Here is a 57,671-nt window from a genome sequence, read left to right as displayed (position 1 = left end):
ATCGGCGCCGGACCTGCGCTGGAGATCATGCTCAGCGGCAAAATGATCGACACACAAGAGGCCCTATCCTGCGCGCTGGTCGATGCCATCAGAGACGGCACACCACTCGACATAGGGATGGCCTACACCAGCGAGCTGCTAGCGCACAACGCACCGCCCCGTCGCCTCAGCCAAGTGCGCATGCCAGACCAAGTGCATGCCAGCGCCATCGAGACTGCGTTGAGCCAAGCGCAACAACAGCCGCACTACCCTGCCAAACAAGCGATCGTGGCTTGTGTGCAAGCGGCGGTCAGCGAAGACTTTGAAACGGGTGCTGCAGTAGAAGCAAACGCCTTCAAAACACTGCTCAACAGCCCCGCTTCACGGGCACTGCGGCATTTGTTTTTTGCGCAACGTGTGGCGGCCAAATTACCGCAAAATGCCACGTCGACCTCTGGCCTCGCAGTTGAGACAGTCGGCATCTTAGGCGCAGGCACCATGGGCACGGGCATTGCCATGTGCTTCCTGAATGCCGGCATTCCAACCGTACTGGTCGATGCCACTGCAGAAGGGCTGCAACGCGGCATTGGGCTGATTGAGTCAACCTATGCCTCCAATGTCGCCAAAGGCCGTTTGAGTGCAGAACAAGCCCAAGCCATCCTCCAGCGGTTGACCACCTCGCTAGACGATACGGCATTGGCCGAGTGCGACTTGGTGATTGAGGCCGTGTTTGAGAACATGGCACTCAAGCAACAAGTCTGCCAACGCTTGGGCCACATTTGCAAGCCATCGGCCATCATTGCCAGCAACACCTCGACTTTGGATGTCGATGTGCTCGCGCAAGCCACAGGGCGACCTGGCCAAGTGATTGGCATGCACTTCTTCAGCCCTGCGCACATCATGAAGCTGCTAGAGGTCGTCCGTGGGGAGCACACCGCACCAGCCGTGCTGAAAACTGTCATGGATCTGGCCAAGAAAATCGGCAAAACCGCTGTCGTTTCAGGCGTGTGCTACGGTTTTATTGGCAACCGCATGGCTGAAGTCTATATGCGAGAGACCGAGTTTTTGCTCATGGAAGGGGCTACTCCCGCACAAATCGACAATGCAGTACAGGCATTGGGCATGGCCATGGGCCCTTGCCGCATGCTGGATATGGCAGGCATTGATGTGGGCGCCAAAACAGTCATCGAATACGGCAAAGCGGGCGGCCTGCCACCAGACCCCAGCTACAGAGCGGTGGTGCAGAAAATGTTTGCATTAGGCCGCTTTGGACAAAAAACAGGCAGCGGTTACTACCGCTATGACGGCCGTACCGCCCACCCAGATCCAGAGACTGAGCGCATTGCAGCGGAAGTGGCACGCGCGCATGGCATTGCAAAGCGCAACGACATCTCAGAGCAAGAAATCACCGAGCGACTGCTCTATCCCTTGATCAATGAGGGCTGCAAGATCTTGGAAGAAGGCATTGCTTACCGCGCCAGCGACATTGATGTGGTGTGGACAGCCGGCTACGGATTTCCAGATTATCAGGGTGGCCCCATGTTCTTGGCTGAGCAGCGCGGCCTTGCACACATTGTCCAGCAGCTTGAGCACTACGCCCGCAGCCGCGGCAACCCCTATGGCTATTGGGACATATCGCCACTTCTACAGCGCTTGGCACAACAGCAACACAGCTTTGCCAGCCACAACTTGGTTTAACTGCAACACATCGATTGGGAAAGTATTCGTATGAAAGAAGCTGTCATTGTTTCTACTGCCCGCACTGGGATTGGCCGCGCCTACAAAGGGGCACTGAACCACACCCTCTCGCCCACCATGATGGGGCATGCCATCGAACACGCTGTGCAGCGCGCAGGCGTTGATGGCGCTGAAATTGACGATGTCGTTATCGGGTGTGTTCTGTCTGCCGGCACAGCGGGCATGAATCTGGCGCGCAATGCTTTATTGGCAGCGGGCTTGCCCAACACGGTGGCCGGCCAAACCATGGACCGCCAATGTGCTTCAGGACTCATGGCGATTGCCACAGCAGCCAAACAAGTCATCGTCGATGGCATGCAAGTGGTCGTCGCTGGTGGCACGGACAACATCACAGCGGTTCAGAACAACTACATGAGCTGGGTCGCCAAAGAGCAGGACCCGCGTGTCATCGCGCATGCCGCACACGCGTATATGCCAATGCTGCAAACCGCAGAATTTGTGGCGAAAAAATATGGCATCAGCCGCCAAGCGCAAGATGCTTATGCGCTCGCGTCCCAGCAACGCACCGCGCAAGCACAAGCTGCAGGGCGCTTTGATCAAGAGATTGTGCCCTTTAGCACCCAAATGGCTGTCGTGGACAAGGCCACTCAAGCGCTCAGCTACCACGCCGTGACTCTCGCGCACGATGAAGGCAATCGCCCTGACACCACACTGGAAGGTCTGGCAGCGCTCAAACCGGTGATCGAAGGCGGCGTCATTACCGCTGGCAATGCCAGCCAGCTCTCGGATGGGGCCTCGGCCTGTGTAGTGATGGATGCACAACTGGCCCAACGCCGCGGCTTGTCCGTTCTGGGTACTTACCGGGGCATGGCGGTCGCCGGTTGTGCGCCTGAAGAAATGGGCATTGGCCCAATTTACGCCATCCCTAAACTGTTGAAGAGCCACGGCCTGCGCATTGACGACATCGACCTCTGGGAGCTCAACGAAGCGTTTGCCTGCCAAGCCATCTACTGCCGCGATTTTTTAGGCATCGACCCGGCCAAATACAACGTCAATGGTGGCGGCATTTCGATAGGCCACCCCTACGGCATGACCGGTGCACGCATTGTTGGCCACGCGCTGCTTGAAGGCCAGCGGCGTGGCGCTCGTTATGTCGTCACCACGATGTGTGTAGGCGGCGGTATGGGCGCAGCAGCCTTGTTTGAGGTGGCCTGACATGAAGCTCAATTACAGCAGCATTCGGCAAACACTGGACTTTTTGCTCTACGACTGGCTGGCCATCGAGCAACTCAGCGCCTACCCGCGCTATGCCAGCCACGACAAAGACACCTACAGCGCCGTCCTCGCCCTGTGCGAGCGTTTGGCTGCAGAAAAATTCGAGCCATTTAATCGCCTGGTAGACACCCAAGAGCCCTGCTTGGACACACAGCACGCAGTGCCTGAGCTGCGCCTGCCAGACTGCACATCACAAGCCTGCACTGCGTATGCCGAGTCTGGCATGCTGGCTGCATCACACGACTTTGACGTGGGCGGCATGCAACTGCCTTGTGTGGTTGAGATGGCGGCCAACAGCATGGTGTCTGCAGCCAGTATTGCGCTGAAAGCCTACTCGATGCTCACGGCCGCGAATGCAGGCTTGCTGATGGTGCACGGCACCGAAACACAAAAGAAGGTGTTTGCCCTGCCACAGCTACAGGGACGGTTCTTTGGCACCATGAACCTGAGTGAGCCACAAGCGGGCTCGAGCCTGTCGGACATCACGACGCGCGCCATTGCGGATGGCCAGGATCACTGCGACGACCCGCTAGGGCCACGCTACCGGATTACAGGCCGAAAAATGTGGATTTCAGCCGGGGAACATACGATGGGTGACAACATCATCCACCTCGTATTGGCCAAAGTCCCCGACGAAACAGGCGCCCTGCCTCCCGGTACAGGGGGCATTTCCTTGTTTATCGTGCCCAAGTATTTGGTCAGCCCCGAGGGCCACGTGAGCGCGCAGCGCAATGACATCGTGCTCGCTGGCGTGAACCATAAATTGGGCTACCGCGGCACCACCAACACCTTGCTCAATTATGGAGAAGCAGGCGGCGCGATTGGGTACCGCGTAGGAGCCTTAGGGGCGGGCCTGCATTGCATGTTCCACATGATGAACGAAGCCCGCATTCAAGTCGGGCTTGGCGCCACCATGCTTGGCTACGCAGGGTATTTGCAATCACTGGACTATGCCCGCGAACGCCCACAAGGGCGGCCTGTGGTGGCTGGTCAGCACGTGCAAAAAGATACACGAGCACCCCAAGTGCCCATCATTGAGCATGCCGATGTCAAACGAATGCTCATTGCTCAAAAAAGCTATGCAGAAGGCGCTCTGGCCCTACAGCTGTATTGCGCCAAATTGATCGATGTGCAGCGCACAGGCACCCCCCAAGAGGCGGACAACGCCAAGTTGCTGCTCGAGGTTCTCACCCCGATTGCCAAAAGCTGGCCCAGTGAATGGTGCCAAGAAGGCAATAGCCTGGCTATTCAGGTGCTTGGTGGCTATGGCTATACCCGCGACTTTCCTGTGGAGCAACACTGGCGCGACAACCGCCTCAATATGATCCATGAAGGCACCCATGGGATTCAGGCCATTGACTTATTAGGCCGCAAAGTACGCATGCAAGCAGGACAAGCGCTGCAATTGCTGCTATCGACCATGCGCCAGACCATCACAGCGGCACAACAGCAGCCCAGCACACAGGGCTTGGCTGCGGATTTGGAGGCAGCCATACAGCAGCTGCAAGCAGCAACAGATGCCGCGTGGAGTCGCGGCGATGCACTGCGGGCACTGAGCAATGCCAGCCATTACCTCAAAGCCTTCGGCCATGTCACGCTGGCTTGGATATGGCTAGAGCTTGCGGTGCACACGCACACAGCCAAAGAGGCCAGCGCAACGCCCGCATTTGTGCAAGGCAAGCGCGATTGCGCACGCTACTTCTTTGCATATGAACTGCCACTGGTACAAGCCTGGCTGCAACCCGTGCACCAACAAGAGACGCTGCTGACAGATATACACCCCCAGTGTTTGTAAGTCACCACGCGCAACACGCCCCCCTGTTTTGACACAACACCAAGAAGGCACTCCAGTGCCTCACCCCCTCAACTCTAGGAGACAACTACCATGCCATTTCGAACCATCGCACGCTTGGCCACCCTCGCGCTCACTGTGGCTGCGAGCACTGCTTTTGCAGCAGGCGACTACCCATCCAAACCCATCCGTATCATTGTGCCCATTGCAGCTGGCGGCGCGACCGACGTGCAAGCACGGGCGATGGCCCATGAGCTGCAAAAGCACCTCAATACTTCCGTCGTGGTGGAGAACCGTCCAGGCGGCAACTTCGTGATCGGCAACGTCGCTGTAGCCACTGCGCCCGCGGATGGCTACACCATTGGCTGGGCCCTTTCAGCAGCGATGTCTCTGAACCCACTGCTGTATAAAAATCTGGCGTACCAGCCTACTGACTTCCAATACTTGGCACCGGTCTCCAAGGGACACCATGTGATTGCCATTCCCGCATCTGCCAAAGCCAACACCCTGCAAGAATGGATTGATGACATCAAGCAAAGCGGCAAGCCCGCCGCGGTTGCAGTCTCCAGCGTGGGCGGCACCACCCACCTAATGGCTGCGGACATTGCCCGGCAAGGCCAGTTCAAGGTTGAGCCGGTGCTCTACCGAGGTGAAGCACCGGCAGTGCAAGACCTGGTGGCCAATCAGGTGCCAGCCATGTCAGGCATCGTCGCCTCAGTCCTTCAGTACTATACCGCTGGCAAAGTAAAAATACTGGCAATTTCCTCTGAAGAACGCATCAGCGAATTGCCCGATGTGCCAACGTTCAAAGAACTGGGTTACCCATTTGTAGGCACGTACTGGAACGGCATGGTTGCACCGGCGCGAACGCCTCAGCCAATCGTCGACAAGCTCTCAGAGGCCATTCGCACGGTAGTACAGTCCCCTGAATTTCGCGCCAAATTATCCAACGTGCCTGACATGCATGCCATTGAAGGCCCACCAGAAATGATGGCCGATATGATTGCGCAAGACACCGTATTTTGGTCTCGCATCATCAACGAAAACAACATCAGCATCGAGCAATAAGCATGTGCTGGGCCAGTGCAGTGCAAGAAGCAGCAACTCACAGAAGCGGTGAATCGACCAGCATTGCCGCTGCCGTTGCAGCGCCTCCATCGCATGGCTGGCCCAGCGTATTTCCTTGCATGCAAGACACGTAGTCCAATAGTGCACCATCCCAACTTGGGATCAAACACTTAGCTCGTGAGCGGTGTGAGCGGCTCCAAGCACCTGCCACAAGGTCAATTCACCGGGCTTCTTCAAACCATTGAGACCATAAATTTCTTGCCTCACGTTGGTACTGGGTTGCGAGTAGCAGCAGCTTGTCGCGAGAGGTCCGTGGCATCATTTCAATAGGTAGAACCGGATCGCGCACAAGATGTGCAATGACAGCCCTGCCTAGCAGCAATGACTCTTTGGCAGCCGCACCAAGCGGCAAATGCGGCAACGCCGCAGTGCTCTGCTCCAATGCAGCAATAAAGGCGTCATCGGTACGGATGAGTTGCTCAATATCCCACAAATGCATCGCTTGGCTCTGATCCTGCTGCTCGAACGCAGACGCTTTAAACACAATGGCGCTGCGTGCCATGCCCAGTTCTCGCAATCTGCGCGACTGCACAGCGATTCCCCCTTTCAAATTATTGGGGCGCACGTGCAGTCCAGGCCGCAATTCTTTGATGCCAAACAAGGCCAGCGAAAGCGCATGGCGGCGCCTCACGGCCCTGTCTGATTTGCTCAGATTGCCATCGTAAACAGCAATCCAGTCGCGCTCTCGCCAAGCAACTGCCAGCGCATGCTTGTTCTGCCATTGGTCAACCGTGCGATGCAGTGCGCGCACATCCCGGGCAAGACTGTACAGACCCCGCTGACTGCGCTGGATCTTCCCGTCCGTCACCAGTCTGGTGAGGCCCACACGCATCGTTGCCTGCGAAATTCCCATCAGTTCACCAACCCTGCAGATCGCGTTCGCGCTAAGAGGCGCATCACGCGCCATCAGCAGATCCAAAATGAGCACCGGCGTTCTGGGCACGCGCAGCTCAATATTACGTAAAGAGTGCATATTTGCGAAATGTTGAAATGTTTCCTATTATGGATTTTTCAATGAAAAAGGAAATATTTACATGATGGCTGCCAAGCATGTTCTCTATGAAAAGATCGACAACATATGCGTGATCACTTTGAACAAACCAGAACGTCGCAATGCCATAGACGGCCCGATGGCCATCGAGCTGCGCGAGGCATTTGAACGCTTCAATGGCGATGACGCTACACGTGTGGCGATTCTCACAGGCACCGGAGGAAGCTTTTGCGCAGGAGGTGATTTGACTTCCGTGGGTGATCCCACACGGCGCTCAGAAGTCGACCCTGAAGGTGGCGGGACCGGCCCACTGGGCCCGACACGCATGGTGCTGGACAAGCCCCTGATTGCCGCCATCAATGGCTATGCCGTCGCTGGCGGGCTTGAATTGGCAGTCATGGCCGACATGCGGGTGGCCGATGAGGATGCGGTATTTGGTGTGTTCTGCCGCCGCTGGGGTGTGCCGCTCATCGATGGCGGCACGGTCCGCCTGCCACGCATCGTTGGCATGGGCCATGCAATGGACATGATTTTGACTGGCCGTCCTGTGAGCGCACCAGAAGCGCAGTCAATGGGCCTGGTCAATCGCATCACCCCCACAGGAGGTGCCTTGGAAGAGGCCAAAAATCTGGCCCGGCAGATCGCGGCGTTTCCACAGGCCTGCATGCTGGCTGACCGCCGTTCCGCACATGAGCAATGGGGCATGGACTATGCCGCCGCGATCCGCAACGAAGGCCGCCTGGGGGCGCCCATCGTGCAAGCAGAAGGCGTAACGGGCGCTGCGCGCTTCGTCAGTGGTGTTGGACGGCATGGCGCATTCGAGCACAAGGCCCAGTAAAGCAGATCAAGAACAACCATAGGAGACAAACAATGAGCATTCACAACAGTACGCAGCCGCTGCAAGCGCATGGCCCGACCTACCTCGAATTGATCCGCAGAGGTGCACAACAACACGGCCCACGAGTGGCCATTGAGTTCCAGAATCAAACCCTGAGCTTTAGCGAAGTGGACACACTCAGCTCGCGCCTGGCCAACGCCATGCAAGCGGCAGGCATGGCCGCACACCAACGTGTGGGCCTGCTGATCAGCAATGGCCTCTACAGCGTGCCGGTTGATTTTGCATGCGTGAAAGCGGCGCTCAACAGAGTCCCCCTGAATGCACGCATCTCGCTTCAAGAGCACCTGAAAATGCTCACCAGCACTGGCTGCACCCACCTCATCTACAGTGCTGATCTGCGTGATCGGGCGCAAGCGCTCTCAGCTGCGCTGCCCTCACTGGTCTGCCTGGGCTTAGACGACGCCCTGCCTGGTCAGGTTGACTTAATGGCACAGGCACAGTCCGCATCAGCGCAGGCGCCCACAGTAGTGATCAAGCCAGATGACGTGGTGCTGACATTGTTTACCTCTGGCACCACCGGCACCTTGAAGGCAGCGCAGCACACGCAGGCCTCTTATGCGGCGATCTGTCGCAATGTCATGCTCAACCTGATTGACGTTCAGCCAGATGATGCCATGCTGCATGCCGCCTCAATGATCCATGCCAGTGGCACATTTGTGCTGCCATTTTGGCTGCGGGGTGCTCGCACCGTCATTCTCTCCAGCTTCGAGCCCAAGAACTTCTTGCATGCCATAGAAAAGCACCGCATCTCGGCCATCAATCTGGTGCCAACCATGCTGCAGATGCTGCTCGAATGCGAGGATTTTTCCAGCACCAACGTCGCAACACTGCGCAGCGTGATCTACGGCGCCTCGCCAATGCCCCGCGCAACGCTCACCAAAGCCATGGCGGCATGGGGACAGCACCGTTTTTGGCAGTACTACGGCCAAACAGAAGTGCCGCTTTGCATCTGTGTGCTGCGTCCTGAACACCATACGGGCGACTTGCTTTCTGCATGCGGCCAAGTGTCGCTAGATGTTGAGGTGCGTCTGGTCGATGAAAACGGACAAGACGTTGCTGCCGGCATGCCGGGCGAGGTCCTTGTACGCGCGCCCTCCAGCGTGCTGGGCTACTACGATGCACCGGAGCTGAATGCACAAACGTTTGATGAACAAGGCTGGGTGCATACACGCGATGTGGGCCTGTTTGACGACAACGGCTTTCTCCACCTCAAAGACCGCACCTCGGACATGATCATCACAGGCGGCTACAACGTCTACCCCCGTGAGGTGGAGGACGTTTTGCTGACCCATCCGGCCATTCTCGAGTGCGCCGTTTTCGGACTGCCAGACAGCAAATGGGTCGAAGCAGTCACCGCCGCTGTCGTGCTGCGTCCGGGCCATGCGCTGAGCCAAGACGAGCTAATCCAATATGCACTAGAGCAACTGGCATCCTACAAAAAACCTACACGGGTGCTGTTTGTCGATGCCATTGCCAAAACAGCCGTAGGCAAACTCAACCGCAAAGAGCTCAAAAGGCTCTACGCCCCACAATAAACCATACTAAGAGCGGCCAACACAACCCAGAAAACCGAAGGTTTGCGCTTGAGACTAGGCGCAAACCGCAGGCAGTACTGGTCGTACGACAAGGTATTGCTTTCGACGTATCAAGGGTGGTGTCAGCCGTTCTAAGTCACCCAAAAACACGGGCGTCGGGTATTGCTCAGGACGCGCGCGCTCACTCCATCAGGCTTTGCCGCCATACACACGGGTCAGCGATTCGGCCACGCAAACCGGTTTATCCTGGCCCTCGCGCTCCACCGTCACCAGCCAGGTGATTTGCAAACCCTGGTTGTCCAAAGGCTCGGTATTGGCCAGTGTCAAACGCGCGCGCAAGCGGCTATTGACCGGCACCGGCGAGGTAAAGCGCACTTTGTTCAGGCCATAGTTCAGGCCCATCACCACGCCATCAATCCGGCAGGCCTCCTCCATGAAGCCCGCCAGCAAGGACAGCGTGAAAAAGCCGTGCGCCACGGTCGTGCCAAACGGACCTTTGGCGGCGCGTTCGGTGTCCACGTGAATCCACTGGTGATCGCCCGTGGCTTCTGCAAACAAATTGATTTGCTCTTGCGTGATCTCACGCCAAGCGGTGACAGTCACCTCCTGCCCTTTCAGGGCGGTCAGCTCTGCATATGATTGAAAGGTTTTCATGCCTGCACGATAGCCATTGCCCATGCACGCTGCTGTCTGCCTTGCGACACCCAAGGGGATTCACTAGTCCAGGCGCAGCGATGCCTGAGCCACCACCCGCTCCCAAGTCAGGCCATGTTTGAGCAGGTACTTGCGCAAGCGGTCCGAATCATTGACCGCGCTGCGCTGCGCGCGCGATTGGTCAAACAAGCGGCGCCCGGCCTCGGCCAAATTCTTGCATTCGCGGCACACGGCCAGCACCGCTTGCAACTGCAGGCGATCAAACAAATCCATCGCTTGCCATTGCTCGGCAGGCAGCAACGCTTCCAGGTTTTGAGTGACCGCGCGTTGCGGCGATTGCTGCTCAAGCGCGTGTTGCCACAGCCATTGCAGGCGCTTGATTTCAGCAGCCACCAAAGCCGTCGAAATCCGTCCACCATCGGCCAGCGTGGCCAAGCGGGTGATGCTGGCCATCAGGTCGCGGAAATTGCCGGTCCACAGCGCCTCGTCCGACTGCGCGTAGTCCAGGTACTGGGCTCTGGCCTCAGCATGAAAGCGCACGACCCGGCCCTCCTCGGCAGCAAAGCGCTCCAGCACATAGTCGATATTGGGGCCAATGTCTTCACGCCGCGCAGCCAGCCCAGGCAAGGCATAAGACCAGAGGTTGATACGCGCAAACAAGTCTTCGCGAAAGAGGCCCTGCACCACGGCTTCTCGCAAATCGCGGTTGGTGCCAGCAATCAGCTGGAAATCGCTGGTGACCTCCTTGTCACTGCCCATGGGCAAAAAACGCTTGTCTTCAATCGCCTTGAGCAGCATCGCTTGCTCGTCCTGACCCAGCTCGCCAATTTCATCCAGAAACAAGACGCCGCCGTGCGCGGTGCGCAACAAACCAGCGCGCTCTGCCGCTGCACCGGTGAACGCGCCTTTTTTATGGCCGAACAAGGCTGCGGCTGCGCCATCGCCACGCAAGGTCGCACAATTGACCTCAACAAATGGGCCCTGCACCTGGTGGCGCAGTTGCTTGAGTTCGTACATGCGCTTGGCCAAATGCGATTTGCCCGCGCCAGTGGGCCCAGTCAGCAGAACCGGCGCTTTGGAGCGCACTGCAACCTGCTCAATCTCTTCAATCAACTGGTTAAAGCCAGCATTGCGGGTGGCAATACCGCTTTTGAGATGCAGTTGCGCATCGTGCTGTGCCTGGTCAAAACGCTTGGCCAGGATGTCGTAGCGCTGCAAGTCCAGATCAATCAGCGTATAGCTGCCGGCTTCTCCGCCTTCGCGTTGCTTGCGCGGCGGCGAAGTCTGGCACAACACGCCAGGAATAAAGCGCGACTCGACCATCAGGAACATGCAAATCTGCGCCACATGCGTGCCGGTGGTGATGTGGGCCCAGTAATCCTCATGCTCGGTGTCAAACGAGTACTGGCGCACCCAGTCGTACAAACTGGCGTACACCTCGCCAAAGTCCCACGGATTGGCCGCTTCAACGGCGTGCAAACGCACCTCGGTCTGCGGCGAGAGCCGCTGCATATCGGCTTGCAGCACATCGGCCAAGGCCTGGTATTGCGGTGCGTACAGCAGCTCAAAGCGCTCCACCAGCAAGTCTTCGTGCTGCACCAATGACAGGCTGGGACGCCATTTGCCCCAGCGCCCGGCGCCAAGGCCCGAATCCAGTTGCGTGCCCATGTAGCCAATGACGACGGTTTTTTTGCCCATGACTGTGTATTTATTTATCTAAAAATATATCTATATTTCTATTTTACCCAATCAATTTATTCAAAGGTAAATAGATTGTTTATTAATAAATCAATATTTATCAAATACTTATAAAAATTCATATACACCATTTTGCAGCTGGCACAGTTTTCGCAAACTACCTCTGCATCCGAAGCAAGGCCTTGTGCTCACAGGCCAGGGTTGAGAAATGAGTTTCTGCCCTGCCGGTGCCAGAGGTTCGGGGCCTGGGCCCTGTTGACCGCTGGTATGCCGCACTCTGCCCCAGCTCGGATGAAAGCCTGACTAGGGTTAGCTTTTCTACGGAAAAGAAGGGTTCGAGTCCCTTACAGGCACCACTGGTAGCTCAGTCTGGTAGAGCACCCTTTTTAGAAAGGTTTGTCGCAGGTTCGACTCCTGCCCATTCGGTTGAAAAACCGGCTACTTGAAACCCCGCCGAACGCGGTGTTCGCAGGCCTTGCAGGTTGCACCATCGGGTGCACCTGCAAGCCCCACAAACACCGTCAGCGATGGCAGCTTGCAGACCTTATGAATGCCAGCCGCGCTCGCAGCCAGCTAGTCAGCACAAGCACCGCTTGTATTGCAGCGCACTGCCAAGCCCAGGCCCTTAGCTTCTTTGGACTGCCCTGCCTGTGCTGTAACGGCAACCTCATTGAAGATAGACAAAATACTGGAAGCCGACATGGCAACTTTTGAACGCATCACCATCAAGAAAAACGAACGCGCATTGCTGCTGCGCAATGGCGATTTTGAGCGCGTACTGCACAGCGGCAGCCACTGGTTGATTGCCGCCACCGATGCCTTGCAGGTCGAGCGTTTCTCGCTGAACCAAGCCCGCTTCCAGCACGAGCTGGTCGACTACCTGTTGACGCAAGAGCCTGAAGTGGTGGCGGCCGAATTCACCGCGGTGCAACTGGCCGAACACGAAGTCGGCCTGCGCAGCGACAACGGCGTGCTGGTGGAAATCCTGCCACCGGCCACGCGTGCGCTGTACTGGAAGGGTCTGGTGCACACCCAGATCGACACCATTGACGTACAGGCTGCGCCCCAATTGCCAGACGATTTGCTCAAACGCATCACCAACCCACAACTGCGCAGCCAAGCCGTGCAGAACCTGGGCGGCGTGCTGCAAGTGCAGGTGCCAGAAGGCCATGTGGGTTTGCTGCGCATAGACGGCCAAGTCCAGCCTTTGCTGCCCGCTGGCAACTACGGTTTCTGGCGCTATGGCCGCCACATCGAGGTGGCGCTGGTGGATCTGCGCTTGCAAACCCAGGAGGTCTCGGGCCAGGAAATCATGACCCGCGACAAAGTCAGCCTGCGTTTGAACTTGCAAGCCAACTACCGCTTCAGCGATGTGCTGGCTGCGCACGCACAACTGCAAAAACCGGCCGACTATTTGTACCGCGAACTGCAGTTTGCCTTGCGCGCTGCAGTAGGCACACGCAGCCTGGATGAGTTGCTGGCCGATAAAACCAGCATCGACCAGGCGGTGATGGCACATATGGCGGCCAAGCTACCTGGCTTTGGCATGCAGCTCGAAAGCGTTGGCGTCAAAGACATTGTGCTGCCCGGTGAGATGAAAACGATTTTGACCCAGGTCGTGCAAGCCGAAAAGCAAGCCGAGGCCAACCTGATTCGCCGCCGCGAAGAAACCGCCGCCACGCGCTCTTTGCTCAACACCGCCAAAGTGATGGAAAACAACCCCGTCGCCTTGCGCATGAAAGAGCTGGAAACGCTAGAGCGCGTGGCCGAGCGCATCGACAAAATCTCGGTCTTTGGCGGTCTGGACCAGGTCCTCAATGGTTTAGTCCAGATACGCCAGCCCTGAGCACGAACAAGCAACACACGCTGGTGCATGCACAGCGCATGCGCCAGCACCTCGAAGATTGATTAGGATGGAGTGAATGACCATGACAAATAACAACATGCACCTTCAAGCGCAAGCCGCATCCCAAACACCGGAAGCGGTTGCCCAAGCACGCCTGACCCGTAAAGCCGCGGCTGCCCAGTCCCGCAATCAGCCACCCAAAGCACCCTGGAATGCGGCTGATTTTGAGAAGGCCGCAATCGATGGCGCCTACACCGAAATGCAAGTACCTGGTGGCGTGCCAGTGAAAATGTGGACCCACGGCGTGCCAGTGGAAAACGCTGCCAAAGAGCAGCTGGCCAATATCTCGCGCCTGCCGATTGTGTACAAGCATGTGGCCGTGATGCCCGATGTGCACCTGGGAATTGGCGCGACGATTGGCTCGGTCGTGCCGACCATCAAAGCGATTATTCCTGCCGCCGTCGGCGTGGATTTGGGGTGCGGAATGATGGCCTGCAAAACCACCTTGACGGCCAGCGATCTGCCAGAGAATCTGTCGGGCGTGCGCGCTGCGATTGAAAAAGCCGTGCCGGTAGGGATGACACCCAAACGCTATGGCCGCGATAAAGGCAGCTGGGAAACCCCGCCTTCAGAAACCGATGCGGCGTGGACCAATTTGGCCAAAGAGTTTGAAGAGATTTGCCAAGCCCATCCGCGTATTGCCAATACCAATAACTACAAGCATTTGGGAACACTGGGAACCGGCAACCATTTCATCGAGCTGTGCCTGGATGAAAACCAGGCGGTGTGGATCATGCTGCATTCCGGTTCACGCGGGGTAGGGAACGCCATTGGTTCGCACTTCATTGAACTGGCCAAAAAAGATGCCGAGCTGCACCAACGCAACTTGCCGCATCAGGATTTGGCTTATTTTGAGGAAGGCGCGCGTTATTTTGGCGATTACGTCAAAGGCGTGGGATGGGCGCAGAAATTCGCCGCCGCCAACCGCGAGGTGATGATGGTGCGCACCATCAACGCCTTGCGCAAAGTGATCACCAAGCCGTTTGAGACCCATACCGAGGCGGTGAACTGCCACCACAACTATGTGCAAAAAGAAACGCATTTTGGCCAAGAGGTGTTCGTCACCCGCAAAGGCGCGGTGAATGCCGAGGCGGGGAAACTGGGGATTATTCCGGGCAGCATGGGGGCCAAAAGCTTCATCGTGCGCGGCCGCGGCAACCCGGAAAGCTTCAACAGCTGCAGCCACGGCGCGGGTCGCACCATGAGCCGCACGCAGGCCAAAAAACTGTTCACCATCGAAGACCAGAAACGTGCGACCGAAGGTGTGGAATGCCGCAAAGATGCCGAGGTCATCGATGAAATCCCGATGGCCTATAAAGACATCGATGCGGTGATGCTGGCCCAGCGTGAGCTGGTCGATGTCGTGCATATCTTGAAGCAGGTGGTGTGTGTGAAAGGCTAATCGCTCTGCAAGCGCTGGGACGTATAGGCGTGCCCAAACGCTTGCTTTGGAACACAACACACCTGCTTTGCAATACAACAAGAACAGAGAACAGAGAGCAACACATGGTAGAAATAGACGGCGCCAGCGGCGAAGGCGGCGGCCAGGTACTGCGCACCGCGCTGGCCTTGTCGATGATCACCGGCCAACCCCTGCAAATCAGGCACATTCGCGCCAAACGGCCCAAACCCGGCCTGATGCGCCAGCACCTGACTTGCGTGCATGCGGCTGCGGCCATCAGTGGTGCAGCAGTCACTGGCGCGCAGCTGGGTTCGTCGGAGCTGGAATTTGCACCGCAAGCGGTTCGTCCCGGCGAGTACCGTTTTGCGATGGAGACAGCTGGCAGCTGCACCTTGGTGCTGCAAACCATTTGGCCAGCCTTGATGCTGGCCGATGCGCCCAGCCGCATCCACTTGAGCGGCGGCACCCACAACCCGATGGCGCCCTGCTTTCACTTTGTACAGCGCAGCTATGCACCGCTGCTGGCCAAACTGGGAGCGGCCAGCACGTTGGCATTGCAGCGCATGGGCTTTGCGCCAGCCGGTGGCGGCGTGATCGAGGCGCTGATTGAGCCTGCAAGCGTGCCGCTCACCCCACTCGATCTGGTGACACGCGGTACCAGCCTAGGTGGCTATGCCGAATCGTATGCGCCTGGCCTGGCGCGCAATATCGCCCACCGCGAGCTACAGCAACTGGGCCAATTGCTGGGCTGGAGCTACGAGAAAAAACAGTTACGCATAGGGCCTTGCAAGCAACACGAAGGGCCAGGCAATGCCTTGCTGGTGACTTTGGAGTATGCCAATACGACCCAGGTGATGAGCCGTTTAGGGCAAAAAAACACCAGCGCCGAGCAGGTCGCCAGCCAATTGGCCAAAGCCGTGCGGCGCTTTCAAATGCGCGAAGAAGCTGTACTCGATGAATACCTGGCCGATCAGTGGGCGCTGCCTTTGGCGCTTGCGGTATCGCGCAGCGGCCAGGCTGCGCAGTTCACGTGCACCGACATCAGCCTGCATGCGAGCACCAACTTCAGCGTGATAGAGCAGTTTTTACCCGTGCGCTTTATGTATGAGCAATGTACCGGCAAACACCACTCGTATTGGCTGGTGCGATGTGCGCCTTGTGATGCCCCCCTCACCCCATCTGGCCGCGGGTAATTGCGCTTGACGCCATCGCCTGCCTTGCGAAAAGATGGGCCGATGTCTGGCGCCGCCATCGCACCGCACTGCCCGGTTGGGAGCTTCTGCCTGCTGCCATTTTGAAACAGCATTGCAGCCAATCACCACAATCCCTGCACCGACAGGAGCGTTGTCACACGCCAGCCACGAATACTTCATAAACTCTCTTTGCAACCCCGCAGCACACCCACGCGCAGGGTTGGCCAATTGGCTGGTTACATACGATTTTTTTTCGATTTGCCTTAGGGGGCATGCTATGTTTTCCATCGAGAATGTTCTGAGTCGCCGTTACCCTCAGCTGCCGCAGAAAAGTCCGCGCGCCTACGGCTCTTTGGTCACACTTTTACGCTTTGTCTTCAAAGAGTCCGAGTTTCACAACTTCGCACAGCGCTACCCGCAGCTCAAAGGCTTTGATTTTGTAGAGCAGGTGCTGGAGTACTTTGGTTTTGCCACCACCGTCAGCGACCGCGATCTGGAGCACATCCCGGCCTGGGGCCGGGTTGTGATCATCTCAAACCACCCGATTGGCAGTCTGGACGGCTTGGCACTGCTCAAAATGGTGGGGCAGGTGCGCCGCGACGTGAAGATCGTGGCCAATGATGTGCTGCAACACTTGCAGCCACTGCACAGCCTGCTGCTGCCGGTTGACAATATGGGCCAGCAAACGCGCCGCGACAACATCCGCGCGATCGAGGCGCACTTGCAAGATGAGGGCGCAGTCATCATCTTCCCAGCTGGCGAAGTCTCACGCATCGCGCCCCAAGGCGTGCGAGACAGCAAATGGAATTCGGGCTTTTTGCGCTTTGCCAGCAAAACCCGGGCCCCAATCTTGCCGCTGTTCATCGACGCCCACAACTCGGTGTTCTTCTATGGCCTGTCGATTGTTGCCAAGCCCTTGTCGACGATGTGGCTGGTGCGGGAGATGTTCAAGCACACGAACCGCACGGTGCGCATCCACATTGGTCACGCCATCGCCTACGACACCTATGCGTCGCTGCCGGGCGACTGGAGGCTGCGCACCAAGATGTTCAAGCACCACGTCTACAAAATTGCCAAAGGCCGCGAAGCCTCGTGCTTTCGCAGCAATGCCCAAAGCATTGCCCACCCGGAAGACCGCCAAACGCTCAAAACCACGCTGCGCCAGTGCCCGCTTTTGGGCATGACCCGCGAAGGCTTGCATATTCGGCTCTACCAGTTTGAGGAAGACTCCAGCGTGATGCGTGAATTGGGCCGGCTGCGTGAGGTCAGCTTCCGCGCCGTCGGCGAAGGCACAGGCCGCCGGCGCGACAGTGACCTGTACGACAGCCAGTACGAACACATCGTGCTGTGGGACGATGAGGCGCTGGAAATTGTCGGCTCCTACCGCTTGCGCAAGATCTCGCAAATGCCCACTGCCGCAGTGCAGCAGCCCAGCAGCAACGACCAACAAACACATCCAGACACCGCCCTCAACCAACTGGCCAAAGAGCTCTATAGCAACACCTTATTCGATTACCAGCCAGCAGCCCTGCCCTACCTGGAGCAAGGCGTGGAGCTGGGACGCAGCTTTGTGCAGCCTCGCTACTGGCGGCAAAATGGCCTGGATCTGCTCTGGCGCGGCATTGGCGCGTATTTGAAGCAACACCCTGAGGTGCGTTTTTTGCTCGGGCCAGTGAGCATCAGCAAGCGCTTCCCGCCTTTGGCACAGGCATTGCTGAGCAGCTTTTACAGCCACTTCTACCCTGCTAAGCACGCTATTGCACATGCGCGCACCCCGCTGCAATTGACCAGTGTCGATGGCCTGCCCGACTGGAGCGGCATGGAGTACCGCCAAGCCTTGAACACGTTGAGAAGCGCCTTGGACCAGATGGGTTTGTCGATTCCGCCGCTGTTCAAGCAATACACCGAGGTCTATGAAGATGGCGGCGTGCAGTTTGTCGCCTTCAACACCGATGCAGCCTTTTCAGACTGCGTGGACGGCCTGGTGGTCGCTGACTTGCAATACCTCAAAGCCAATCGCAGAAAACGTTATATCGGCGACGAGTGAGCAGCACTTAGAACGTGTTAGAACGCNCGCAGAAAACGTTATATCGGCGACGAGTGAGCAGCACTTAGAACGTGTTAGAACGCGTTTACGATCTTTTTGCAGTCGCGCAAGGCACAAAAAAGAGGCAAGGCAAGGCGCCTGTTGCCGCTCATACGTCTGTATGAGCACAACGGGCAACGCCGCAATGCGCTTTTTTGTGCCTTGCCCTCTGGGTTGGAGCCAAAAAGGCACGCTGCTTTGTTAAAAATCCTCGCCGGGCAAATAGCCCGACTGCGGTTTTTGTCGCGCATCGTATCCTTTTGGGCTCCAACGCGGTCTGTAAAAAGATCGTAAACACGTTCTTACGCAATCACTTCAAGCGATCGGCTACAGTGCTGACTTGCTAGGTTTTTTATCGATTGCGCCATGACTGCTCCCACGCCCCCCGAACGCCCGACCCTGACTTTATCCAAAACGGCCACACCCGCCGAGGGGTCTGCGCCAGCAAGCCGCAGTACGCCGCGCAATCAGGCTGGCGCCAGCAAAGGGCAAACGGGCAATGCGTGGGCTAAGCCACAACGCCAAACCAATACACCGCGCGCCAACACGCTGCGTTTGGATGGCTCTGCCCCGGCCAGCAACACGCCAAAACAGCCCGCCAAGCCGGCTGGCGCGCCAGCGAGACCATTCAGCCAGCCCAAAGGAGCTGAAAGTCGCAGCACACCGCGCAACCAGACTGGTGCTTATGGCTCATTCAATCGCCAAGACAATCGCCCAACGGACGATGCCTGGGGCAAGCCGCAGCGCCAAGACAACGCACCACGCGGCGGCAATAACCGCTTTGATGCACCTGCGCCATCCAATCACGACTCCAGGCCAGCGCGTGCGCCTGCAGGCCGCAGCACGCCACAAAACCAAACCCGCGCTTACGGCTCTTTCAATCGCCAAGACAATCGCCCAACGGACGATGCCTGGGGCAAGCCGCAGCGCCAAGACAACGCACCACGCGGCGGCAATAACCGCTTTGATGCACCTGCGCCATCCAATCACGACTCCAGGCCAGCGCGTGCGCCTGCAGGCCGCAGCACGCCACAAAACCAAACCCGCGCTTACGGCTCTTTCAATCGCCAAGACAATCGCCCAGCGGACGATGCCTGGAGCAAGCCACAACGCCAAGGCGGCGCACCACGCGGCGGCGATAGACACTTTGACGCACCAACGCCGCGCAACAACGAATACAAACGCCCCGCCGCACAAACACCAAGACAAGCACCGGCGGCCAGCGCAGAAGGTGTGCGCCTGAACAAGTATTTGGCCGACCAGCAATGGTGCTCACGCCGTGAAGCCGACCAATGGATTGAGCGCGGCTGGGTCACAATCAATGGCAAGCCCGTTGAGATGGGGCAACGCGTGCAAGAAGGGGATCGCGTGCATGTGGCCGCGGTGGCGCACGAGCACCAGGCGCAACTGAGCACGATCATTTTGCACAAACCGGTCGGCTACGTCAGTGGCCAGGCAGAAGATGGCCACCAACCCGCGCTGGTATTGATCACCGAGCAGAACCAGTGGCAACAAGGCGGGCTCACCCAGCGCAAGAATCCGCGCTCGCTCATGGGCTTTGCACCGGCTGGCCGCCTGGACATCGACTCGACCGGTATTCTGATCCTGACGCAAGATGGCCGTATGGCCAGGCACATCATTGGTGAGATGAGTGAGGTCGATAAAGAATACCTGGTGCGCGTGAGCTACGCTGCACCTGACAACCAAACGATTTCTGTTGACGTGCAAAGCCATTTTCCTGCCGAGCAACTGGCGCTGTTGCGCCATGGGCTGTCACTGGATGGCGTTGCACTCAAGCCGGCGGAGGTCGATTGGCAAAACCCAGAGCAATTGCGCTTTGTATTGCGCGAAGGCAAAAAACGCCAGATTCGCCGCATGTGCGAACAAGTCGGCCTGCATGTGACCGCCCTCAAACGCGTTCGCATTGGGCAACTCGCGCTGGGCATGCTCCCTCCAGGCCAATGGCGCTACTTGGGCGAGCACGAAACCATTTAAGCGCGCTGTTCCTCATCCCACGCAAACTGCGTTGAAGCACTAGCAAAAGCTGCAAGGCAGTCCTGACGCACTGCCGCGGCGCCAACGGTAATCACACGCCAGTGTGGGCTTCGACAGACGTCCAGTGGTGTTTTTGTCTCTGACACCACTGCGATCGGATCGCGACAACACCTCTCTAGCTCTGCGAAGGCGATAGCCTGAAAAAAACCAAGGGTATTTCAACAAAACACTTGCGCAAGCAAATAAGAATAATTATCATTAGCTTCATCGAGAGCATCACGAGGCCACAAGGGATGGACAATCCCTTCCAAGGGCTTGAATTGTGCAAATAGTCGTGAATTATTTTGATCGTTTTGCAATGACCCTAGCTAACAAAAACCCGCATGAGCCAGCCAGCCCTGTGCACATCGCCGCCAACAATACTGCCGCTTTGGAAAGCCTTGAGCTTTTGAAAGGTCAGAAATCTGTAACGATTCACCATAACGGCTCGCTGTACCGCCTTCAAGCCACCAAATTGGGCAAGTTGATTCTCACCAAATAAATTTTCTTGCCGATAGCACGACCGTTTCATCGTGGGGCGACCAGAGCTTTCTGATAGGCTCAACCAGGTCGTTTTAGCCAGCCACAGGTTGATTACCCAATAGCCAGGCTTTTTTTGAGAACAGTTGCTATCGCCAACTCTGAAGCAGTTTCATCGTGGGGCGACCCGAATCTTGTCTACAAGATATAGCTAGGTCGTTTTAGCCAGCCAACAGTTGTGCGATTGGGCACATCGCTGATTAGCCAAGCTTTTTTTCCACACAATATGCTTACAAAGCGGATGCCAAGGCATCCGCTTTTTTTATGCCAGCAACTCGGTAGCAAGCACGTACAGCCTCAATCGCCACGCATTCATGGTTAATTATTTTTAACTTGAGCCGGGAAAAAACTTGCATACCGCAAGGTTTTGTGATTAAGCCAGAGCACACCATATAGAATTTCTTCACTAGATTTTCATTTTTACCGAGGAGATACGCATGAACCAACCATTTGGCGTGCCCAACCAGTCTGTTGAGTACGGTGCAATTACCCAGATGCGCAATCGTGTATTGCGCAATACGTATTGGTTGCTGGCCTTGTCGATGATCCCCACAGTGCTGGGCGCATACATCGGTTTGGTGACCGGCGTTGCCGCTTCACTGAGTGGAGTCGTCGGCTTAGTGGTGTTCTTTGCGGGCGCTTTTGGCTTTATCTATGCGATTGAGAAAACCAAAAACTCCAGCATGGGCGTGCTCTTGCTGCTGGCCTTTACTTTCTTCATGGGCGTTATGCTCTCGCGCTTGCTCTCCGTCATTCTGGGCATGGGCAATGGCACGCAACTGGTCATGACTGCGTTTGCTGGCACTGCTGCAGTGTTTGCCACAATGGCCACCATCGCGACAACGACCAAGCGTGATTTCTCTGGCGCTGGCAAATGGCTGATGGTCGGTGCGATTGTGATCATCGTGACCGCTTTGCTGAACGCTTTTGTATTCCAGTCCACTGCAATGATGGCCGCCCTGTCTGCTGCTGCAATTGCTTTGTTCAGCTTCTGGCTGATGTATGACATCAAGCGCATTGTTGATGGCGGCGAGACCAACTACATCTCTGCCACACTGTCGCTGTACCTGAGTGTCTTTAATATCTTCCAAAACTTGCTGATGTTGCTGGGCATTTTTGGTGGTGAAGACTAAGCGTTAAGCCACTACTCTGATGCAGCAGGCACAGCCATCGCTGCTTAGTAAAAAAACAAAAAGCCTCCTGACGGAGGCTTTTTGCTTGGAATGCCAGGCATTTTTCGTCTCAACACGCGCAGCCAGAAAATTCAAGTGCACAATAAAAGCAATCCATTGCTTTGCATGCGTTCACACGATTGACTCACCAAGCCGCCCTATGACTCCCATTGTTTTGTCCGTTCAGTCTCATGTCGCCTATGGCCATGCGGGAAATTCCGCCGCCGTCTTTCCTTTGCAACGACTGGGCATCGAGGTGCTGCCAGTGCATACAGTGCAGTTCTCTAACCACACCGGCTATGGCGCCTTTCGTGGCCAAGTGTTTGATGTCAATCACTTGCGCGAGGTATTTTTAGGTCTTGAAGACCGGGCTATTTTGCCGCGCATTGATGCTGTGCTCTCTGGTTATATGGGCGACAGCAGCATTGGCGATGCGATTTTGGACATCACAGCACGCATCAAAAGCGCCAACCCCAAAGCCGTGTATGTGTGCGACCCTGTCTTTGGCGATGTCGGGCGCGGTGTGTTTGTGCGTCCCGGAATTCCTGAATACCACCGCGACCATACGCTGGCAGCGGCGGACATCATCACGCCCAACCAATTTGAATTCGAGCAATTGATGGGCGTGACACTCCACTCTTTGGCCCATGCCATTGCCGTGGCCAAACAGTACATTGCTGGCAGCACAAAAACAGTGGTCATCACCAGCCTAATGACACCCGATATTGCCAGCGGCCAACTGGCCACCGTCGCCATCACAGCCCAGCAGGCTTGGGCCGTGCAGACGCCTTTGGTGGCAGTAACACCGCTGCCCAATGGCATGGGCGATGCATTCTCGGCCATTATTTTGGCGCATTTGCTGCAACACAAAACACTGCCGCAAGCTTTGGAGCAGGCCACCGCCAGCCTGTACGAATTGGTCAGCCATACCGAGGCTGGACAAAGGGACTTGCCACTGGTTGCGCAGCAGCAGCAAATTGTTGCGCCTAGCTCGCATTTCCAGGCAATAGCCGTGTAATTAACTGCGTCTGAAGCGTCTGTTCAGACTACAACAAAGAGTTGCGCAGGAATTGCGCCACTCAAAGCATGAAAAAAAGCCAGCAAATGCTGGCTTTTTTCAATATAGCAAGGCCATTATGTATAAGCATTAATCGGCGTATTGGCCAGCGGCTTTAATAACCGTGCCCCATTTGTCAATTTCAGCAGCAACAAAGGCTTTGTGCTCAGCGGGATTGACCCGGTTGTCAGACGCCACCACAGCGCCAAGGTCTTTCTGGCGTTGGATAAACTCGGGATCTTGCAATGCGGCTTTGAGGGCATCATTGACTTTGGTCAGCACCGCTTGTGGTGTGCCTTTTGGTGCGTACAAACCATGCCAGATTGTCACGTTAAAGTCTTTCAAACCCGACTCTGCCAAAGTTGGCACGTCTTTGTATACCTCGCCTTCCAAACGCTCAGGTGTTGTCACAGCATAAGCCTTGACTTTTTTACCTGCAATTTGCGCCGTGGTATTGGTGGTCTGGTCACACAGCAAATCGATCTGGCCGCCCAGCAAATCAGCAATCGCAGGCGCTGTACCACCGTAAGGAATAGTCACCATCTGGGTATTGGTTGCGTCCTGGAACATCAAACCGCACAGATGCGACGCCGAGCCCAAACCGGCATTGCCCAGGTTCACGCCATTTTTCTGCGACGCCATCCAAGTGGCCAATTCAGAGTAGTTATTGGCCTCCAGTGTGGGACGAGCAATCAGCGTCATAGGCACATCATTGATGATGCCCAGATACTCAAAATCATCCTGCACATTAAATGACAATTTGCGGTACAGGGAGGGAATGGTCGACATGCCAATATGGGTCAACAGCAGCGTATAGCCGTCCGGCGCAGCACGGGCAGCTTTGGCCACACCAATACTGCTGCCAGCACCGGCGGAGTTGTCGATCACCACTGACACATTGCCCAATTGCTTGCGAAAAGCCTCGGCAAAATCGCGCGCGACTTTATCGGTTGGGCCACCTGCCGTGAAAGGCACGATGATCGTAATTGGTTTAGCGGGATAGTCCTGCGCTTGCGCAGGAGTGGCAATGGCCATTACTGCCATGCAAACGGGCAACAAAGCCGCAGTAGAAAATTTCAGTGCCATTATCAATATCCTCATTAAATTGTAGAAATAGAATAGGGCGCAATACTACGCAGGCCAAGCCTACGACTGTACTGGGGCAAATACCAATCAGCGCTTTCTAATTATCGGATTATTAAAAACAGCGCCTGAAGCGACTGTCATTAAAGCTATAAGAATCACAAAAGTTGTTTTTTTATATTAAAAATCCAACAAAAATTTGGAGTTTTTTCAATGTCAAACAGGCACCCGCCAACCGTTACCAGTGGAAATTTAAAGGCCATTTAATTTCACAGCCATAGCACAGGCATAATAGGCGGTTGCGACTTTTGAAAACTTGTAATGCATGAGTCGCGATGGCCATCCCGAATGGCACCGATGTGGCGGTCATGGTCCCGTACCAATGACAGGAACTATCGCTGCGGCAAACACTGGCCGCCATGCCCCCTCCAGCAGTACACCCTCCTCTCTTGCATGATGTTTTCCCGCGCAACACTTCGCACCACCACAATAGCGCTGCTATTGGCGGTTTTGTGGGCGGTCTTGCACCCCAGCATCATCAATGCCGCCCAGTCCAGCACACATCGCGTGTTGGTCTGCACGCCCAACGGCATGGAGTGGATCGAGACATCGCAGCCCAGTCTTGAGTCTTTCCTGGCGCTGCAAGAGCGCAAGACTCCCCAACAGCGCACAAGCGACGCCGTTTTCCCATGGATGGCGCCCTGCCCATTCAGCCACGCCGGCCATGTTCTGCCTTTGCACGATGGCATGTTGCGTGTGGCCGATCCGCTGGCACACGCCTATGTCCTCTACCTGACAAGGTGGACTTACACCACCCCCATCGCTGCCACTGGCAAGCACTTGCGCATACCGCCACCGCGCGCGCCTCCTGCGCAGGTCTGAGCATCTGTTCACCCACTCTGCGTACTCCAAGCGCCAACAACCGCACTGCGCATGCCGCTGGGTGCCTGTTGGCACGCGCTACGCACAGCAGCCTCGGCTGCAAGAAATAGGCCCGCGATCCGCCTGCCATCGGCCGATGTGCTGGCGACTATGCGTGCTGCCCTCCTCCACGATGCGCCCACCTGCGTGTGCTTCCTATCCCTGCACAACTGGCGCATCCATTTGAATTTGAAAGAGATATTGACCATGAAAGCCTTTATTCAAGCCACTGTGCTCGCCTTCGCAGCCTTGTTCAGCCTCACCAGCCAGGCCCATAGTGCCGAAGCAGGTGAGCTCACCATCATTCACCCCAATGCCAAGCCCACACGCCCTGGCGTGCTCAGCTCAGCGGCCTACTTTGGCGTGCAAAACAAAGGCTCTGACGAAGACAAAATCCTCTCCGTGCGCAGCGATGTCGCCAAACACACCGAAATCCATGACATGAAAATGGAAAACGATGTGATGCGCATGTTCAAGGTTGATGGTGTGTCGATCCCTGCCGGTCAAACCTTGACATTGGGCAAGGACAACAAGCTCCATGTGATGCTGATGGAGTTGAAAGAGCCTTTGAAAGTCGGTGACAAATTCACCCTGACCATCACGTTTGAGAAAGCTGGCGAAGTACCAGTTGAAGTATGGGTTGAAGAGCCCAAAGCGGCAGATGCCGCAGCGGCTGGGCATGAGGGCCACTAAACAGGCTCACAACAGACGCAGAGCAGGCAGCACCAGTTGGCTGCCATCCCTGTGAGCCATTGAATCCGCGGCGCTGCTGCCTGCTTGGCAGGTCTATGCGCCAGCCTTTTTGATTCGCGCCCTCTGCATGTGCCTTGTGCCCATCGTAGAGGCCGCCGTAACCACTTGATTCAAACTATGACCACACTTCGTGCATTGCGCAACTCCCTCACCCGCTTTGGCAAAACGGCTGCTGTTTTGGCAGGCCTGACCGTCGCACTGAGTCTGGCCGCCTGCAGCAAAACCGAACCACCGCCGAAACTCAACGGCGTGGATATCAGCACCTCTGGTTTTGGCAAAGACTGGAGCATGCCCAACTCCGAAGGCGGCACCAGCACGCTGGCCGATTTCAAAGGCAAAGTGACCTATGTGTTCTTTGGCTTTGCCCAATGCCCTGATGTGTGCCCGACCACCATGCTGGAGATGGCCGAGGTCAAAAGCCAATTGGGCGAGCAGGCTGACCAATTCCAGGTGCTGTTTGTCACCATCGACCCCGAGCGTGACACCCCCGAGGTGATGCGCGCTTACCTGGACAGCTTTGACCCCAAGGCCATTGCCCTGATTGGCAATGCCGAGCAAACCAAGGCGATGGCGCAAAACTTCCGCGTGACCTATGAGAAAGTGCCTGGTCCATCGCCTGAGGTGTATACGATGAACCACACAGCCGGTGGCTTTGTGTATGACCCACAAACCAAGATACGCTTGTACTTGCCTTATGGCACGGATGCCCAAGCGATTGCCGCCGATGTGCGTGCGCTGCTCAAAGAAGCCGCCAGCGCCTCTTAAAACGCTCAACGCTGTCCATTGAAAGCACGCACTCAGCGTGCTTTTTTTACACCGCTGGGTCGCGCAATTCCAGACGAATCGCGTCAATCGCCTCCAGCACTGGCGCAGACAATCGCACATTCCAGGCTTCGATATCTTCGGCCAATTGCGCCTGGGTGGTCACGCCAATGATGGTGCTGGCCACTTGCCACTTGTGATAAACAAAAGACAGCGCCAACTGGGTCGGTGTCAGGCCGTGCTCACGTGCCAAATCGTTGTAGCGCTTGGCAGTGGCAATGGCTGATGCACGTGCCCAGCGCTGCTTTTGTGTCGCCTCATAGATGCTCAAGCGGCCACGCGGTGCTTCGGCACTGAAAATACCGGTTTGGTCGTATTTGCCAGTCAGGGCACCAAACGCCAGTGGCGAGTAGGCCAACAGGCCAACATTCAGGCGATAGCAGGTTTCATCCAAGGCATTCTCGTACCAGCGGTTGGTCAACGCATAGGGGTTTTGGATGCTCACCACACGCGCCAGACCATGCTGCTCAGCCAAACGCACAAATTCATGCACGCCATATGGGGTCTCATTGGACAGGCCGATATAGCGGATCTTGCCTGCCCGCACCAAACCGTCGAGCGCTTGCAATTGCTCCAAAATACTGGTTTGCGTGCGCTCCAACTCAGGGTTAAAGTACATCGCGCCAAAGGCAGGCACATTGCGCTCTGGCCAGTGGATCTGGTAGAGATCAATCACATCGGTTTGCAGGCGCTTTAAGCTCGCATCGCAGGATGCGACGATATCAGCAGCCGTCATGCCTTTGCCCTCGCGCACCCACGGCATCCCACGGCTGGGTCCCGCGACTTTGCTGGCCAGCACCACTTGGTTGCGTTTGCCAGGATTTTTAGCAAACCAGTTGCCCAGAATTGTCTCCGTGGCGCCATAGGTTTCGCGGCGAGGCGGGACAGAATACATCTCGGCGGTGTCCCAAAAGTCCACGCCTGCGGCCAAAGCCTGATCCAAAATGGCATGTGACTGGGCCTCGCCCACTTGCTCGCCAAAAGTCATGGTGCCAAGGCAGATCGGGCTGACCTGCAAGTCGCTTTGACCTAGAGTGCGTTTTTCCATTGCGTGCTTTCTATGCGTATGCGTGTGCTCACCGGCCTTGGCCGTTGAGCGTTAACAAAAATCCCATTCCATCAAGACCATGTACAGCCCACTGATTCCAGCCCAAACAGAACAACTGCCCATTCGGGGCGTGTCCTACCACGTGAACTGTTGGGGCCAGGGCCTTGACCACAACGCCCCCTTGCTGGTGCTCGCGCACGGCTGGGGCGATGTCGGGGCGTCCTACCAGTTTGTCATTGATGCCCTGGGCGCCGACTGGGTCGCCCAACGCCAGATCATCGCACCCGATTGGCGCGGCTTTGGCCGCAGCGAAGCGCCGCAATCTGTTGACAGTTACCTGTTTGCCGATTATTTCGCAGATTTGGAAGTTTTGCTCGCACACTATGCTGAAGATGCTCGCCCCATTGACCTGGTTGGCCACAGCATGGGCGGCAATGTGGCGATGTTGTATGCCGGCATCCGCCCCGAACGCGTTCGCAAACTGATCAACCTGGAAGGTTTTGGGCTGCCCGATGGCAGTCCTGCACAAGCGCCAAGCCGCCTGCGCAACTGGTTGGATCAAACGGCCCAGGCACGCGCAGGCAAGCTGGCAGTAAGACCCTATGCAAGTCGGCAGGCGGTCGCTGAGCGCTTGATCAAAACCAATCCCCGCCTCAGCCAAGACAAGGCACTGTGGCTGGCAGGTGTGTGGGCCAAAGAGTTGGAGAATGGCCAGTGGCAGGTGTTGGTGGATGCAGGGCACAAGGTCAGCAGCCCCTTGGTATACCGTGCCGAAGAAACCTTGGCGCTCTACCGCGAAATCACCGCCGACGTATTGGCAATTGAAGCCACCGATTGCAGTTTGAGCCAGTTCTGGGATGGCACATACACGGTGGCCCAATACCACGAACGGCTGCAAAGCGTCGCGCACCACACCATTCGAACCGTCGACAACGCCAGCCACAATATCCACCACGACCAGCCCGAAATTCTCGCCGAGTGGATGCGGGAATTCTTGGCCTATTAAACGCTGCCGCAGTCCATTGCGGCTCTGTTTTCGCAAGCCCACAAAGGCCAGGCAGGCAGCATGTTGAAGCGTTTTGTGCGCAATGGCTGTGCGAGAATACAGCTTCGTCCAGCCATAGTGCGTTTGCACCGATTGCAAGCCCTTCTTGCAGTCTCAGGTCATGTGCTTAGCCAACTTTCAACCCCTCTCTGAAAGCCTGTCTATCCATGACCAAACTCCTCCTCACCAAGCGCGCGCCTGTCTGGCTATTGGCATTGAGCTGCCTCGCACTGGCCGCCTGCACAAGCACTGGAGCGACGCAATCTGTCTTTGCCCCCAGCACCAGCACAAGCACGCAACTGGGCACGGCTGCACCAGTGCAGCAACAAGCAATTGCGCCAAGCCTGTATGAACTGGCCTACTCGGCCAATCAAAACGCCTTGTTTGTCGCCTCAGCAGGTGGTTTTGGCCCTGATGCACCGGCCAGCCAACTGCTGCGTTTAGACCCTCAAACCCTGGCCGTACAAGCACACACCGAGCTGCCCTTGCGTGGCTTTGGCGTGGCACTCGACGATGCGGCCAACCGCCTCTATGTTGGCAATGGACTTGAAGGCAGCATCACCGTGCTCGATACGCGCACGCTACAGCCAATTGGTGTGATCGCCTTGGCTGAGACAATCACCGGCAGCGATGGCAAAGAAAAATTCGCCCACCATTTCCGCCAGCTGGTACTAGATTCAGCCAACCAGCGCTTGTATGCGCCCGGCTTTAGCGGCACCGACAGCGCCTTGTATGTGGTCAACACAGACCAACTCGCCGTTGAAAAAGTCATCCCCGGCTTGGGCCCTGTGACCACTGGCGTTGCGCTGGACGCCCAAGGCAAGCGCCTGTTTCTGTCCAATTTGCGCGGCAATTTGTACGAAGTCTCGACCACCGATCTCAGCATCACCAAGGCCTACCAGGTCGCGGCCGACCAGCTCATCAACCTGGCATTTGATGCCGCTAGCGGCCGTTTATTTGCCACCGATCAAGGCTTGGCAGCCATCAACGAACGCCGTCAAAAAAACGAGCCAACGTTCACGCCCACACCCGGCAACCGCTTGATTGAGTTCAACCCCAATACCGGCGCCATCATCCAAAGCGCGCCCACTGGTCTTGGGCCAATCGCCTTGCTGGTTGATCCAGCATCCAAGCACCTGTTTGTCACCAACCGTGGCTCGGGCTCAGTCACCGTGCACAATGCCAAAGATTTGGCCGTTGAGCAAACCATTGCACTCAAAGACCATCCCAATAGCCTGAGCTACAACCCAGCGCAGCAAGTGCTGTTTGTGTCGGTCAAAAATGGCCAAGGCAGCGCCAAAGGCGCGGACGAGTCGGTCGCACGCATCGCATTCCAATAAAAGAAAAGCCCAGTCACACAAAGCGACTGGGCTGCCTTTTAGAACGTGTTTACGATCTAAAAAAATGGCCTTTATTGGGCTGGCAAGCGTTTGACCAAATTGATCCATGGCGCAGGCTCTGGATTGTCTTTGGAGCGCACGCCAAAGAAAGACGCAATCAGCTGTGCTTGCCCATCAAACACATCGACCGAGTACACGCCAGCACGCTCAATCGCCCAGGCGCTGTGCACTGCGGCGCGGTTGATCGTGATGTAGGAATCCGGATCATCCACGATCAACCAGTCGCCCACAGCGCGCACATTGTGAATCGTGTCGCCGTGCACTTGGATGACAGCCCCATTGCTGACGAACACCATGATGGGAATCGCCTCTTTCACCGCACTGCGCAACAACTCTTCAACCGCTGCGGGCGCGAGCGCCCGTGCTTTATCCGTTGGGCCCAAACGCACCGACTGTTCACGCTTCAACTTGAAATCGCGCAACACACGGTTGAACTGGTGCACGTCGTCAATCGCATTCCACGCCTCGTGGTAGGCCTTCAAATCCACTTGTGCATCGGGCACTGAGGCAGCTTGCGCATCCAAGGCTTGAACTGGCTCCAACTTTGCAGGCACGCTTTGGTCTGCATGGCGAAAGTCCTGCACCAGCGCATCAAAATCGGCTTCATGGCTGGTATTGGCCAGCGTCACTGTGTGAATCAACTGCCCTGCTGCATTGAAGAACACCAGACTGCGGCGTGCGCAATCGGCATCCGACGTATCGGTCAGTGCAAATGCATATTCCCAAGCCGGGAAGCGAAAGCGCAGGTCCACTTTGTCGCCAAAATAGCCACTGCCATTCAAGCGGTTCGAGATGCGCTGCGCCTCGTCTTTGGCCGCATCGCCGCTGCTGCGGCTCCAGGCTTCTGGCAAACGGTTGGGAATGCCCACGCGGCTGATCGACGCATTCGCTTGCGCCGAACGCACCTGCACCTGCCCCAAATCCAGCACCCGCGCCATGATATCTGGCGCACTCTTGACGCCTTCAGCCTGCAAGCGCACAACACTGAACTGCGGCGCAACAGCCGCAGCAGCAAGACCTGCTGTAATGCTTGGCCAGTCATCCACTTGCGTGGAAAAGCTGCATTGTTGGGTCGGCCAAGCTGCATGGACTGCGCTCTTGTTGGGCCCAGCAGGCACCGCATCAGACTGGTGCGCACAGGCACCCAGCAGCAAAGCACTGGCCATGGCCAAAGGCAAGGCCACCAATTGGTGTATTGATTGTTTCATCGAGTTGATCCATCCATCGAAAGTGTTGCTAATTGCACCGTGGCGCTGCAGTACCAGCCTGCATAGCCCGCGCATTGAAGGCCTGCCAGCGGGACTGCCCCAGGCTTACACCAGCGCGCGCATGCACCAGTGGCATACGCGCCTGTATTCGCTATTGGCTGTTAAAGCTCTGTTCATCATCTCGACGCAGCCGCGTGGAAATTGTGAGCAGGCGCTTAGAACGTGTTTACGTTCTTAGAAGCGCACCTCCAAGCTGGTGCCAAACGCACGGCCTGGCTGGGCCTGGCGTTGGATGTCGTTGCTTGCGTTGGCGGCCAAACCATTGACCGACGCGTAGTCCCAGTATTTGCGGTTCGTCAGGTTGTAAATACCGGCGCGCCAAGTGACATGCTTGTTGATATTCCAATAACCGGCCAGATCCAGCGTCGTCGCACTAGGCACTTTGAAGCGCTCGGTGTTGTTGCCAGTGAGTGCGTCACTGGTAGGCGCTTGTTTGGCACGCACCCAGGTCACATTGAGCCCCAGGCCATAGCGCTCACCCGGATCGTCAAAAGCGACTCCCCCCACCACTTTGGCAGGCAAGGCCGATGGCAGCCAGCTCTTCTGACCAGTTCTGGTATTGCGTGTTGTCCCTTGTGACCAGCCACCAGCGAGCGTGGCACTCAGGCCTTGGACTGAGGGCATCCACTCACCCAACTCAAAACGGGTCGCCAGCTCAGAGCCCCAGATGTTGACCTTGCCCAGGTTCTCTGTGCGGTAGACAAACAAACCGAACTGCGGCAAGTTCGGGTCAACCCCCAGGTTGGTATATTCGATGTAGTTGCTGTAGCGGTTGTAGAACACCGAGGCATCGAGCTGCACGCCTGGCACCAAGGCACCGCGCACGCCCAGCTCAAAGTTGTCGCTCTTCTCCTCCTTCAAATCGGGATTGCCCAGGACGGCATAGCCTGTGCCTGGGTTCTCAAACGAGCCGGTCAACTCGCTGGAAGCCGGCTGGCGCACTGCGCGGCTGTATTGGCCATAGGCTTCAAAGCCCGGCTGCAACTCCAGGCTCAGGCCTAGGCTGGGCAACAAGTTGGTAGACGATTGCTTGTGCACCTCCCCCGCCGCGGCAGGTGAGCCTTCGGCATAGCGCCCCGCATCTTTGGGCGCTATGCGCGAATGCTGCAGCGTCACACCTGGAGTAATTGTGGCTTTGCGCCCGCCCAGCTCAAACGACAACGTATCGCGCACATACAGACTGGCCTGGCTGGTTTTGGCTGAGGCCGCACGGTCTTTGACGGTGAGGGACTCAGCGCCCGTATTCAGGTTGGTGCGCACCTCTTCCCACGGGCGCTTGCTATCGGTACTGCTGAGGTTCAGGCCATAGGCCAAATGCTGCCCATCGAGCCGTTTGCTCGCATCGAGCTGCACACCCCAGCTGTCATTCTTGCTATTGGTATACAAGCTGCGCGAAATCGGCACACCCAGACTCACCGTCTGGGGCACATAGGTGTCGTTTTTCGCTTGTGCTTGCTGGTAGTACACACGGGTATTGAGCACATCAAAGGCCGCGATATCGCTGGCCTCAAAACGGTTATCCAGCGAGATGCGGGTGCGGCGGTCATTCGCATCCTGGCGTGGCGATCGCGGCAAGGATGCAGTGATCTTGTTGGCGTTACTCAGCTCGGTATCGCGGTCAAAATGCTCAATCGTCAGGCCCAGACGGTTGTTGGTTTGCGAGCCCCAGACAAATTTGGCCAGCACGGCATTGCTGCTCCAGTCCTTGTCATTGGGTGGCACGTCGCCACGGCTTTTTTGCTGCTCGCCATCACGGCGCACATACATGCCCAAAGCCTGGATCTCGCCGATTTTGGCCGCGCCCGTCAGCACATGCATGCGGCTTTTGTCGCTGGACAAATAGCCGCCTTTGTAGCTGCCGTAGGTGGTTGTGTGGCCAGTCAAAAACTCCTCTGGTGATTTGGTCGCAAAACGCACGCGCCCGGCGCTGCCACTGGCACCGCCCTGACCAGCCGCCGTCGGACCGCTCTCAATGCGCACCAGCGAATACAGCTCGGGCTCCAGCGTTTCACGGCTATTCGCATAGCTGTTGTTGCTGTTGTTGTCAGGGCGGTTTTCTACTGGTGGCAAGGCCACGCCATCGACCTCAATGGCGACGCGGTTGCCGTCGAGGCCACGGATGTTGTAGCTCGATGTGCCTGCGCCATCCCATAAATTGCCCGAGCCTGAAGCAATCGTTGGCGCGCTGACCAGCGGCTGGTTGCGCACCACGTCGGCCATGCTGCGTGTGCCTTGCCTGTTCAAATCCTCGGCACTCAACTCGGTCGAGCGGCCTTGGGCTGGTTCTTCTTGCACAGCCTCTACATGCACTTCCGGCAAGGTCGCAGTGGCTGTTGTTTGCGCCAGCACAGCGCTGCTCAAGGCCATACCAGCCATCAGCATGGCCACAGGCCGCAAAGAAAAAGGAGGGGTGTCGGTGTGACTGCGTGAGAGCGAAGCCTCACTGAAAAATTCGAATGCGCGAGCCATAGGGTGGTAATTCCCAAAAGAAATAACAACATGGCTGGCGAGACGAACATCCGCAATGGGCGCTGCTATGGCTGGCTCTCAGAGCCTGTTTACATTTTTTTCGCTATAGCACTAGGCACAAAAAAGAGGCAGTGCAAGGCACCTGTTGCAGCTCAGACATGGGTATGCGCACAACGGGCAACGCAGCACTGCGCTTTTTTGCCGCACACCCTCTCCTTTTGAACTCCAACGCGATTTGTGAAAAGAACGTAAAAAGGCTCTCAGCGCGCATTGTAGTGAGAATAAGTATCAACACTATTTGTAAGTGCCTTTTAAAAAGGAACTTCGCTTAAAAAGCAACAGTGTGCGGGCCTTGCTACCGCAATCAAGCATTATTCACACTGCCAATCTGCACAAGCGCGTTAGCTTGTTGGCCTTTGCATCGTCTGCTGCGGCTGCAGCGCTTTTGGTATAAGGTGCATTGGCAAGTCGCAGACCGATGCAAACGCGCTTTGCTCGGTCAGAGCTGAATACACACTGGGAGGCATCCAATGAAAACCTTAGAAACGGATATTGCGATTATTGGCGTGGGCAGCGCCGGCATGGTGGCCTACAAAAGCGCCCGCAAGCACACCGACCGCATCGTCACAATCGAGTCAGGGCCGTATGGAACGACCTGTGCACGCGTGGGCTGCATGCCCAGCAAGCTCTTGATTGCCGCAGGCAATGCCGCCCGCGCCGTGCGTCAAGCCTCGCACTTTGGCGTGCACGCACCAGCGCCACGCATCGATGGCGTGGCTGTGATGCAGCGCGTGCGCGAGGAGCGCGACCGCTTTGCCCAATTCTCGGTCGACGAGGTAGAGGCCTGGCCGCCCGAGCACCGCCTGCATGGTCTGGCACGGTTTATCGCACCTGGCGTGCTGCAAATTGATGACCATACCCAGGTGCGCGCTCGCACCGTGGTGATTGCGACTGGCGCCTCACCCGTCGTGCCAAGCGAGCTCAAGGAAGCATTGGGCGAGCGCCTGATCATCAATGACGATGTCTTTGATTGGCAAGACTTGCCCCAATCAGTCGCGGTCATGGGCAGTGGCGTGATTGGCCTGGAGCTGGCGCACGCTTTGCACGCATTAGGGGTGCGCGTGCGCTTACTGAGCCGCAACCACAAGATTGGCCCACTGAGCGACCCCGATGTGCTGGCCAGCGCACAACACATCACCGCTGCTGAGCTGCCCTGCGCCTTTAATAGCCAGCTCGAACAAGCGACTCGCACTGAGCAAGGCGTGCAATTGCACTACACCAACGAAGACGGCTCCAGCACCACCGAAACATTTGACTATTTGCTCATGGCCACTGGCCGCAAGCCCAATCTCAGCGGCTTGAATCTGGCTGCGGCCCATGTGGCTTTAGATGAACGCGGTCAGCCCAGCATCGATACATTGACGCGCCAGATCAAAAACCAGCCGATCTTCATCACGGGCGATGCCCACAGCGAACGCCCGGTGCTGCACGAGGCCTCGGACGATGGATTTGCCGCAGGCAACAATGCGGCGGCTTGGCCTGATGTCAGGCCCTATCCGCTGCGTGCCTCGCTGGGCATCGTCTTTAGCAAGCCGCAAATCGCCATGGTTGGCAAAAGCCACCGCCAGCTCCAGCAGAACAAACAGGCATTCGCACGCAGTACCCAATCCTTTGCCAACCAAGGCCGTGCCCGTGTCGATGGCAACAACAGCGGCATGCTGGCCTTGTATGCCGACCCCAGCAACGGCCGTTTCTTAGGAGCGGAAATGATTGGCCCCGAGGCAGAGCACATCGCCCATCTGCTGGCATGGGCATTGCAGCAAGAGCAGACTGTCGCGCAAATGCTGGCCTGCCCGTTCTACCACCCCACCGTAGAAGAAGGCCTGCGCTCAGGACTGCAGCGCTTGCGCCAGGCGCTCAAGGACTGAGAGGGCGATAGATGCATCTGGTCGCCCGCACCGCCTGTGCCTTTGGCTGGGCATCAAAGCAAAGTTGCAATGGGTTTGAAACCTTAGTATTGCAAGGGATTACGACGACAGTTGCTAATGCGAAAAATTCGCATTTATAATTCAACCCATATCAACAAGCCAGCCATAAAGGCAAAACCATGATTGTGTGTGTCTGCCGCAGAGTATCTGATCGTGAAATTACGCGTCACGCCCACGCTGGCATGAGCTTTGATGACATCCAGTTTGAGTTAGGAGTTGCAACCCAATGTGGGCGCTGTGAATGCACCGCCCGTGGTTTGGTTGAGCAGTGCCACGCATCCAATCCGGTGGCCGCCATTAACAACGCCGCTTGCGCTGAAGAGCCTGCTCACCGAACCGAAAGGCCTTTGGTATGGAACTGCTCATTTCGCTCACAGCCAGCTTAATGCTTGTGCTTGGCTCCGTATGGTGGATTTTGCGCAAGTAAACCACTTCTTTTGTCTGTTTTCGTTTTCCCTGCGGCAAACCGTGTGATGCACTTTGGCGCGCTGGATTTGCCTGCTTCATGACTACGTACTCGCACAAGTCCTCCTCCACCAGAAACCAGGTATTGATCGTCGGTGGTGTTTTACTGCTGCATACCGCCGCCTTATGGGGTATTCAAAAAGCGATGGTTTCACCCCCCCCTAAAGACATCATTGAGCCTGCCGTCATCATGACGCAGCTCATTGCTGCGCCGGCGCCTGCGCCAGCGGCTACCCCAGCGCCGGCACCACCGACGCCTGAGCCGCCTGTGCCTGTGCCTCCACCACCGCCTCCACCGCCTCCTCCACCACCACCGCCGGCCCCCAAACCGCCGCCACCTAAGCCGCAACCCAAGCCAGTAGCCACGCCCAAGCCGCCGTCTGAACGTGCGCCCATTGTGGAGGCTCCTCCGCCACCACCGCCTGCACCACCAGCTGCACCTACGCCTGCTCCACCGGCACCAACACCACCAGCGCCCGCACCAGTGGCAGCGGCCAACACCACGGCCAACCAGCAGCAAGCAGGCACGCCGCAATCAAGCGAAGGCGAACCGGTGATCGTGCGCGACGAGCGCAGCAATGCGGTGACGGCCAACCACGGCATCGTCTATCCATCGCAAAGCCAGCGCCTGCGAGAAGAAGGCTTGGTACGCGTGCGGGTGCTGATTGGCACGGATGGCCGCGCCAAAGAAGCAGAAGTTGCCCAGTCAAGCGGCTCCTCCCGCTTGGACCGTGCAGCCATAGAAGGCGTATTGCGCAATGGCCGCTTCTCACCGACCACCCGCAATGGTGTGCCGATTGAGGACTGGTATGTGCTGCCCGTGAATTTCAAGTTACCGCGCTAAAAAACCGGACATCCAGACAGACATTCCCTTGTTTGCATGCCCTCTTCACCAAGACCATTTGTAATTGCTGTTTCCTCGCTAAGGAGTTTTCATGGAACCCGGATTTGGATTGTTAGGCGCCTGGAATCAGGCCGATGCCGTTGGCCGCACCGTCGCCATCTTGCTACTGCTGATGTCAGTGGCCACCTGGGCGGTGATCATCATCAAAAGCGTCTCGCTGCTGCGCTACAAGCGCATGGTCAAGCCATCGAAAGATTTCTGGCACAGCGTCGACCTGGCCACTGGTATCAACACGCTGGGCAACCAGCCCGACAACCCATTCCTGTTGCTGACCTTGGAAGGCCGTGATGCGGTCAACCACCATCGCAACACCCAAGCGCACCTGCATGACAGCCTGGACATCAGCGATTGGGTCACACGCAATCTGCGCTATGCGATTGACAGCTTTACTGCACGCCTGCAGTCGGGCCTGTCGATTCTGGCCACCGTGGGCTCGATTGCGCCTTTTGTCGGTTTGTTCGGTACGGTCTGGGGCATCATTCACGCCCTGTTGGCCATTGGCGCAAGCGGCCAAGCCACGATGGACACCGTCGCTGGCCCCATCGGTGAGGCGCTGGTGATGACCGCTGCCGGTCTGGCTGTAGCGATTCCTGCGGTGATTGGCTATAACGCCCTGGTGCGTGGCAATAAATCCCTGCTGCTGCAAGTCAACGGCTTTGCCCATGACCTGCATGCCTACTACGTCACCGGTGCCCGTGTGGCACACGGCAACGAAGCAGCCAAGGTGCTGCCGCTGAAGAAAGGCTAATCGGCCATGGCATTCTCAAATATGGAGCAGGACTCCGATGATGTGATGGGCGAGATCAATATGGTGCCGCTGATCGACATCATGCTGGTGCTGCTGATCATCTTCATCATCACGGTTCCTGTGATCAAACAGGCGATGCATGTCGAGCTGCCGCAAGCGAGCTCAGCGCCTGAAGACAGCAAACCAGAGACGATCAGCCTCAGCATTGACCAGGATGGCCAGTTCTACTTGGACACCACACCGGTCGATGATGATACGCTGCGCGAAGCCATGAAAGTGGCCATTGAAAAGGCCGACAGCCCAGCCAAGGAGCCGGCGCTGCACATCAGTGGCGACAAAAATGTGCGCTACGACCGCATTGCCAGAGCGATGGCTTTGGCCAACGAAGCTGGCGTCTCGAAAATCGGCTTTGTCACCGAACCAGATGGCCAGGCTGGCACCGTCAACCCAGACAACCTGCCCGTGGGCACCAGCGCCGCAGGCCAGGCTCCTGCCACAGCTCCCACAGCGAACAACTGAATTCGCACCCCCTCGACAAAAAAGGACTGATTCGCATCAGTCCTTTTTTCATTGCGCTCACGCACCATAGCGCGCGCGTTGGCCCCTAGCCAGCCACCCTTATGCCGGCTCTTCTGCGTCACTGCTGCCTGGCGCTGCTCCATCCTGCAGCTTTTGCTGCTGCTGCGCACTGTACTCTTGCATCGCCTGGGCCACGCGCGGCACCAGTGCCGGGCCTTGGTACACAAAACCGGTGTAGAGCTGGACCAGATCGGCACCCGCTTCGAGCTTGGCAACTGCATCTTCTGCTGCCATCACACCGCCCACACCGATGATCGGGAACTGCGGCCCCAGCTCGGCCCTGAGCTGGCGAATCACCTGGGTGCTGACATCGCGCACCGGCGCGCCACTGACGCCGCCCACCTCACTGCCGTGCTCATACGACTGCACGGCCTCATGGTTGACCGTGGTGTTGGTGGCAATCACGCCATCGACCTGGTGGCGATCGAGCAGCTGTGCAATCAGGCTCACTTGCTCGGCCGTGAGATCTGGCGCAATCTTCAAGAACAGCGGCTTGTGCGCATGGGTTTTCTTCAACTCTTCGCGGCACTGCACCAGGGTGTTCAGCAAGCCGTCCAGGCTGGCGTTGGACTGCAAGTCACGCAAATTCTTGGTATTGGGCGAGCTGATATTGATGGTGATGTAGTCCGCATACGGATAAACCGCCTGCAAACAGGCCACATAGTCGTCTGCTGCGCGCTCAATCGGTGTGGCCGCATTCTTGCCAATATTCAGGCCCAGACGCAAACCATGCAGCGGATGGCTGCTGTCTTTGCGCACTTTGGACTTTTGCACGTTCTTTAAAAACGTCTCCAGCCCCTTGTTGTTAAAGCCCATGCGGTTGATCAAGGCACCGGCTTCGCGGATGCGGAACATGCGCGGCTTGGAGTTGCCGTTTTGCGCCACTGGCGTGACGGTGCCGACTTCGACAAAGCCAAAGCCCATCGCGGCCAAGCCATCGATGCAGCGGGCATTCTTATCCAAACCAGCGGCCAAACCCACCCGATTAGGAAAGGTCAAACCGGCCACAGTGACCGGGTCATTGACCATTTTCTGCGCATACAGGCTGCGCAACAGCGGTTTGGATTGGGTTTTTTTGATCCAGTCCAGCGTCAAATCGTGGGCCACCTCGGCATCTAAGGCAAAGAGGAAAGGCCGAATCAGAGGGTAAAAGTCCATGAAGACGAAGTGTAAAGGAAGTGATAATGCTGTTTCGCGACAATTTACCAAATCAGCAATGGCAATGGGCTGTTTGGCTGCATGCAAACCACATGCACAGGCTGCCTGCGCACCCACTTGCGCCATAACCTGCAGCCAGGCCATGGCAATTCAGCATTGCCCAGCCCATTAACAAGGCATTCTCTCGCACCATGGATCAAGATACCCTCAAAGCCCTCGTCGGCCAAGCCGCTCTGGCCTATGTCCAACCCCACAGCATTCTGGGCGTGGGCACAGGCTCGACTGTAAACAAATTCATCGAAGCGCTGGCCAAAGCCGCAATTCCGCTCAAAGGCGCAGTCTCCAGCTCGGAGGCCACCACCAAACTGCTGCAGCAAGCCGGCATCGAAGTGCTGGACAGCAGCGCAGTCGCCTCGCTGGACTGGTACATCGACGGCGCCGACGAAATCGACCACCAAGGCTTCATGGTCAAAGGCGGCGGCGCGGCCCTGACGCGCGAGAAGATCGTTGCCGACCTGGCAGACAAATTCCTGTGCATTGCCGACGCCAGCAAACTGGTCGAGGTGCTGGGCCAATTCCCGTTGCCCGTTGAAGTCGTGCCGATGTCCAGCGCCCATATCATCCGCCGCTTTGCCACACTAGGTGGCCAAGCGACAGTGCGCCTGGCCAAAGACGGCCAGCCGCTGGTCACCGACAACGGCATGCACATTGTCGATGTGCGCGGCCTGCAAATCACCGACCCCAAAGCCATGGAGGACCTGGTCAGCGTCTGGCCGGGCGTAGTCACCGTGGGCATTTTTGCGCATCACAAAGCCAGCGTGTGCTTGCTGGGCAGCCCAGAAGGCGTCAAAACACTGACATTCTGAGCTTGGCGCCATCACCGCAGCGCGTTATGGGGCGCTGCGGTGCGGCCATTCACACGCGCTGCACCGTAGCGCGGATACTGGCAATGAACGCATCGCGCACGGCGTTGTCATGCACATCCTTGCGCCAGGCCATATAGGCAGGCGTGGCGGCCTTGATCTTGCGCAGCGGCAATAAGCGCACGCCATTCATGCCCAGCTGCGCCATGCAGGCGGGCACCAAGGACACGCCCTGGCCGACCGAGACCAAGGCCATCACCGTCAGCCATTGCATCGCCGCATGCCGGGTTTGGGGGTGGATGCCGGCCTGCTGCAAACAGGCAATCACGTTGTCGTAGGTGGCAGGTGAGACTTCACGCGCAAACATCACAAAGGTCTCGCCAGCCAAGTCCTGCAAATTGATGGTTTTGTGCCCCGCCAGCCGATGCGTGCTGGGCAGGCAGCACACAAGCGGCTCTTCGCCCAAGGGCAGAATATCCAGCGCCTCGGTCGGGCTGCTGATATTGAGAAAGCCCAAGTCCAATTCACCACGCGCGAGCATGCGCAGTTGGTCGCCGGTTGAGACTTCGTGCAAGCTGATATCGACCAGCGGATGGTCTTGGCGAAACGCCGTGCAATAGCCGGGCACACCCCGGTAAATCATCGAGCCGGTGATGCCTATTTTCAAGCCACCCAGTTTGCCTTGGGCCACATTGCGCACGACCTCGCTGGCATGCTGCAACTGCGCCAGCACCTTGCGCGCCTCCACTAAAAAAGCCTGGCCCGCAGGCGTTAAGCGCACGTGCTTGGCATCGCGCTCGAGCAGGCTCACGCCCAGCTCAGCCTCCAGGGCCTTCAAGGCCATCGAGAGCGGCGGCTGGGTGATGAACAGCCGTTGCGCTGCGCGGCCAAAATGCTTTTCTTCTGCAAGCGCTACAAAGTAGCGCAGTAAGTGCGTTTTCATGTCGGCATGATACGCAGATGGGCTCTGATGCACGCTAATACGACTTGGGCAGGCCCAGCACTTTCTCGGCAATAAAGCACATGATCAGCTGCGGGCTCACCGGCGCCAGGCGTGGAATCCAGGACTCGCGCATATAACGCTCAACATGGTATTCCTTGGCATACCCCATGCCACCGTGGGTGAAGATCGCTGCTTCGCACGCTTTCGCACAGGCTTCTGCAGCCAGGTATTTGGCGGCATTGGCCTCGGCGGCGCAGGACAGGCCGCGGTCGTACAAAAATGCGGCTTTTTGCACCATCAGGTGCGCCGCTTCCAGGCCCATCCAGGCTTGCGCAAGCGGGTGCTGAATGCCCTGATTTTGGCCAATGGGGCGCTCAAACACCACCCGCTCTTTGGCGTAGTCTGTGGCGCGCGCCAGTGCTGCACGACCCAGGCCCACGGCTTCAGCCGCAATCAGAATCCGCTCCGGGTTCAGGCCATGCAGGATGTAAGAGAAACCCTGGCCTTCCTCGCCTATGCGGTCTGCCACTGGTATGCGCAAGCCATCAATGAACACCTGGTTCGAATCCACGCACTTGCGGCCCATTTTCTCGATCTCGCGCACCTCGATCTTGCTGCGGTCCAGATCGGTGTAAAACAGGCTCAAGCCTTGCGTGCCTTGGCACTCTTGCTGCGGCGTCGTACGCGCCAGCAGCAGGATTTTGTTGGCCACTTGGGCGGTCGAAATCCAGACCTTTTGGCCTGAGACCACGTAGTGGTCGCCATCGCGCTCAGCGCGGGTTGTCAGCTTCAACGTGTTGAGGCCCGCATTCGGCTCGGTGACGCCAAAGCAGGCCTTGTCCTGGCCCGCAATCAAGGGCGGCAGCCAGCGCTGCTTTTGCAGCTGCGAGCCGAACACCACGACTGGGTGCAGGCCGAAAATATTCATGTGCACAGCCGATGCTCCAGACAAGCCAGCGCCGGTAGCGGCAATCGTGTGCATCATCAAGGCCGCCTCGCTGATACCCAGACCAGCGCCGCCATACTCGGTTGGCATCGCAATGCCCAACCAGCCGGCCTCTGCCAGCGCCGCATGAAAATCCAGCGGAAAACCGCCTTCCTGGTCTTTGCGCAACCAGTAATCGGCATCAAACGGCGCACAAACACGCTCGACCGCAGCACGGATTTGCTGCTGCTCTTCGCTCCATAAAAAATCCATCATGCTTCTCCATGCGCAGAATCGGCATGCGCTGCCTCGGGCCGACGCACGCGTTGGGGGTTTTCAGCATATGGCGGGCTGTAAAAAACCAGCAAACGCACCGGCTCCTCACTGGTCACGCGAAAAATATGCATGCTGTCTTCTGGAAAAAAACAGGTATCGCCTGGCTGCATCGCAAAGCACTCGCCTTCCACTTCAACCTCGGCCGTGCCTGCCAGCACATAGCAAGCCTGCTCCATACCGGGGTGCGCATGTGGCAGCGCACCGCCGCCTTTTTGCAAAGTTCCCAGCACCAACTCCATGTGCTTAGCGCCCACATTGTCCTGGCAGACCAGACGCTGGTTCGAGGTGCCATGGTGGTTGGCCGGGCTGTAAGCGGGCACGTCTTGCTCGCGAATCAAAAATCGTGGCATGGTGTATTTCCTTATGCTGATGCTGCGCGCAAACAGCGCGCTGGCATGGTGTTTATGGGGCTTGCACGCAGGCTTGCTGTGCCAGCATGGCCGCTTGCAATTCGTCGCTGAAGCCCAGCTCGGCCAATACCTCTAAAGTGTGCTCGCCCAGGCGGGGCGCGGGGCTGGCTTGCGCCGCCACTGGCGTGGCCGACCATTGCGTCGGATTGCCAGTGGTGCGCATGCGGCCTTCGCTGGGGTGCTCAAACTCGCGCACAAAACCGGTCGCTTGCAAGTGCGGGTCATCCAAGAGGCTGGCCGGCGAAGCCATCGGCATATTCGGTACATCAGCGGCATCAAGCAGCGCCTGCCATTCCTGGGTAGTGCGCTCGCGCATCAGCTGCGTGACCTCGGCATAGACTGCATCAATATGGGCCGCCCTCTGGCTGTGCGTGGCAAAGAGCGGCTCCTGCATGCGCTCTGGCTGACCAATCGCAGCAAAGAAACTGTGCCAGTGCTTGTCGTTGTAAATCAGTACGCACAAATAGCCATCGCGGGTCTGGTAGGGCTTGCGGTGTGCAGTCAGCAAACGCGCATAACCGGGCGCGCCTTGCGGCGGCTCAAACGCCAGTCCGCCAAAATGGTCGCCCAGCACAAACTGGGCCATGGCCTCGAACATCGGCACGACCACAGCCTGGCCCTGCCCCGTCATCTGGCGCGCATACAAGGCGGTGGTGACCGCGTACACCGCATGCAGCCCGGTAATCCGGTCAGCCAGCGTCAAAGGCGCGTATGCGGGTTCACCGCCACCGTATTGCTGCGTCAGCCAGGGAATGCCGGTAGCGCCCTGAATCAAGTCGTCATAAGCAGGCTTGGCCGCATACGGTCCGGCCTGGTCAAAGCCGCAGCAGCTGACGTGGATGATGCGCGGATTGCGCTTGGCGACCTCGTCATAGTCCAGCCGCAGCCGCGCCATCGCCTGTGGGCGCACATTGCTGATCAGCACATCGCTTTGCGCGACCAAAGTCAGCAAGGCCTCACGCGCTGACTCCTGCTTCAAGTCCAGCACAACCGAACGTTTGCCCTGGTTGGCCTGCAAGAAAATGCCCCCCATGCCCGCATGTTTCATCGGGCCCACGTGGCGCATCGTGTCGCCCTCGGGCGACTCGATCTTGATCACATCGGCGCCCAAAGCCGCCAGAATTTGCGTCGCAAACGGGCCCATCACGACCGAGGTCATGTCGACGACTTTCACGCCGGCCAGCGGCCCCTTTGCCTGCAGCGCTGTTCGCTGTTGTTCTTGGCCTTGTTCCAGGCCTGGTGCATGTTGCATAGTGGGCTTTCGTCGGCTTATTGCGCCTCAATTCCTGCGTCATTGACCAGCTGGCCCCACAAAGCCAGCTGCTCTTTGACATAGCCAGCAAACTCTTGCGGATTCGCACTCGGCCAGACTTCAAAACCGGCTTGCGCCAATTGCTCCTGCGTGACAGGGTCGGCCAGCACCACTTGCAGCGCATCGTTGATCTTCTCAGCCACTTCTGGCGGCATATTGGCCGGGCCAAAAATGCCATTCCAAGAGGTCACATCAAAACCGGCAATCGTCTCGCCAATCGCTGGCACGCCTGGCAGCAATGGCGTTGTCTTGGCTGTTGTCACGCCCAATGTGCGCACCTTGTCGGTTTTCATCGTGCCCATCGACGAGCCTAAATCAGCCACGTACACCTGGATCTGGTTTCCCATCAAATCGGTCAAAGCTTGTGGGCTGGATTTGTAGGGCACGCTGACCATCTCGATTTGCGAGGCATGCTTGAGCGTCTCCGACGTCACCAAGGACGTGCTATTGGGCGTGCCATAAGCCAGCGCAGTGGGGTTGGCCTTGGCGAAATCGATCAGCTCCTGCACGCTCTTGACCGGCAGGCTGGGGTTGACCAGCAAGGCAAACGGCAAGACGCCCACACGTGCGACTGGCGTAAAGTCCTTGATCGGGTCGTACTTCAAGGCCTTGACCAGCCATGGATTGGCAGAGTGCGAGGTATTGGTGGTCATGAACAAGGTGTATCCATCGGGTTTGGCGCGCGCAACGAACTGCGCGGCAATCTGTGCGCTGGCGCCGGGCTTGTTGTCAACAATGATGGTTTGGCCAAGGTGCGTGCCCAGGCGCTCGGCCACGACCCGCGCAACACCATCGGTGCCGCTGCCGGCGGCAAACGGCACGACCAGCGTGATGTTGGTGTTGGGGTAGTCAGCGCTTTGGCCTGTTTGAGCCGCGGCGCAAACAACCAGGCTGGCCAAAGCGCCTGCGATCAGGCCTCGAATTGCAACGTGCATCTGCTTGTCTCCAATGTGTTTGTTATGGCTGCATGGTCACGCATGCAAGGATTCAAGTCCAATTGCATATAGAGATGCAAGGATTCGTTTTGCGAATTCTTAAACAATTTTTTTCAATGCCAGGCCGTGCCGCCAATAGCCACACGACAAAACGGCAGTGGCTCAGATCGTCGCAACGTGCGAAAATACCCGCCTTCGTATTTCCCCCTTCAGCGCGTAAACAGCTGCGAGATGCATGGCGCGCGCTATTGGCTACCTATTGCTTGATAGAAGATTTGAAAGAACACCATGGAAGCAGAACGCATCAACCTCATCGGCGCAACCCTTGAAGACTTGACTGAGCGCACCCAAGACTTACGGAGGTATCTTTGACTTCGATGCCAAATTCGAACGTCTGAGAACCGTCAACGCGAGCCTGGAAGACCCCGAGGTCTGGAACGACCCGAAAAAAGCCCAGGAGCTGGGCAAAGAGAAAAAGTCGCTCGATGGCGTCGTGCTGACACTTGAGCGCCTGACCCAGGAGCTGGCCGACAACAGCGAGCTGTTTGAAATGGCCAAGGAAGAAGACGATGAAAGCGGCCTGGAAGCGATTGAAGCGGCCACCAACGAGCTCAAAACGCCGATTGAAGAGCTGGAGTTCCGCCGCATGTTCAGCCAAGAGGCTGACCCGCTGAACTGCTTCATCGACATCCAGGCCGGTGCTGGCGGCACCGAGGCCAACGACTGGGCCAGCATGCTGCTGCGCCAGTACCTGAAATACGCCGAACGCAAAGGCTTTAAGACCACCATCGAGGACGAAACCCCTGGTGACGTGGCCGGCATCAAAGGCGCGACCATCAAGATCGAGGGCGAATACGCTTACGGCTTGCTGCGCACCGAAACCGGCGTACACCGTCTGGTGCGCAAGTCGCCGTTTGACTCCTCGGGCGGTCGCCACACCTCGTTCGCTTCGCTGTTTGTCTACCCAGAGATTGACGACTCGATTGAGATCCACATCAACCCGGCGGATGTGCGCACCGATACCTACCGTGCCTCTGGCGCGGGGGGTCAGCACATCAACAAGACGGACTCAGCCGTGCGTTTGACCCATATCCCGACCGGCATCGTCGTGCAGTGCCAGGATGGCCGCAGCCAGCACAGCAACCGCGATGTAGCCTGGCAGCGCCTGCGCTCGAAGCTCTACGACTTTGAAATGCGCAAACGCATGGAAGAGCAGCAAAAACTCGAAGACACCAAGACCGATGTGGGCTGGGGCCACCAGATCCGCAGCTACGTGCTGGACAATAGCCGCATCAAGGACTTGCGCACCAACGTCGAAATCTCCAACACGCAAAAAGTGCTGGACGGCGACCTCGATGCCTTCATTGAAGCGTCGCTCAAGCTTGGCGTGTAAGCTCTGAACCTTGAAAACCGCAGCTAGGCAAATAGCCCTGCTGCGGTTTTTTTACGCCTTCACGCGGCTTGAAAATCCGGCCGCACCACACAGGCAGCTCCAGCGACGCAAAAGCGCCCCCACCCCATCCATCTATCGCACAGACGCAGGCTTGTGCCAGCGCAGCCTGCTGCCAAACTGGTTCACCAGCATGCCAGCAATGACTGCAGCGGTACCCAGCCATTGCCCAGCAGTAGGCTGCTCGCCGAGCACGAGCATCGCTGTGACCAGACCAACCACCGGCACCAGCAGTGAATACGGCGCGACACGGGCGGCCGAGTGGCGCTGCAGCAAACGGGTCCACAGGCTATAGGCCAGCACCGTGGCCAGCAAGGCCAGGTAGACAACGGCAAACAGCGCCTTGCCATCTGCGGCCTGCAGTTGCAGGACAATGCCTGCGCCGCCCTCCTGCAGCCAGGCCAGCAGCCAGAACGGCACAATCGGCACCAAGCTACTCCAGACGATAAAGGGCAGCGGCTGATAGCCCGGTGCCATGCGGCTGGCCTTGCGCACAATCATGTTCGACACGGCCCACATAAAGGCCGCGCCCAGGGTCAGTACAAAACCGGCCAGGGTCATTTGCAGCGCGCCTTCACCATGGCCTGTGGCAATCACAATCAGCCCACCAAAGGCCAGCACCAACCCCCACCACTGAGAAGCCTTGGCGCGCTCACCCAACAGGCTGACGGCCAAAATCAGCGTGAAAAAAGCCTGGGTTTGTATAACGACCGAGGCCATACCGGCAGTCATGCCCAAGCGCAGACCAAGGAACAACAGGCCAAACTGCCCCAGCCCCTGTGCCAGCCCATAGGCAACGACATAGCCCCAGGGCATCTTGGGGGGACGCACCCACAGCACAAACGGCAGCGATGCGGCCATGAAGCGCAATGCCCCGAGCACCATTGGACTGAGCGTTTGCAAGCCCAGCTTCATCACGACAAAGTTCAACCCCCAAATCACGATCACAGCCAACGCGCTAAGCCAATCGCTGCGTGACATCGACGTGTGCAAAATTGCTGCAGCACTCATGCCAGCACCGCCCGGTGCAATGGCCTGCCCTGGATGGCGCGCGCATCTTTGAACGCCTCAAATGCCTGCGCACTGGTTTTGCGCGGCACATAGCCCCATTGCTTGAGTGCGGTATTCAACAACACCGGCCGGTAGCGCAAGAAGTCCAGTTGTTCAGGCCCATAGCGGCTCACGCCCAGTTGGCTGCCCAGCCACAGCGCACTGCGCAGCAGGCCAGCTGGCAGGTTCAGCGTGGTCTTGCCAAGGCGCTGGGCAATCTCGTGGATGGACAGCGCACCATCACCTGCGAGGTTGTAGCAGCCAGGAGCTGCACCATCCACAGCGTGCAGGATCGCACCCGTTACGTCTTCATCCCAGATAAACACAAACGGGCTGGCACTGCCGCGAATGGCCAGCAATTTGGTTTTTTCAAACAAGGCGGTGATCTGGTTGTCGACCCGCTCGCCCAAAATCGTGCCAATGCGCAGCACAGTTTGCTGCAGTTGCGGACAGTCAAGGCGCCATTGCGCGAGCATTTCTTCAACCAAGCGCTTGTGGTCGGAATAGGCAAACACCGGGTTGCCGCGCAACGCGTCGCTCTCCACCAGCCAATCGGGGTTATCGGCGTAATAGCCATAGGCTGCGCCGCTGGACGAAACCACCACATGGCGCACGCCTGCGACCCTGCAGCACTCCAACACATTGCGTGTGCCGTTGACATCGACGTCGTATTCAAACGCACGGTTGGAGTCCTTGCCGGGCGTGACGATCGAGGCCAGATGCACCACGGTGTCTATCGCAAACGCTTGCAAGCTGACGGCCAGATGCGGATCGCGCACATCTTGCTGCTGGTACACCACGCCGGCATGGCGGCGCTCAGTGGGCACCTCGCGCACGTCCAGGGCCACAACCGTGGTGCCCGCGCGGCGCGCCAGCGCTGCAACTACACTGCGGCCTAAAAAACCGTCGGCCCCAGTGACCAGAATACGCTCTGCGCGCGGCATCACCATCGCACTGTTCATGCGTGTTCTCCTTGCAATTGAGGACTGGCCTGGGGCTTTTTGCGGCCCCACCAAGAGGCCAGCGCCAAGCCCGCGATGATGTCCCAAAAACCCCATACGCCAGCGACCACGGCCATGCCGCCCAAGCCGCCAAAAAAACTAAAAACCAGCACCAGCCCCAAGCCCGCATTGCGAATCCCCACTTCAATCGTCAGTGCGCGGCGTTCGTAGTCCGCCAGACCCGTGGCGCGGGCACACACATAGCCTGTGGCAAAGGCCAGCGCGTCGTGCAATGCAACGGCCAGCAACACCAGCCCCACATAGTCGAGAAAGAAGCGCCAGTTGCCCGCAATCGCACCAATGATGAAACCAATCAAGGCCACAAAGCTCAGGATGCGCACGGCCTTTTTGCAGCGCTGCGTGGCTTCTGAAAAGCGGTGCGCGCACCACAGGCCCAGCACAAACGGCAGGCCAATGATGAGGATGATGTGGCCAGCCATCTCCAGCGGGTCCAGCGAAATCGATTGCAGCAAGCTCGAGGCTGTTGGGTGCATGCCGCCCCAGAATGCAAAGTTCAGCGGCATCACGACAATCGCAATCGCGTTCGAGATCGCCGTCATTGATACCGACAGCGCCACATTGCCACGTGCGCGGTGCGTCAAAATATTCGAGACGTTGCCAGGCGGGCAGCAAGCCACCAAAATCATGCCCAGCGCAATGCTGGGGCCGACCTGCAAGAGCAGCGTCAGGCCATAGGTCACGGCTGGCAGCACCAGAAACTGCGCGGCAATGCCCACCGTCATGGCCCAGGGCATGCGGGCTACGCGCTTGAAGTCTTCGATGCGCGTATCCAGCGCAATACCAAACATCAGGAATGCCAGCACGCCGTTGAGCAGCGCCAGCGCGGTCGGGTCAAAGTTCAGCCGGATTTCATCGACAGGCAGCATCGCAATCTCCTTGGGCCTTAGGCCAGTTTGGCCACGGCTTCGCGCACCGCGCTGCGGTAGGCGTCCTTGTTCACATAGAAAGCCATGCGCTCCAATTGCAGGTACTGGTAGCCGCCTGACAAATCGGGTGCAGGCCCGGCAATCGCCGCTTGCAATTGCTTGGCCGCTGGCTGCTGGGTTTGCAGACCCTTGAAGTAACGCGCAACCAGCTCGGCCTGTTCGTAGCGGCCTTGCCAGCCCAGGCCACTGGCCTCAACCATGCCCAGCACCGCCAGCTGCGTGTATTTGGGCGCAAAAATGTTCATGTACAGTTTGGGCGCCATGCCCTGCCAGTTCAGGCAGTTGCGGTCAATGAATGGGTAGTGCAGGCTGTAACCGGTGGCCAGCAGCACCATGTCGTAGTCCTGCTGGCTGCCATCCTTGAAGTGCACCGTGTGGCCGTCGAAGCGGGCAATATCGGCTTTCACATGGATGTCGCCGTGGCCCAGGTGGTGCAGGATCAACGAGTTCACAATCGGGTGGGACTCGTACATTTTGTAGTCGGGCTTGGGGAAACCAAAGCGCACCGGATCGCCCGTGAACCACTTGAGCACCATGGTGTCGACTGTTTGTTTGAGCCAGCGTGGCAAAGGCCTTTTGCCACCAATCGTGTCAGCCGGTTTGCCAAAAACATACTTGGGCACAAAGTAATAACCGCGCCGCACCGAGATATCAACCTGGTCGGCGTAATGCACAGCGTCCACCGCAATATCGCAACCCGAATTGCCTGCGCCCACAATCAGCACCCGTTTGCCGGTGAATTGGCTGGCACGCTTGTACTGGCTGGTGTGCATCAGCTGGCCGGCAAAATGGCCTTCGAACTTGGGCACATTGGGCTCGGCCAGAATGCCGTTGGCAATCACCACGCCTTTGTATTGCGCGCTCTCGAGCTCGCCCTGCGCATTGCGCACGGTCACGCGCCAGGGCGTGTTCGTATCAGCGGCATCCACCGGCTCGACCCGCTCGACGCTGACGCCAAACCGAAAATGCCGGCGCAAATCGAAATGGTCAGCAAAATCGCTGAAGTAACGGCACAAATCGCGGTGGCTGGGGTAATCGGCCACGCTGTCGGCCATTGGATACTCGGCAAACTCGGTCATGCGTTTGCTGGAGATCAAATGCGCGGACTCATAGACGGTCGAGCGCGGGTTGGCAATATTCCACAAGCCGCCAACATCGGTGTGGGCCTCAAAGCCCTGGAATGCAACGCCCTGCTTTTGCAAATTGCGCGCACCGGCCAGGCCCGAGGGGCCAGCGCCAATCAGGGCGATCATGTCCTGCGTGGGTTCAAGAGCGGCAAGGGGTCTGCCTGCAGCCACAGGGGCAGGGCCAATATGGTTGGGGTTGCGCATCGGGTTTGTCTCCGTCATGGTGGTGGTGTGATTGCGGCTCATGCATCAGCGGTTTATTTGTTTTTTGCGCGCAGTTCAGTATCGCGGTGCGCATCCAGGCCTGGTATCGGGTTGCTCCCTGATTGGCCCCAGCGTGCCTTGCGCGGCTGTTTGCGCAGCAAGGCATCGGCCCAGGCATCGGGCAAGCAGTTCACCAGACACGAAAGCCAGCCAGTGCGCCGGGGCACCACGATGTGCGTATGGCCTTTGGCAATGCGCGCCAGCATCGTGCGTGCTGCCGCATCGGGCTCCATCAAACCGGGCATTGCAAACTGGTTGTGGGCGGTCAGCGCCGTACGCAGATAGCCGGGGCAGACCGTGTGCACACTCACCGGCGTCGTGCGCCACTCGGCACGCAGGCTTTCCAAGTAACGAATCAGCGCACCTTTGCTCGCGCAATATGCGCCATTGCCCGGCATGCCGCGCCAACCGGCAATACTGGCCACACCCACCAGCGCGCAGCGCGAGGCACCGTGGTTGTGCAAGGCCTGCACAAACGGCTGGAAGGTAGTGGCCGGGCCCAGCACATTGATCTCCAGCATGCGGCGCAGCACCTGAAGGTCCTCGGCCTGGGCGGTGTCAAAGCCACTGGCGACTCCGGCATTGGCAATCACCAGATCGGGCATACCAGCAAAGGCCAGCCAGTCCTGCGCCACTGCCTGCATCGCCTGGCTGTCGGCCACATCGATGCGGTAGCTGCGGGTGCGCTCAGGCGCCAGTGCGACCAGCTCGGCCAACGCGGGCTCGTGCATGCCCAGCAGCGCCACCTTCGCGCCTTGCGCGATCAGCTGTCGGGCCAGTGCCTGGCCCAAGCCACCACAGGCACCGGTGAGCACGGCGTTGCGAAAGCCGTGGGCCGCAGAAGAGTCAGTCTGGACAGCAGGCATCTGTGGCCTCCTTTGCAAAAAATAGTACTTGCCACGACTCTAGCTGAGATGGTTAAAATCCTGAAAATTATTATTAAATCGTCTCAAATATTGAGATTTATGACAAAACCACCTCTAACCCCTGGCCTGCGCCTGTTTGATTTGCTGGAAATTCTGGTGCAAGAAGCCCGCCCTTTGACACTGGCCGAAGCCGTGGCCGCCAGTGGCTGGCCCAAGCCCAGCGTGCACCGGCAATTGGCGCAGTTGGAGGCTGGTGGGCTGCTGGTGCGCGAACCCGATGGCCGCCGCTATGCGCTGGCACCGCGCCTGCTGCGTTTGGCTGAAGCAACTTTGGCAGGCAGCGCCCAGCAAAGCGTGCGGCATGCGGTGCTGCGCCAACTGGTGGCCGACATTGGCGAGAGCTGCAACTTCACCGCGCTGGCAGGCGTAGAAGTCGTGTATTTGGACCGGATTGAATCGGCTTTTCCGCTGCAATTGAATTTGCGCCCTGGCACCCATGTGCCGGTGCATTGCTCAGCCAGTGGCAAACTGCTGCTGGCGCACATGCCAGCCGCACAGCGCCATGGCCTGCTGCAAGCGCTGCCGCTGACACGCTACACCACCACCACGCTGACCACGCTTGAGGCCTTGGACGAGGAGTTTCGCGGTATCCGCAAAGAAGGCTATGCGGTCGATGCCGAAGAATTTGTCGACGGCCTGGTTTGCGTGGCCGTGCCGGTGTTTGGCCAGGACGCGCGCAGTGTGCGCTGTGCGGTGGCCGTGCAGGCGCCTGTAGCGCGCATGGGTCTGGCGCAATTGCTGGAGCGCCTGCCACGCTTGCAAGAGGCCGCCAAAGCCTTGGGGCGGACCTTGGTGTAAGAACTTAAACACGTTCTAAGAACCAGTTGACAAGACTCAACGGGCTTTGCAAATCACTACACGGCCGCTGGCGGCCGCCTGCGGCCCAGCGCGCTGGCTGAGCTGGTAGTAGCCAGATACGGGCACCAGCCAGGCATCGCCCTCATGCACAACCTGCTGGCGCTGCACCACCCATTCGGCCTGCCACTGCATGGGCAAGATGATGGTGCAACTGCCTTGCTGGACAAGCAGCCAGTGGCCGCGTTTCAGGTAGTGCTCGGTGCTGTGCGCTGCTGACAGATCGATGCTGGTGCGGCCCGCAGACGGGTTGCGGCCACCTGCCAGCAGGCGCTGCCAAAGCCTTCTGAACACAGGTTTGATGGCCACGCGCAACGCTTGAGAGGCTGGCGCCAAGGTGGCACGGGTAGGCAAGGTTTTATCAGTCATAGTCGCTCAGCAATCGCTGCCATAAACGCCTGACCACAACGGTCTTGGGCATGGCGCAACTGTAGTATTTACCCTGAACGCCCAACAGCCACAGCGCCGCCATCAGTTGGCGTGCACAGCGGCTGGCTAGCCGCTCTGTATCGGTCAAGAAAGCCGGTATCTGTATCGGTACAGATACTGCGCACAGTGGCACACTCTGACCACCGGCCGCTTATTCGTCCAAGGCCCAGGAACCGCTGCCATGCCCCCATTACCGCTTTACCTGCAAATTGCTGACCAGTACCAGCGCATCATCCACGCCGGTGGGCTCAAGCGCGGCGACCGCTTTCCATCGATTCGGCACATCATGCAAACCCAGCAAGTGAGCATGAGCACCGCCGTGCAAGCCTGCCATGTCCTGGAGGACTGGGGCCTGCTGCGCGCCAAACCGCGCGCTGGTTATTTTGTCGAGAATACCGACGCGCACCAACCTGTTGCCAGCGGACTCAGGCCTGCGGCCAATGACACAACCGCCAAGCCGCAGCAAGACCTGAGCCAACGCTATGATGGCTTGCACCAATTTATTTCTGAATGGATGGCCAAGGCCGAGCAATACCCGGTCAGCATCGACTTCATGACCGCCGTGGCCGCGCCCCGCTCTTACCCGACTGCGCAGCTCAACCGGGCGGCAGCCAGCGTATTGCGCCAGCACCCGGATATCCTGACCACCTTTGCACGCCGCTATGGCCACCCCAAACTGCGCACCGTACTGGCGCGGCGTTCGGCCGAGCGCGGCATGACGCTGCAAGCGGGCGACCTCACCATCACCCACGGCTGCATCGAAGCCCTGAACCTGGCGCTGCGCGCGGTCTGCAGCAAAGGCGACGTGGTCGCCGTCGAGTCGCCGACCTTTTATGGCGTCTTGCAGGCGCTGGAAGCCCAGGGTTTGCAGCCGCTGGAAATCCCAACCAGCGCTGAGCATGGCCTGTCACTCGACGCGCTGGAGATGGCCCTCGACAGCCAGCAACCGCCGGTGCGTGCCGTCATCTGCATGCCGACCTTGCACAACCCCCTGGGCTGCTCAATGAGTGACGCCAACAAAGAAGCACTGGTCGCGCTGTGCCGGCGCTACCAGGTGCCTTTGATTGAAGACGATATATACGCCCAAACCAGTGCCGAGCATGTGCACAGCAAGCCCGCCAAAGCCTGGGACAGCGATGGCAGCGTGATTTACTGCTCATCCTTGAACAAAATACTGGCCCCTGGCCTGCGCCTGGGCTGGATGGCCGCAGGCCGATGGCAGGCCCGGGTCGAGATGCTCAAATACAGCCAAAGCCGCTACCTGGATGAATTGGGCCAACTGACGGCTGCGACCTTCATGGACAGCCAAGCCTACGACCGCTATCTGGCGCGTTTTCAAGCCCGCCTGCAACAGTTGCGCCAGCGCGCGGTGCAAGCCATTGCCCAGCATTTTGGCAACCAGGTGCAAATGCTTGACCCCACAGGGGGCATGATGCTGTGGCTGCGTCTGCCCGACCATGTGCCAGCGCTGCAGCTGAGCCAGTTGGCATTGGAGCAAGGCGTGCTGACTTCACCCGGTCCAATGTTCTCGTCGAAGCCGCGCATGGCGCATTTTTTACGTATGTCATTTGGCGCGGTGTCAGAAGAACAGATCGAGCAAGGCATTGCCATTCTGGCCGAATGCATGGCCCGACTGGCTGCTGCGCCCACATCGCACTAACAGCTTAGACCGGCCACTGGCGGTAAGAGCCTGCAGCTTCCAAGCAGCTTGGTGCTCAGGCGTTGCGCAACTCTCGACGCAGCACTTTGCCCACTGCGTTTTTGGGCAGCTCATCGCGGAACTCGACAATCTTGGGCCGTTTATAGCCGGTCAAGTGCTCTTTGGCGTAGCTGCGCACCATGGCCTCAGTCAGCGCCTTGTCTTTGCGCACGACCACCAGCTTGATCGCCTCACCCGTTGTGGCATCAGGCACGCCAACCACCGCGCACTCGCGCACGCCGGGCAGCATCGCAACCACGTCTTCGACTTCGTTCGGGTAGACGTTGAAGCCGCTGACCAGCACCATGTCTTTTTTGCGGTCCACAATCTTGACGAAGCCGCGCTCGTCCATCACACCAATATCGCCGGTGCGGAAATAGCCATCGGCGGTCATCGACGCAGCCGTTTCTTCTGGCCGCTGCCAGTAGCCGACCATCAGTTGCGGGCCTTTGATCGCAATCTCACCGGGCTGACCCAGTGGCACTGGCTGGTCGCTTTCGTCAATGCATTGCAGCCAGGTGCTGGACATCGGCAAGCCAATCGTGCCGGTGAAGTTTTTGGAGTCCACCGGATTGCACGACACCGAAGGGCTGGCTTCCGACAGGCCATAGCCCTCGCAAATCGCGCAGCCGGTGCGCGCCAGCCACTCTTTGGCCACCGCCTGCTGCACCGCTGTGCCACCACCGCCAGCAATGCGCAAATGGCTCCAGTCAACCGAGTCAAACTGCGGATGGTGCAGCAGCGCATTGAACAAGGTGTTCACCGCAGGAAAAATATGGATGCGCTGGCCGCGCAGCGCTTTCAAAGTCGCATCCAGATCGCGTGGATTAGGGATCAGAATCGCCTTGCCACCATTGCGCATCGACATCATCATGCCCACGGTGAAACCGAAGATATGGTAGAGCGGCAGGGCGCAGACGCTGGTGATCTGCTCACGCCCTTCAATATCCGCAATCGCTGGGCGGTTCCAGGCTTCGGATTGCAGTGCATTGGCAATCACATTGCCATGCGTGAGCATGGCGCCCTTGCTGACCCCGGTCGTGCCGCCGGTGTATTGCAGCAAGGCCAGATCGCCATGGGCCATCACTGGTGTGCGCAAACCTGCACGCTCGCCAATGCGCATGGCTGCTCTAAAACGCACAGCCCCCGGCAAGTCAAACGCGGGAACCGCTTTGTGGCGTTTGCGCAGCACCCAATTCACCAACCTGCCCTTGATCGGTCCGAGCAAATCGCCGACCGAGGCCAACACCACGTGCTCCAGGGGCGTATGGGCCATGCACTGCTGCACGCTAGCGGCAAATTGCTCAAGCACCACCATCGCCTTGGCGCCGCAGTCCTGCAATTGGTGCTCCAACTCCCGCTGCGTATAGAGCGGATTGACATTGACCAGCACCAGACCGGCGCGCATCACCGCTGCGGCAGCGATCGGGTAGTGGATGGTATTGGGCAGCATGACCGCGACCCGATCGCCTTTTTGTAGGCCCAGCGACTGCAGGTAAGCGGCCAACTGGGCGCTGTAGCGGTCGATCTCGGCGTAGCTGTATTCGCGCTCCATGAAGCGGAATGCAGAGCGCTCAGAAAAACGGGCAAATGCATCTTCGAGCAGGTGCGCCAGCGATGCATATTCGCTGGCATCAATGTCGGCAGGCACGCCAGCTGGGTAATGTGCGAGCCAAGGGCGCTGTAGCGCTTCAGCGTGAGATGGAACAAAAGCGTTGCTGGATGCGTGCATAACAATCTCTCTGGCGTTGAAACTGGGAATGGGCTGCATCGTAGTGGATACGCGCCCTGTTTCCAACAGAGGGAGAGAAAGTATTAAAAAACGGTACCAATCATGCACGTCGCCATGACAAACGGCGACCTTGCGTGCATACCACCTGCACAGTAATAACCAAAAAACCTGCTGAATCATCGCTCCAACAGGCTTTCGTATCGGGTGGCCGGCCATTGGGCATGGCCGCTGCCGACTCAAGCATCAATGGATAGCAAGAAATGCAAATTAATGTTATTTTTTGAAGGAGTGTCCATGAACAATGCAATTTTGCAAAACAACTGATGGCACAAACTCTTAGCCACAGCACGCCAGGACAGCGTAAAAAACACCGCACCACACGCTGACTGTGCAGCCTAATACACTGGCACTTTTACACGCATGCCAACCAATGCTGCGCTGTCTACGCCCTTTTCTTCACCAGCACCGCCATGAGCCTTCTGCATCTTCTGACCGAACTCAAACAAGCCCAATGGGTCAACCTCAGCCACCGCATCGATGCCGATATTCCGATGTTCTCGGCCTTTGAAGCCCCTAGCGTTGAAACCTTGTTCACAGTTCAAGAGCATGGCTTCTACGCCAGGCGCTTTGCGTTTGCGACACAAACGGGCACGCACATCGATGCGCCAGGCCACTTTGTGGCTGGCAGTGGCATGCTGGAGTCGCTGGATTTGAAAGACCTGCTGCTGCCGCTGTATGTGATCAACCGCGAAGCAGCAGTGCAGGCCAACGCCGACTA

47 protein-coding genes and 2 pseudogenes (2 of these 49 cut by a window edge) are annotated in these 57,671 nt (G+C 57.9%); 29 read left to right on the top strand and 20 right to left on the bottom strand.

Going from position 1 to position 57,671, the window contains the following annotated elements; all coding sequences use genetic code 11:
• The 4 genes from E8K88_RS09415 to E8K88_RS09400 form a co-directional block, all read left to right on the top strand.
• On the top strand, window positions 1-1,677 hold the 3' portion of the coding sequence (locus E8K88_RS09415) for a 3-hydroxyacyl-CoA dehydrogenase NAD-binding domain-containing protein (protein WP_136406413.1). The gene continues 429 nt to the left of window position 1, outside the view; only the last 1,677 of its 2,106 coding nucleotides appear in the window; the start codon falls outside the window, past its left edge; the stop codon is at window positions 1,675-1,677.
• 30 nt (window positions 1,678-1,707) lie between these two features.
• Window positions 1,708-2,892 (top strand): acetyl-CoA C-acyltransferase, encoded by a 1,185-nt coding sequence (locus E8K88_RS09410; protein WP_136406412.1) that lies wholly within the window; start codon window positions 1,708-1,710, stop codon window positions 2,890-2,892.
• 1 nt (window position 2,893) lies between these two features.
• A complete protein-coding gene (locus E8K88_RS09405) occupies window positions 2,894-4,747 on the top strand; it encodes an acyl-CoA dehydrogenase (protein ID WP_136406411.1) in 1,854 nt (617 codons plus the stop codon).
• A gap of 90 nt (window positions 4,748-4,837) precedes the next feature.
• Window positions 4,838-5,812, top strand: a complete 975-nt coding sequence (locus E8K88_RS09400; protein WP_136406410.1) for a Bug family tripartite tricarboxylate transporter substrate binding protein — start codon at window positions 4,838-4,840, stop codon at window positions 5,810-5,812.
• Window positions 5,813-6,032: 220 nt separating this feature from the next.
• On the opposite strand, the gene E8K88_RS09395 is transcribed toward E8K88_RS09400, so the two are convergent.
• Window positions 6,033-6,845, bottom strand: a complete 813-nt coding sequence (locus E8K88_RS09395; protein ID WP_136406409.1) for a PaaX family transcriptional regulator — start codon at window positions 6,843-6,845, stop codon at window positions 6,033-6,035.
• 64 nt (window positions 6,846-6,909) lie between these two features.
• Between E8K88_RS09395 and E8K88_RS09390 the strand changes: the two genes are divergently transcribed.
• Together E8K88_RS09390 and E8K88_RS09385 are read left to right on the top strand one after the other, a co-directional pair.
• Window positions 6,910-7,701, top strand: a complete 792-nt coding sequence (locus E8K88_RS09390) for a crotonase/enoyl-CoA hydratase family protein (RefSeq protein WP_136406444.1) — start codon at window positions 6,910-6,912, stop codon at window positions 7,699-7,701.
• A 32-nt stretch (window positions 7,702-7,733) separates the two neighbouring features.
• Window positions 7,734-9,296 carry a class I adenylate-forming enzyme family protein gene (locus E8K88_RS09385; protein ID WP_136406408.1) on the top strand — a complete coding sequence of 521 codons (1,563 nt, stop codon included), beginning with the start codon at window positions 7,734-7,736 and terminating at the stop codon, window positions 9,294-9,296.
• 189 nt (window positions 9,297-9,485) lie between these two features.
• On the opposite strand, the gene E8K88_RS09380 is transcribed toward E8K88_RS09385, so the two are convergent.
• Window positions 9,486-9,950 (bottom strand): MaoC family dehydratase, encoded by a 465-nt coding sequence (locus E8K88_RS09380; protein WP_136406407.1) that lies wholly within the window; start codon window positions 9,948-9,950, stop codon window positions 9,486-9,488.
• Between the two features lie 63 nt (window positions 9,951-10,013).
• Window positions 10,014-11,648 carry an RNA repair transcriptional activator RtcR gene (gene rtcR, locus E8K88_RS09375; RefSeq protein WP_136406406.1) on the bottom strand — a complete coding sequence of 545 codons (1,635 nt, stop codon included), beginning with the start codon at window positions 11,646-11,648 and terminating at the stop codon, window positions 10,014-10,016.
• Between the two features lie 700 nt (window positions 11,649-12,348).
• Here rtcR and E8K88_RS09365 point away from each other — a divergent pair.
• The 8 genes from E8K88_RS09365 to pdxY all read left to right on the top strand — a co-directional run bounded on the left by E8K88_RS09365 (window position 12,349) and on the right by pdxY (window position 22,999).
• Window positions 12,349-13,494, top strand: a complete 1,146-nt coding sequence (locus tag E8K88_RS09365; RefSeq protein WP_136406405.1) for a slipin family protein — start codon at window positions 12,349-12,351, stop codon at window positions 13,492-13,494.
• Window positions 13,495-13,753: 259 nt separating this feature from the next.
• Window positions 13,754-14,956, top strand: a complete 1,203-nt coding sequence (locus tag E8K88_RS09360) for an RtcB family protein (RefSeq protein WP_136406443.1) — start codon at window positions 13,754-13,756, stop codon at window positions 14,954-14,956.
• Between the two features lie 104 nt (window positions 14,957-15,060).
• The gene (gene rtcA / locus E8K88_RS09355; RefSeq protein WP_136406404.1) at window positions 15,061-16,149 is read left to right on the top strand and encodes an RNA 3'-terminal phosphate cyclase; all 1,089 of its coding nucleotides are present in this window, start codon (window positions 15,061-15,063) and stop codon (window positions 16,147-16,149) included.
• Window positions 16,150-16,426: 277 nt separating this feature from the next.
• Window positions 16,427-18,196 (top strand): bifunctional ornithine lipid synthase OlsF, encoded by a 1,770-nt coding sequence (gene olsF, locus E8K88_RS09350; protein ID WP_136406403.1) that lies wholly within the window; start codon window positions 16,427-16,429, stop codon window positions 18,194-18,196.
• 405 nt (window positions 18,197-18,601) lie between these two features.
• The gene (locus E8K88_RS09345) at window positions 18,602-20,230 is read left to right on the top strand and encodes a pseudouridine synthase (protein WP_136406402.1); all 1,629 of its coding nucleotides are present in this window, start codon (window positions 18,602-18,604) and stop codon (window positions 20,228-20,230) included.
• Between the two features lie 358 nt (window positions 20,231-20,588).
• A complete protein-coding gene (gene hemP / locus E8K88_RS09340; RefSeq protein ID WP_136406442.1) occupies window positions 20,589-20,771 on the top strand; it encodes a hemin uptake protein HemP in 183 nt (60 codons plus the stop codon).
• Window positions 20,772-21,246: 475 nt separating this feature from the next.
• Window positions 21,247-21,942 (top strand): Bax inhibitor-1 family protein, encoded by a 696-nt coding sequence (locus E8K88_RS09335; protein WP_136406401.1) that lies wholly within the window; start codon window positions 21,247-21,249, stop codon window positions 21,940-21,942.
• Window positions 21,943-22,141: 199 nt separating this feature from the next.
• A complete protein-coding gene (gene pdxY / locus E8K88_RS09330) occupies window positions 22,142-22,999 on the top strand; it encodes a pyridoxal kinase PdxY (protein ID WP_136406400.1) in 858 nt (285 codons plus the stop codon).
• A 129-nt stretch (window positions 23,000-23,128) separates the two neighbouring features.
• Here pdxY and E8K88_RS09325 read toward each other — a convergent pair whose 3' ends face one another.
• A complete protein-coding gene (locus E8K88_RS09325; RefSeq protein ID WP_240754434.1) occupies window positions 23,129-24,082 on the bottom strand; it encodes a tripartite tricarboxylate transporter substrate-binding protein in 954 nt (317 codons plus the stop codon).
• Between the two features lie 492 nt (window positions 24,083-24,574).
• Between E8K88_RS09325 and E8K88_RS09320 the strand changes: the two genes are divergently transcribed.
• From E8K88_RS09320 to E8K88_RS09310, 3 genes are all read left to right on the top strand, one after another.
• Complete coding sequence (locus E8K88_RS09320) at window positions 24,575-25,003, top strand: hypothetical protein (RefSeq protein WP_136406398.1); 429 nt, start codon at window positions 24,575-24,577, stop codon at window positions 25,001-25,003.
• A gap of 246 nt (window positions 25,004-25,249) precedes the next feature.
• Window positions 25,250-25,735, top strand: a complete 486-nt coding sequence (locus E8K88_RS09315; RefSeq protein ID WP_168797292.1) for a copper chaperone PCu(A)C — start codon at window positions 25,250-25,252, stop codon at window positions 25,733-25,735.
• A gap of 177 nt (window positions 25,736-25,912) precedes the next feature.
• Window positions 25,913-26,560 (top strand): SCO family protein, encoded by a 648-nt coding sequence (locus tag E8K88_RS09310; protein ID WP_136406396.1) that lies wholly within the window; start codon window positions 25,913-25,915, stop codon window positions 26,558-26,560.
• Window positions 26,561-26,606: 46 nt separating this feature from the next.
• Here the strand turns inward: E8K88_RS09310 and E8K88_RS09305 are convergent, their stop codons facing one another.
• Window positions 26,607-27,665, bottom strand: coding sequence for an aldo/keto reductase (locus tag E8K88_RS09305; RefSeq protein WP_136406395.1), 1,059 nt, complete (start codon window positions 27,663-27,665; stop codon window positions 26,607-26,609).
• 79 nt (window positions 27,666-27,744) lie between these two features.
• Between E8K88_RS09305 and E8K88_RS09300 the strand changes: the two genes are divergently transcribed.
• Complete coding sequence (locus E8K88_RS09300; RefSeq protein WP_136406394.1) at window positions 27,745-28,671, top strand: alpha/beta fold hydrolase; 927 nt, start codon at window positions 27,745-27,747, stop codon at window positions 28,669-28,671.
• A 206-nt stretch (window positions 28,672-28,877) separates the two neighbouring features.
• Window positions 28,878-30,050 carry a YncE family protein gene (locus E8K88_RS09295; RefSeq protein WP_136406393.1) on the top strand — a complete coding sequence of 391 codons (1,173 nt, stop codon included), beginning with the start codon at window positions 28,878-28,880 and terminating at the stop codon, window positions 30,048-30,050.
• Window positions 30,051-30,121: 71 nt separating this feature from the next.
• Here E8K88_RS09295 and E8K88_RS09290 read toward each other — a convergent pair whose 3' ends face one another.
• Together E8K88_RS09290 and E8K88_RS09285 are read right to left on the bottom strand one after the other, a co-directional pair.
• Window positions 30,122-31,318: a ChuX/HutX family heme-like substrate-binding protein gene (locus E8K88_RS09290; RefSeq protein ID WP_168797291.1), complete on the bottom strand. Its 1,197-nt coding sequence runs from the start codon at window positions 31,316-31,318 to the stop codon at window positions 30,122-30,124.
• Window positions 31,319-31,552: 234 nt separating this feature from the next.
• Entirely contained in the window at window positions 31,553-33,847 is a 2,295-nt protein-coding gene (locus tag E8K88_RS09285; protein WP_136406391.1) for a TonB-dependent hemoglobin/transferrin/lactoferrin family receptor, read from the bottom strand.
• Window positions 33,848-34,377: 530 nt separating this feature from the next.
• Between E8K88_RS09285 and E8K88_RS09280 the strand changes: the two genes are divergently transcribed.
• The 5 genes and pseudogenes from E8K88_RS09280 to E8K88_RS09260 form a co-directional block, all read left to right on the top strand.
• Window positions 34,378-35,775, top strand: a complete 1,398-nt coding sequence (locus E8K88_RS09280; RefSeq protein WP_136406390.1) for a dihydrolipoyl dehydrogenase — start codon at window positions 34,378-34,380, stop codon at window positions 35,773-35,775.
• A gap of 179 nt (window positions 35,776-35,954) precedes the next feature.
• Entirely contained in the window at window positions 35,955-36,221 is a 267-nt protein-coding gene (locus E8K88_RS09275) for a (2Fe-2S)-binding protein (RefSeq protein ID WP_136406389.1), read from the top strand.
• 119 nt (window positions 36,222-36,340) lie between these two features.
• On the top strand, window positions 36,341-37,144 hold the full coding sequence (locus tag E8K88_RS09270; protein WP_136406388.1) for an energy transducer TonB: 804 nt from the start codon (window positions 36,341-36,343) through the stop codon (window positions 37,142-37,144).
• Between the two features lie 91 nt (window positions 37,145-37,235).
• Complete coding sequence (locus E8K88_RS09265) at window positions 37,236-37,952, top strand: MotA/TolQ/ExbB proton channel family protein (RefSeq protein ID WP_136406387.1); 717 nt, start codon at window positions 37,236-37,238, stop codon at window positions 37,950-37,952.
• 6 nt (window positions 37,953-37,958) lie between these two features.
• Window positions 37,959-38,375: pseudogene (locus E8K88_RS09260) on the top strand (ExbD/TolR family protein); the annotation flags it as partial.
• A 261-nt stretch (window positions 38,376-38,636) separates the two neighbouring features.
• Here E8K88_RS09260 and E8K88_RS09255 read toward each other — a convergent pair.
• A pseudogene (locus E8K88_RS09255) lies at window positions 38,637-39,689 on the bottom strand (quinone-dependent dihydroorotate dehydrogenase); the annotation flags it as partial.
• Window positions 39,690-39,880: 191 nt separating this feature from the next.
• Between E8K88_RS09255 and rpiA the strand changes: the two are divergent.
• A complete protein-coding gene (gene rpiA, locus E8K88_RS09250; protein WP_136406384.1) occupies window positions 39,881-40,555 on the top strand; it encodes a ribose-5-phosphate isomerase RpiA in 675 nt (224 codons plus the stop codon).
• Between the two features lie 49 nt (window positions 40,556-40,604).
• On the opposite strand, the gene E8K88_RS09245 is transcribed toward rpiA, so the two are convergent.
• The 5 genes from E8K88_RS09245 to E8K88_RS09225 are packed head-to-tail and all read right to left on the bottom strand — an operon-like array spanning window position 40,605 to window position 45,413.
• Complete coding sequence (locus tag E8K88_RS09245) at window positions 40,605-41,495, bottom strand: LysR family transcriptional regulator (RefSeq protein WP_136406383.1); 891 nt, start codon at window positions 41,493-41,495, stop codon at window positions 40,605-40,607.
• Window positions 41,496-41,529: 34 nt separating this feature from the next.
• The gene (locus E8K88_RS09240) at window positions 41,530-42,693 is read right to left on the bottom strand and encodes an acyl-CoA dehydrogenase family protein (protein ID WP_136406441.1); all 1,164 of its coding nucleotides are present in this window, start codon (window positions 42,691-42,693) and stop codon (window positions 41,530-41,532) included.
• The gene (locus E8K88_RS09235; protein WP_136406382.1) at window positions 42,693-43,106 is read right to left on the bottom strand and encodes a cupin domain-containing protein; all 414 of its coding nucleotides are present in this window, start codon (window positions 43,104-43,106) and stop codon (window positions 42,693-42,695) included. The genes E8K88_RS09240 and E8K88_RS09235 overlap by 1 nt, the downstream gene beginning before the upstream one ends.
• Window positions 43,107-43,158: 52 nt before the next feature.
• On the bottom strand, window positions 43,159-44,418 hold the full coding sequence (locus E8K88_RS09230; protein ID WP_136406381.1) for a CaiB/BaiF CoA transferase family protein: 1,260 nt from the start codon (window positions 44,416-44,418) through the stop codon (window positions 43,159-43,161).
• A gap of 17 nt (window positions 44,419-44,435) precedes the next feature.
• A complete protein-coding gene (locus E8K88_RS09225; RefSeq protein WP_136406380.1) occupies window positions 44,436-45,413 on the bottom strand; it encodes a Bug family tripartite tricarboxylate transporter substrate binding protein in 978 nt (325 codons plus the stop codon).
• Window positions 45,414-45,701: 288 nt separating this feature from the next.
• Between E8K88_RS09225 and prfB the strand changes: the two genes are divergently transcribed.
• Window positions 45,702-46,806, top strand: a protein-coding gene (prfB, locus tag E8K88_RS09220) for a peptide chain release factor 2 (RefSeq protein ID WP_136406379.1) whose coding sequence is annotated in 2 segments (ribosomal slippage) — window positions 45,702-45,782 and window positions 45,784-46,806 — 1,104 coding nt in all. Because the reading frame shifts where the segments join, the coding sequence is not laid out codon by codon here.
• Between the two features lie 132 nt (window positions 46,807-46,938).
• On the opposite strand, the gene E8K88_RS09215 is transcribed toward prfB, so the two are convergent.
• The 5 genes from E8K88_RS09215 to E8K88_RS09195 form a co-directional block, all read right to left on the bottom strand.
• On the bottom strand, window positions 46,939-47,844 hold the full coding sequence (locus E8K88_RS09215) for an EamA family transporter (RefSeq protein ID WP_420813567.1): 906 nt from the start codon (window positions 47,842-47,844) through the stop codon (window positions 46,939-46,941).
• A gap of 26 nt (window positions 47,845-47,870) precedes the next feature.
• Window positions 47,871-48,875: an NAD-dependent epimerase/dehydratase family protein gene (locus tag E8K88_RS09210; protein WP_136406377.1), complete on the bottom strand. Its 1,005-nt coding sequence runs from the start codon at window positions 48,873-48,875 to the stop codon at window positions 47,871-47,873.
• Window positions 48,872-49,801 (bottom strand): bile acid:sodium symporter family protein, encoded by a 930-nt coding sequence (locus E8K88_RS09205; RefSeq protein ID WP_136406376.1) that lies wholly within the window; start codon window positions 49,799-49,801, stop codon window positions 48,872-48,874. Before E8K88_RS09205 ends, E8K88_RS09210 begins: the two co-directional genes overlap by 4 nt.
• 17 nt (window positions 49,802-49,818) lie before the next feature.
• Window positions 49,819-51,114, bottom strand: a complete 1,296-nt coding sequence (locus E8K88_RS09200) for a flavin-containing monooxygenase (RefSeq protein WP_476703254.1) — start codon at window positions 51,112-51,114, stop codon at window positions 49,819-49,821.
• Between the two features lie 131 nt (window positions 51,115-51,245).
• A complete protein-coding gene (locus E8K88_RS09195) occupies window positions 51,246-52,118 on the bottom strand; it encodes an SDR family oxidoreductase (RefSeq protein WP_136406375.1) in 873 nt (290 codons plus the stop codon).
• A gap of 99 nt (window positions 52,119-52,217) precedes the next feature.
• Here E8K88_RS09195 and E8K88_RS09190 point away from each other — a divergent pair, with 99 nt between their 5' ends.
• On the top strand, window positions 52,218-52,976 hold the full coding sequence (locus tag E8K88_RS09190) for an IclR family transcriptional regulator (RefSeq protein ID WP_136406374.1): 759 nt from the start codon (window positions 52,218-52,220) through the stop codon (window positions 52,974-52,976).
• Window positions 52,977-53,012: 36 nt separating this feature from the next.
• Here the strand turns inward: E8K88_RS09190 and E8K88_RS09185 are convergent, their stop codons facing one another.
• Entirely contained in the window at window positions 53,013-53,402 is a 390-nt protein-coding gene (locus E8K88_RS09185) for a hypothetical protein (RefSeq protein WP_136406373.1), read from the bottom strand.
• Window positions 53,403-53,643: 241 nt separating this feature from the next.
• Between E8K88_RS09185 and E8K88_RS09180 the strand changes: the two genes are divergently transcribed.
• Window positions 53,644-55,122, top strand: a complete 1,479-nt coding sequence (locus E8K88_RS09180) for an aminotransferase-like domain-containing protein (RefSeq protein ID WP_136406372.1) — start codon at window positions 53,644-53,646, stop codon at window positions 55,120-55,122.
• A gap of 55 nt (window positions 55,123-55,177) precedes the next feature.
• Here E8K88_RS09180 and E8K88_RS09175 read toward each other — a convergent pair whose 3' ends face one another.
• The gene (locus E8K88_RS09175; RefSeq protein WP_136406371.1) at window positions 55,178-56,893 is read right to left on the bottom strand and encodes an AMP-binding protein; all 1,716 of its coding nucleotides are present in this window, start codon (window positions 56,891-56,893) and stop codon (window positions 55,178-55,180) included.
• Window positions 56,894-57,363: 470 nt separating this feature from the next.
• Between E8K88_RS09175 and E8K88_RS09170 the strand changes: the two genes are divergently transcribed.
• Window positions 57,364-57,671 carry the 5' portion of a cyclase family protein gene (locus E8K88_RS09170; RefSeq protein ID WP_136406370.1) on the top strand. It continues 430 nt past the right edge of the window, so only the first 308 of its 738 coding nucleotides appear in the window; it begins with the start codon at window positions 57,364-57,366; its stop codon lies off the right edge, out of view.

It is taken from the genome of Lampropedia aestuarii (assembly GCF_004803635.1).
Taxonomy (GTDB): domain Bacteria; phylum Pseudomonadota; class Gammaproteobacteria; order Burkholderiales; family Burkholderiaceae_C; genus Lampropedia; species Lampropedia aestuarii.
Note: the sequence above shows the minus strand (reverse complement) of the source record. Positions and strands in the feature narration are given on the sequence as shown.

Excerpts from the sequence above, each read along its gene's own strand:
- E8K88_RS09215 (WP_420813567.1), bottom strand. The coding sequence starts at position 47,844 with ATGTCACGCAGCGATTGGCTTAGCGCGTTGGCTGTGATCGTGATTTGG.
- E8K88_RS09180 (WP_136406372.1), top strand. The coding sequence starts at position 53,644 with ATGCCCCCATTACCGCTTTACCTGCAAATTGCTGACCAGTACCAGCGC.
- E8K88_RS09185 (WP_136406373.1), bottom strand. The coding sequence starts at position 53,402 with ATGACTGATAAAACCTTGCCTACCCGTGCCACCTTGGCGCCAGCCTCT.
- E8K88_RS09405 (WP_136406411.1), top strand. The coding sequence starts at position 2,894 with ATGAAGCTCAATTACAGCAGCATTCGGCAAACACTGGACTTTTTGCTC.
- E8K88_RS09270 (WP_136406388.1), top strand. The coding sequence starts at position 36,341 with ATGACTACGTACTCGCACAAGTCCTCCTCCACCAGAAACCAGGTATTG.
- rtcR (WP_136406406.1), bottom strand. The coding sequence starts at position 11,648 with ATGGGCAAAAAAACCGTCGTCATTGGCTACATGGGCACGCAACTGGAT.
- E8K88_RS09380 (WP_136406407.1), bottom strand. The coding sequence starts at position 9,950 with ATGAAAACCTTTCAATCATATGCAGAGCTGACCGCCCTGAAAGGGCAG.
- E8K88_RS09325 (WP_240754434.1), bottom strand. The coding sequence starts at position 24,082 with ATGGCAGTAATGGCCATTGCCACTCCTGCGCAAGCGCAGGACTATCCC.
- E8K88_RS09190 (WP_136406374.1), top strand. The coding sequence starts at position 52,218 with ATGACAAAACCACCTCTAACCCCTGGCCTGCGCCTGTTTGATTTGCTG.
- E8K88_RS09305 (WP_136406395.1), bottom strand. The coding sequence starts at position 27,665 with ATGGAAAAACGCACTCTAGGTCAAAGCGACTTGCAGGTCAGCCCGATC.
- E8K88_RS09395 (WP_136406409.1), bottom strand. The coding sequence starts at position 6,845 with ATGCACTCTTTACGTAATATTGAGCTGCGCGTGCCCAGAACGCCGGTG.
- pdxY (WP_136406400.1), top strand. The coding sequence starts at position 22,142 with ATGACTCCCATTGTTTTGTCCGTTCAGTCTCATGTCGCCTATGGCCAT.
- E8K88_RS09245 (WP_136406383.1), bottom strand. The coding sequence starts at position 41,495 with ATGAAAACGCACTTACTGCGCTACTTTGTAGCGCTTGCAGAAGAAAAG.
- E8K88_RS09345 (WP_136406402.1), top strand. The coding sequence starts at position 18,602 with ATGACTGCTCCCACGCCCCCCGAACGCCCGACCCTGACTTTATCCAAA.
- E8K88_RS09410 (WP_136406412.1), top strand. The coding sequence starts at position 1,708 with ATGAAAGAAGCTGTCATTGTTTCTACTGCCCGCACTGGGATTGGCCGC.
- olsF (WP_136406403.1), top strand. The coding sequence starts at position 16,427 with ATGTTTTCCATCGAGAATGTTCTGAGTCGCCGTTACCCTCAGCTGCCG.
- E8K88_RS09300 (WP_136406394.1), top strand. The coding sequence starts at position 27,745 with ATGTACAGCCCACTGATTCCAGCCCAAACAGAACAACTGCCCATTCGG.
- E8K88_RS09205 (WP_136406376.1), bottom strand. The coding sequence starts at position 49,801 with ATGCTGCCTGTCGATGAAATCCGGCTGAACTTTGACCCGACCGCGCTG.
- E8K88_RS09175 (WP_136406371.1), bottom strand. The coding sequence starts at position 56,893 with ATGCACGCATCCAGCAACGCTTTTGTTCCATCTCACGCTGAAGCGCTA.
- E8K88_RS09225 (WP_136406380.1), bottom strand. The coding sequence starts at position 45,413 with ATGCACGTTGCAATTCGAGGCCTGATCGCAGGCGCTTTGGCCAGCCTG.
- E8K88_RS09265 (WP_136406387.1), top strand. The coding sequence starts at position 37,236 with ATGGAACCCGGATTTGGATTGTTAGGCGCCTGGAATCAGGCCGATGCC.
- E8K88_RS09295 (WP_136406393.1), top strand. The coding sequence starts at position 28,878 with ATGACCAAACTCCTCCTCACCAAGCGCGCGCCTGTCTGGCTATTGGCA.
- E8K88_RS09390 (WP_136406444.1), top strand. The coding sequence starts at position 6,910 with ATGGCTGCCAAGCATGTTCTCTATGAAAAGATCGACAACATATGCGTG.
- E8K88_RS09235 (WP_136406382.1), bottom strand. The coding sequence starts at position 43,106 with ATGCCACGATTTTTGATTCGCGAGCAAGACGTGCCCGCTTACAGCCCG.
- rtcA (WP_136406404.1), top strand. The coding sequence starts at position 15,061 with ATGGTAGAAATAGACGGCGCCAGCGGCGAAGGCGGCGGCCAGGTACTG.
- rpiA (WP_136406384.1), top strand. The coding sequence starts at position 39,881 with ATGGATCAAGATACCCTCAAAGCCCTCGTCGGCCAAGCCGCTCTGGCC.
- E8K88_RS09310 (WP_136406396.1), top strand. The coding sequence starts at position 25,913 with ATGACCACACTTCGTGCATTGCGCAACTCCCTCACCCGCTTTGGCAAA.
- E8K88_RS09400 (WP_136406410.1), top strand. The coding sequence starts at position 4,838 with ATGCCATTTCGAACCATCGCACGCTTGGCCACCCTCGCGCTCACTGTG.
- E8K88_RS09385 (WP_136406408.1), top strand. The coding sequence starts at position 7,734 with ATGAGCATTCACAACAGTACGCAGCCGCTGCAAGCGCATGGCCCGACC.
- E8K88_RS09240 (WP_136406441.1), bottom strand. The coding sequence starts at position 42,693 with ATGGATTTTTTATGGAGCGAAGAGCAGCAGCAAATCCGTGCTGCGGTC.
- hemP (WP_136406442.1), top strand. The coding sequence starts at position 20,589 with ATGACCCTAGCTAACAAAAACCCGCATGAGCCAGCCAGCCCTGTGCAC.
- E8K88_RS09365 (WP_136406405.1), top strand. The coding sequence starts at position 12,349 with ATGGCAACTTTTGAACGCATCACCATCAAGAAAAACGAACGCGCATTG.
- E8K88_RS09320 (WP_136406398.1), top strand. The coding sequence starts at position 24,575 with ATGATGTTTTCCCGCGCAACACTTCGCACCACCACAATAGCGCTGCTA.
- E8K88_RS09195 (WP_136406375.1), bottom strand. The coding sequence starts at position 52,118 with ATGCCTGCTGTCCAGACTGACTCTTCTGCGGCCCACGGCTTTCGCAAC.
- E8K88_RS09360 (WP_136406443.1), top strand. The coding sequence starts at position 13,754 with ATGCAAGTACCTGGTGGCGTGCCAGTGAAAATGTGGACCCACGGCGTG.
- E8K88_RS09280 (WP_136406390.1), top strand. The coding sequence starts at position 34,378 with ATGAAAACCTTAGAAACGGATATTGCGATTATTGGCGTGGGCAGCGCC.
- E8K88_RS09200 (WP_476703254.1), bottom strand. The coding sequence starts at position 51,114 with ATGATCGCCCTGATTGGCGCTGGCCCCTCGGGCCTGGCCGGTGCGCGC.
- E8K88_RS09335 (WP_136406401.1), top strand. The coding sequence starts at position 21,247 with ATGAACCAACCATTTGGCGTGCCCAACCAGTCTGTTGAGTACGGTGCA.
- E8K88_RS09210 (WP_136406377.1), bottom strand. The coding sequence starts at position 48,875 with ATGAACAGTGCGATGGTGATGCCGCGCGCAGAGCGTATTCTGGTCACT.
- E8K88_RS09285 (WP_136406391.1), bottom strand. The coding sequence starts at position 33,847 with ATGGCTCGCGCATTCGAATTTTTCAGTGAGGCTTCGCTCTCACGCAGT.
- E8K88_RS09315 (WP_168797292.1), top strand. The coding sequence starts at position 25,250 with ATGAAAGCCTTTATTCAAGCCACTGTGCTCGCCTTCGCAGCCTTGTTC.
- E8K88_RS09290 (WP_168797291.1), bottom strand. The coding sequence starts at position 31,318 with ATGAAACAATCAATACACCAATTGGTGGCCTTGCCTTTGGCCATGGCC.
- E8K88_RS09230 (WP_136406381.1), bottom strand. The coding sequence starts at position 44,418 with ATGCAACATGCACCAGGCCTGGAACAAGGCCAAGAACAACAGCGAACA.
- E8K88_RS09275 (WP_136406389.1), top strand. The coding sequence starts at position 35,955 with ATGATTGTGTGTGTCTGCCGCAGAGTATCTGATCGTGAAATTACGCGT.